This window comes from Pseudomonas sp. RGB, assembly GCF_007713445.1.
Classification (GTDB): Bacteria; Pseudomonadota; Gammaproteobacteria; order Pseudomonadales; family Pseudomonadaceae; genus Aquipseudomonas.
The window spans coordinates 1-55,809 of sequence record NZ_VMSH01000012.1; the positions used below are offsets into that span (position 1 = coordinate 1).

General features: G+C 60.6%; 54 protein-coding genes (1 of these 54 only partly in view). 13 read left to right on the forward strand and 41 right to left on the reverse strand.

Annotated features, from left to right (window positions below; translation table 11 throughout):
• Positions 1-195 precede the first annotated feature (195 nt).
• The 22 genes from nuoN to FPT15_RS22280 form a co-directional block, all read right to left on the reverse strand.
• A complete protein-coding gene (gene nuoN / locus FPT15_RS22175; protein WP_145164678.1) occupies positions 196-1,659 on the reverse strand; it encodes an NADH-quinone oxidoreductase subunit NuoN in 1,464 nt (487 codons plus the stop codon).
• Between the two features lie 7 nt (positions 1,660-1,666).
• Entirely contained in the window at positions 1,667-3,199 is a 1,533-nt protein-coding gene (gene nuoM, locus FPT15_RS22180; protein WP_106579875.1) for an NADH-quinone oxidoreductase subunit M, read from the reverse strand.
• A gap of 49 nt (positions 3,200-3,248) precedes the next feature.
• The gene (gene nuoL / locus FPT15_RS22185) at positions 3,249-5,102 is read right to left on the reverse strand and encodes an NADH-quinone oxidoreductase subunit L (protein WP_145164680.1); all 1,854 of its coding nucleotides are present in this window, start codon (positions 5,100-5,102) and stop codon (positions 3,249-3,251) included.
• Positions 5,099-5,407 (reverse strand): NADH-quinone oxidoreductase subunit NuoK, encoded by a 309-nt coding sequence (gene nuoK / locus FPT15_RS22190; RefSeq protein ID WP_003219560.1) that lies wholly within the window; start codon positions 5,405-5,407, stop codon positions 5,099-5,101. Before nuoK ends, nuoL begins: the two co-directional genes overlap by 4 nt.
• Before the next feature lie 2 nt (positions 5,408-5,409).
• Positions 5,410-5,913, reverse strand: coding sequence for an NADH-quinone oxidoreductase subunit J (nuoJ, locus tag FPT15_RS22195; RefSeq protein ID WP_017137519.1), 504 nt, complete (start codon positions 5,911-5,913; stop codon positions 5,410-5,412).
• Between the two features lie 9 nt (positions 5,914-5,922).
• Complete coding sequence (gene nuoI, locus FPT15_RS22200) at positions 5,923-6,471, reverse strand: NADH-quinone oxidoreductase subunit NuoI (protein WP_003174725.1); 549 nt, start codon at positions 6,469-6,471, stop codon at positions 5,923-5,925.
• Between the two features lie 11 nt (positions 6,472-6,482).
• Complete coding sequence (gene nuoH, locus FPT15_RS22205) at positions 6,483-7,490, reverse strand: NADH-quinone oxidoreductase subunit NuoH (RefSeq protein ID WP_053256843.1); 1,008 nt, start codon at positions 7,488-7,490, stop codon at positions 6,483-6,485.
• Complete coding sequence (gene nuoG / locus FPT15_RS22210; protein WP_145164682.1) at positions 7,487-10,201, reverse strand: NADH-quinone oxidoreductase subunit NuoG; 2,715 nt, start codon at positions 10,199-10,201, stop codon at positions 7,487-7,489. The genes nuoH and nuoG overlap by 4 nt, the downstream gene beginning before the upstream one ends.
• 135 nt (positions 10,202-10,336) lie before the next feature.
• The gene (gene nuoF / locus FPT15_RS22215) at positions 10,337-11,695 is read right to left on the reverse strand and encodes an NADH-quinone oxidoreductase subunit NuoF (RefSeq protein WP_106579872.1); all 1,359 of its coding nucleotides are present in this window, start codon (positions 11,693-11,695) and stop codon (positions 10,337-10,339) included.
• Positions 11,692-12,189 (reverse strand): NADH-quinone oxidoreductase subunit NuoE, encoded by a 498-nt coding sequence (gene nuoE / locus FPT15_RS22220; protein ID WP_056861694.1) that lies wholly within the window; start codon positions 12,187-12,189, stop codon positions 11,692-11,694. Before nuoE ends, nuoF begins: the two co-directional genes overlap by 4 nt.
• Before the next feature lie 2 nt (positions 12,190-12,191).
• Positions 12,192-13,976 carry an NADH-quinone oxidoreductase subunit C/D gene (nuoC, locus tag FPT15_RS22225; protein ID WP_106579871.1) on the reverse strand — a complete coding sequence of 595 codons (1,785 nt, stop codon included), beginning with the start codon at positions 13,974-13,976 and terminating at the stop codon, positions 12,192-12,194.
• Positions 13,977-14,048: 72 nt separating this feature from the next.
• A complete protein-coding gene (locus FPT15_RS22230) occupies positions 14,049-14,723 on the reverse strand; it encodes an NADH-quinone oxidoreductase subunit B family protein (RefSeq protein ID WP_003174719.1) in 675 nt (224 codons plus the stop codon).
• A gap of 10 nt (positions 14,724-14,733) precedes the next feature.
• On the reverse strand, positions 14,734-15,147 hold the full coding sequence (locus tag FPT15_RS22235; RefSeq protein ID WP_003219575.1) for an NADH-quinone oxidoreductase subunit A: 414 nt from the start codon (positions 15,145-15,147) through the stop codon (positions 14,734-14,736).
• Between the two features lie 569 nt (positions 15,148-15,716).
• Entirely contained in the window at positions 15,717-17,042 is a 1,326-nt protein-coding gene (aceA, locus tag FPT15_RS22240) for an isocitrate lyase (protein WP_003219577.1), read from the reverse strand.
• Positions 17,043-17,534: 492 nt separating this feature from the next.
• A complete protein-coding gene (locus FPT15_RS22245; protein WP_145164684.1) occupies positions 17,535-18,272 on the reverse strand; it encodes a secretin N-terminal domain-containing protein in 738 nt (245 codons plus the stop codon).
• Between the two features lie 260 nt (positions 18,273-18,532).
• Complete coding sequence (locus FPT15_RS22250) at positions 18,533-18,955, reverse strand: GNAT family N-acetyltransferase (RefSeq protein WP_145164686.1); 423 nt, start codon at positions 18,953-18,955, stop codon at positions 18,533-18,535.
• A complete protein-coding gene (locus FPT15_RS22255; RefSeq protein ID WP_145164688.1) occupies positions 18,948-20,114 on the reverse strand; it encodes a cupin domain-containing protein in 1,167 nt (388 codons plus the stop codon). The genes FPT15_RS22250 and FPT15_RS22255 overlap by 8 nt, the downstream gene beginning before the upstream one ends.
• An 84-nt stretch (positions 20,115-20,198) precedes the next feature.
• Complete coding sequence (purB, locus tag FPT15_RS22260; RefSeq protein WP_124417850.1) at positions 20,199-21,569, reverse strand: adenylosuccinate lyase; 1,371 nt, start codon at positions 21,567-21,569, stop codon at positions 20,199-20,201.
• 124 nt (positions 21,570-21,693) lie between these two features.
• The gene (gene hflD, locus FPT15_RS22265; protein ID WP_046068637.1) at positions 21,694-22,317 is read right to left on the reverse strand and encodes a high frequency lysogenization protein HflD; all 624 of its coding nucleotides are present in this window, start codon (positions 22,315-22,317) and stop codon (positions 21,694-21,696) included.
• Entirely contained in the window at positions 22,314-23,438 is a 1,125-nt protein-coding gene (gene mnmA / locus FPT15_RS22270; protein ID WP_145164690.1) for a tRNA 2-thiouridine(34) synthase MnmA, read from the reverse strand. Before mnmA ends, hflD begins: the two co-directional genes overlap by 4 nt.
• 59 nt (positions 23,439-23,497) lie before the next feature.
• Complete coding sequence (locus FPT15_RS22275) at positions 23,498-23,944, reverse strand: NUDIX hydrolase (protein ID WP_124417848.1); 447 nt, start codon at positions 23,942-23,944, stop codon at positions 23,498-23,500.
• Between the two features lie 220 nt (positions 23,945-24,164).
• Positions 24,165-26,390, reverse strand: a complete 2,226-nt coding sequence (locus FPT15_RS22280; protein WP_106579864.1) for an NADP-dependent isocitrate dehydrogenase — start codon at positions 26,388-26,390, stop codon at positions 24,165-24,167.
• 493 nt (positions 26,391-26,883) lie between these two features.
• Between FPT15_RS22280 and icd the strand changes: the two genes are divergently transcribed.
• Positions 26,884-28,140 (forward strand): NADP-dependent isocitrate dehydrogenase, encoded by a 1,257-nt coding sequence (icd, locus tag FPT15_RS22285; RefSeq protein WP_122729012.1) that lies wholly within the window; start codon positions 26,884-26,886, stop codon positions 28,138-28,140.
• A gap of 80 nt (positions 28,141-28,220) precedes the next feature.
• Here icd and cspD read toward each other — a convergent pair whose 3' ends face one another.
• Positions 28,221-28,532 (reverse strand): cold shock domain-containing protein CspD, encoded by a 312-nt coding sequence (cspD, locus tag FPT15_RS22290; RefSeq protein WP_145164692.1) that lies wholly within the window; start codon positions 28,530-28,532, stop codon positions 28,221-28,223.
• 223 nt (positions 28,533-28,755) lie between these two features.
• Between cspD and clpS the strand changes: the two genes are divergently transcribed.
• A complete protein-coding gene (clpS, locus tag FPT15_RS22295; protein ID WP_005789091.1) occupies positions 28,756-29,124 on the forward strand; it encodes an ATP-dependent Clp protease adapter ClpS in 369 nt (122 codons plus the stop codon).
• Positions 29,125-29,153: 29 nt separating this feature from the next.
• The gene (gene clpA, locus FPT15_RS22300; protein ID WP_106579861.1) at positions 29,154-31,424 is read left to right on the forward strand and encodes an ATP-dependent Clp protease ATP-binding subunit ClpA; all 2,271 of its coding nucleotides are present in this window, start codon (positions 29,154-29,156) and stop codon (positions 31,422-31,424) included.
• 219 nt (positions 31,425-31,643) lie between these two features.
• Here the strand turns inward: clpA and infA are convergent, their stop codons facing one another.
• The 3 genes from infA to aat all read right to left on the reverse strand — a co-directional run bounded on the left by infA (position 31,644) and on the right by aat (position 33,407).
• On the reverse strand, positions 31,644-31,862 hold the full coding sequence (infA, locus tag FPT15_RS22305) for a translation initiation factor IF-1 (RefSeq protein WP_002553999.1): 219 nt from the start codon (positions 31,860-31,862) through the stop codon (positions 31,644-31,646).
• A gap of 100 nt (positions 31,863-31,962) precedes the next feature.
• The gene (locus FPT15_RS22310) at positions 31,963-32,670 is read right to left on the reverse strand and encodes an arginyltransferase (protein ID WP_145164694.1); all 708 of its coding nucleotides are present in this window, start codon (positions 32,668-32,670) and stop codon (positions 31,963-31,965) included.
• Between the two features lie 56 nt (positions 32,671-32,726).
• Positions 32,727-33,407 (reverse strand): leucyl/phenylalanyl-tRNA--protein transferase, encoded by a 681-nt coding sequence (gene aat, locus FPT15_RS22315; protein ID WP_145164711.1) that lies wholly within the window; start codon positions 33,405-33,407, stop codon positions 32,727-32,729.
• 498 nt (positions 33,408-33,905) lie between these two features.
• Here aat and FPT15_RS22320 point away from each other — a divergent pair, with 498 nt between their 5' ends.
• Genes FPT15_RS22320 through cysG form a run of 6 tightly spaced genes read left to right on the forward strand, consistent with a single transcriptional unit; the run spans position 33,906 to position 41,407 of the window.
• Positions 33,906-36,314 carry a DNA translocase FtsK gene (locus FPT15_RS22320; RefSeq protein ID WP_145164713.1) on the forward strand — a complete coding sequence of 803 codons (2,409 nt, stop codon included), beginning with the start codon at positions 33,906-33,908 and terminating at the stop codon, positions 36,312-36,314.
• A gap of 54 nt (positions 36,315-36,368) precedes the next feature.
• On the forward strand, positions 36,369-36,992 hold the full coding sequence (lolA, locus tag FPT15_RS22325) for an outer membrane lipoprotein chaperone LolA (protein WP_106579857.1): 624 nt from the start codon (positions 36,369-36,371) through the stop codon (positions 36,990-36,992).
• Positions 36,993-37,019: 27 nt separating this feature from the next.
• Entirely contained in the window at positions 37,020-38,342 is a 1,323-nt protein-coding gene (locus FPT15_RS22330; RefSeq protein ID WP_106579856.1) for a replication-associated recombination protein A, read from the forward strand.
• Entirely contained in the window at positions 38,342-38,716 is a 375-nt protein-coding gene (crcB, locus tag FPT15_RS22335; RefSeq protein WP_034098661.1) for a fluoride efflux transporter CrcB, read from the forward strand. The genes FPT15_RS22330 and crcB overlap by 1 nt, the downstream gene beginning before the upstream one ends.
• A 15-nt stretch (positions 38,717-38,731) precedes the next feature.
• Entirely contained in the window at positions 38,732-40,012 is a 1,281-nt protein-coding gene (gene serS, locus FPT15_RS22340) for a serine--tRNA ligase (RefSeq protein WP_145164715.1), read from the forward strand.
• Positions 40,013-41,407 (forward strand): siroheme synthase CysG, encoded by a 1,395-nt coding sequence (gene cysG / locus FPT15_RS22345; RefSeq protein WP_119736257.1) that lies wholly within the window; start codon positions 40,013-40,015, stop codon positions 41,405-41,407.
• 191 nt (positions 41,408-41,598) lie between these two features.
• On the opposite strand, the gene FPT15_RS22350 is transcribed toward cysG, so the two are convergent.
• The 6 genes from FPT15_RS22350 to tusD all read right to left on the reverse strand — a co-directional run bounded on the left by FPT15_RS22350 (position 41,599) and on the right by tusD (position 45,035).
• Entirely contained in the window at positions 41,599-42,594 is a 996-nt protein-coding gene (locus tag FPT15_RS22350) for a glutathione S-transferase family protein (protein ID WP_145164717.1), read from the reverse strand.
• 88 nt (positions 42,595-42,682) lie between these two features.
• On the reverse strand, positions 42,683-43,684 hold the full coding sequence (locus FPT15_RS22355) for a glycosyl transferase family protein (protein WP_145164719.1): 1,002 nt from the start codon (positions 43,682-43,684) through the stop codon (positions 42,683-42,685).
• Positions 43,681-44,016, reverse strand: coding sequence for a TusE/DsrC/DsvC family sulfur relay protein (locus FPT15_RS22360; protein WP_145164721.1), 336 nt, complete (start codon positions 44,014-44,016; stop codon positions 43,681-43,683). The genes FPT15_RS22355 and FPT15_RS22360 overlap by 4 nt, the downstream gene beginning before the upstream one ends.
• Positions 44,013-44,291, reverse strand: a complete 279-nt coding sequence (gene tusB / locus FPT15_RS22365; RefSeq protein ID WP_145164723.1) for a sulfurtransferase complex subunit TusB — start codon at positions 44,289-44,291, stop codon at positions 44,013-44,015. The genes FPT15_RS22360 and tusB overlap by 4 nt, the downstream gene beginning before the upstream one ends.
• Positions 44,291-44,641, reverse strand: coding sequence for a sulfurtransferase complex subunit TusC (gene tusC, locus FPT15_RS22370; RefSeq protein WP_145164725.1), 351 nt, complete (start codon positions 44,639-44,641; stop codon positions 44,291-44,293). The genes tusB and tusC overlap by 1 nt, the downstream gene beginning before the upstream one ends.
• 1 nt (position 44,642) lies before the next feature.
• Positions 44,643-45,035, reverse strand: a complete 393-nt coding sequence (gene tusD / locus FPT15_RS22375) for a sulfurtransferase complex subunit TusD (protein ID WP_145164727.1) — start codon at positions 45,033-45,035, stop codon at positions 44,643-44,645.
• A 157-nt stretch (positions 45,036-45,192) separates the two neighbouring features.
• Between tusD and FPT15_RS22380 the strand changes: the two genes are divergently transcribed.
• Positions 45,193-46,374, forward strand: a complete 1,182-nt coding sequence (locus FPT15_RS22380) for a CaiB/BaiF CoA-transferase family protein (RefSeq protein WP_145164729.1) — start codon at positions 45,193-45,195, stop codon at positions 46,372-46,374.
• A 91-nt stretch (positions 46,375-46,465) separates the two neighbouring features.
• On the opposite strand, the gene FPT15_RS22385 is transcribed toward FPT15_RS22380, so the two are convergent.
• Positions 46,466-46,960: a SprT family zinc-dependent metalloprotease gene (locus tag FPT15_RS22385; protein WP_064454959.1), complete on the reverse strand. Its 495-nt coding sequence runs from the start codon at positions 46,958-46,960 to the stop codon at positions 46,466-46,468.
• 128 nt (positions 46,961-47,088) lie between these two features.
• Positions 47,089-47,691, reverse strand: a complete 603-nt coding sequence (locus FPT15_RS22390; RefSeq protein WP_145164731.1) for a Yip1 family protein — start codon at positions 47,689-47,691, stop codon at positions 47,089-47,091.
• Positions 47,692-48,053: 362 nt separating this feature from the next.
• On the opposite strand from FPT15_RS22390, the gene ttcA reads away from it, so the two are divergent.
• Both ttcA and FPT15_RS22400 read left to right on the forward strand, forming a co-directional pair.
• Entirely contained in the window at positions 48,054-48,878 is an 825-nt protein-coding gene (ttcA, locus tag FPT15_RS22395) for a tRNA 2-thiocytidine(32) synthetase TtcA (protein WP_106579845.1), read from the forward strand.
• Between the two features lie 67 nt (positions 48,879-48,945).
• The gene (locus tag FPT15_RS22400; protein WP_119736245.1) at positions 48,946-49,617 is read left to right on the forward strand and encodes a DNA-3-methyladenine glycosylase I; all 672 of its coding nucleotides are present in this window, start codon (positions 48,946-48,948) and stop codon (positions 49,615-49,617) included.
• 94 nt (positions 49,618-49,711) lie between these two features.
• Here the strand turns inward: FPT15_RS22400 and FPT15_RS22405 are convergent, their stop codons facing one another.
• From FPT15_RS22405 to arsC, 3 genes are read right to left on the reverse strand one after another with little or no spacing between them, the layout of a single operon-like run.
• On the reverse strand, positions 49,712-50,131 hold the full coding sequence (locus tag FPT15_RS22405; RefSeq protein ID WP_145164732.1) for a DUF2069 domain-containing protein: 420 nt from the start codon (positions 50,129-50,131) through the stop codon (positions 49,712-49,714).
• Positions 50,115-50,729: an NAD(P)H:quinone oxidoreductase gene (gene wrbA / locus FPT15_RS22410; protein WP_106579842.1), complete on the reverse strand. Its 615-nt coding sequence runs from the start codon at positions 50,727-50,729 to the stop codon at positions 50,115-50,117. Before wrbA ends, FPT15_RS22405 begins: the two co-directional genes overlap by 17 nt.
• Entirely contained in the window at positions 50,726-51,079 is a 354-nt protein-coding gene (arsC, locus tag FPT15_RS22415; protein WP_145164734.1) for an arsenate reductase (glutaredoxin), read from the reverse strand. Before arsC ends, wrbA begins: the two co-directional genes overlap by 4 nt.
• A gap of 116 nt (positions 51,080-51,195) precedes the next feature.
• Between arsC and FPT15_RS22420 the strand changes: the two genes are divergently transcribed.
• Positions 51,196-51,657: a TlpA disulfide reductase family protein gene (locus FPT15_RS22420; RefSeq protein ID WP_145164736.1), complete on the forward strand. Its 462-nt coding sequence runs from the start codon at positions 51,196-51,198 to the stop codon at positions 51,655-51,657.
• Between the two features lie 116 nt (positions 51,658-51,773).
• On the opposite strand, the gene FPT15_RS22425 is transcribed toward FPT15_RS22420, so the two are convergent.
• The 4 genes from FPT15_RS22425 to FPT15_RS22440 all read right to left on the reverse strand — a co-directional run.
• A complete protein-coding gene (locus FPT15_RS22425; protein WP_145164738.1) occupies positions 51,774-52,178 on the reverse strand; it encodes an META domain-containing protein in 405 nt (134 codons plus the stop codon).
• Positions 52,175-52,615, reverse strand: a complete 441-nt coding sequence (locus FPT15_RS22430; RefSeq protein ID WP_106579838.1) for a hypothetical protein — start codon at positions 52,613-52,615, stop codon at positions 52,175-52,177. The genes FPT15_RS22425 and FPT15_RS22430 overlap by 4 nt, the downstream gene beginning before the upstream one ends.
• A 71-nt stretch (positions 52,616-52,686) precedes the next feature.
• A complete protein-coding gene (locus FPT15_RS22435) occupies positions 52,687-53,676 on the reverse strand; it encodes a 2-hydroxyacid dehydrogenase (RefSeq protein WP_145164739.1) in 990 nt (329 codons plus the stop codon).
• Positions 53,677-53,770: 94 nt separating this feature from the next.
• Positions 53,771-55,809, reverse strand: the 3' portion of a protein-coding gene (locus FPT15_RS22440) for a response regulator (protein WP_145164741.1). The gene runs 715 nt beyond the window's last position; the window shows 2,039 of its 2,754 coding nt (coding positions 716-2,754); the start codon falls outside the window, past its right edge; its stop codon occupies positions 53,771-53,773.

Here is a 55,809-nt window from a genome sequence, read left to right on the forward strand (position 1 = left end):
CCGTTAAACCACGCTGGCCGAACGCAGGTAGTACGGAGCGGGTAAACCGGCAGGACGCCGGTTTAGCCGCGACCGGCCCTAACCCAAATAACGGATAGGTACCAAGAACTCCAGACACCTTGCCCAATACATTCCCCCAGAACGCAAAAACGGCGCCCGAAGGCGCCGTTCTGTTTACTGCGTAGTCCTAAGCGATCAAACGCCCAGTACCGCGTGCTGCACCAGGGTGAGCAACGGTTGTGGGTACACACCCAGGAAGAACGCGAGCAGGGCGATGGCCAGCAGCATCACGCCACCGGCTTTCTGTTCCCAGTGCAGCTCGGCGTCCACACGGCGCAGGTTTGGCTCGATCAGGTACAGGGTGACCATCACGCGCAGGTAGTAGAACACGCCGATGGCGCTACCCAGCACGAGGGACGCCACCAACCACCATTCGTGGGCTTGGACACCGGTCGCGACGATGTAGAACTTACCGATAAAGCCTGCGGTCAGCGGGATACCGGCCAGCGACAGCATCATCACGGTGAGCACGGCAGTCAGGTACGGACGGCGCCAGAACAGGCCGCGGTATTCGTACAGGGCATCGGCATCACGGCCTTTGTACGGCGAGGACATCAGTGTGATCACACCGAACGCGCCGAGGCTGGTGATGACGTAGGTGACCAGGTACACGCCGATGGCTTCCACGGCCAGGCCTTTGCTCGCCACCAGGGCGATCAGCAGGTAGCCGAAGTGAGCGATGGACGAATAACCGAGCAGACGCTTGAGGTTGTTCTGGGTCAGGGCCAGCAGGTTACCAAACAGGATCGACGCAATGGCGATCACGGTCAGCACGTTGCTCAGCACGCCGGTGTTGGCGGCAGGCGAGATCTGGAACAGACGCACCATCACCGCAAACACCGCAACCTTGGAGGCCGTGGCCAGGAACGCAGCCACCGGCGCCGGGGCGCCTTCGTACACGTCCGGGGTCCACAGGTGGAAAGGCACCAAGGACAGCTTGAACGCCAGGCCGATCAGCATCATCGCCAGGCCCAGTTGGGCGATCGGCGCCGGGCTGTTGCTGGCGGCCAGGGCGTGACCGATACCGGTGAAGCTCAGGCTGCCGGCTTCTGCGTAGAGCAGGGCCATACCGAACAACAGGAACGCGGAACCGGCGGCCGACAGCACCATGTACTTGATGCCGGCTTCCAGGGAGCGCTTGTTGAAGAAGGCGTAGGCCACCAGACCGTAAGTCGGGATCGACAGCAGCTCCAGGCCGATGAACAAACCGGCCAGGTGCTGCGCGCTGACCAGCACGATACCGCCGGCCGCAGCCAGCAGGATCAGCAGGTACAGCTCTTCCTTGTTGCCCGGGTAGCCCGTGCCGCCTTCGCCGAGGTAGGCGTGGGCGAGGGTCACGCACGCCAGTGTGGCGACGAGGATCAACGCGATATACAGCAGCGCGAAGTCATCGATCATCATCAGCGGGGTGACCGCCAGTGGCGCAACCTTGAGTGCCGGGATAATCGACAGCAGGGCCAGGTTCAAACCGGCACAGGACAGCAGGAACGTTTGCGAGTGATTGCGGCGCCAGGCGATCGCCAGCATCACCACCACAATGGTGAGGCTGGTGATCAGCAGCGGCGCAAGCGCGATAAAGTGTTGGATCGTGAATTCCATAGCGCTCTTACCGTGCCGAAGCGAGTTGAGTGAAGGCGGTGCCGAACCACTGCTGCACGCCATGCATCGTCGCGGCAGAAGTGTCCAGGAACGGTTGCGGGTACACGCCGATGTAGATCAGCAGCACCGCAAGGCCGAGCACCATGATCAGTTCGCGAGCATCCATCCCGTGCAGGACGGTGTCGGACTTGGCCGGACCGAAGTACGCACGGTGGATCATGATCAGCGAGTAGACCGAACCGAATACCAGGCCGGAGGTAGCGATGGCGCTGATCCACGGCGTGTGCACGAACGAACCCATCAGGATCAGGAACTCGCCGATGAAGTTACCGGTGCCCGGCAGGCCCAGGGACGCGGCGGCAAAGAACAGGCTGATCGCCGGCAGGTACGCGATGCGCGACCACACGCCACCCATTTCACGCATGTCACGGGTGTGCAGGCGCTCGTACAGCTGACCACTCAGGATAAAGAGGGCAGCGGCCGAAACACCGTGGGCCAACATCTGGATCACTGCGCCTTGCAGCGCCAGTTGGCTGCCGGAGTAGATGCCGATCAGTACGAAGCCCATATGGGAAACGGACGAGAAGGCAATCAGACGCTTGATGTCGGTTTGTGCGAAGGCCAGGAACGCGCCGTAGAAGATCCCGATCAGACCCAGGGTCATGGCGATCGGCGCAAACTCGGCCGAGGCATTCGGGAACAGCGGCAGGGCGAAACGCAGCAGGCCGTACGCAGCGGTTTTCAGCAGGATACCGGCCAGGTCCACAGAACCTGCGGTCGGCGCCTGGGCGTGAGCGTCAGGCAGCCAGGAGTGGAACGGCACCACCGGCAGCTTCACCGCGAACGCGATGAAGAAGCCCAGCATCAGGATGTACTCGGTGGTCAGCGACATCTTGGTTTTCAACAGGTCGGCGTAGTTGAACGTGATCACGCCGGTGTTGTTGAAGTTGACCAGTACCAAACCCAGGATCGCCACCAACATGATCAGGCCGGAAGCCTGAGTGAAGATGAAGAACTTAGTCGCCGCGTAGATCCGGGTTTTCTTGCCGTCCGAAGAACTGTGACCCCAGAGCGCGATGAGGAAGTACATCGGCACCAGCATCATTTCCCAGAAGAAGAAGAACATGAACAGGTCCAGCGCCAGGAACACGCCGACAACGCCGCCCAGAATCCACATCAGGTTCAGGTGGAAGAAACCCACGTGACGCTGAATCTCTTTCCAGGAGCAGAGTACCGAGAGGATACCCAGCAGGCCGGTCAGCAGGATCATCAACAGCGACAGGCCGTCGAGGGCCAGGTGCACGTTGATGCCGAAGCGCTGAATCCACACGTGCTTGAATTCAAGCGCGAAGGTGGGATCGACACCCGGTGCCGGAGCAAATGAATAGTCGCCATGCGCCCACAGCCAGAGGCCGAGTGCGAGTTCCAGGGACATGGTCAGCAACGCAATCCAGCGGGGGAGGGTGGCGCCGAAGCGTTCACCCATCCAGCAGAGCAGGCCGCCGATAAAGGGGATCAGGATTAGCCAGGGCAGAATCATGACGGGCTCGTTTCCTTTCGCAAGTTCGCAAAGTACGCAATGTTCATAGTCAGACCGCTACCACAACGATGGCGCCGATCACCAGCACGGCACCGACGGCCATGGAAGCTGCATACCAACGCAGTTGGCCAGTCTCGCTGCGGCTCAGGGCGGTGTGACCGGCCTTGGCGGCACGCGGGATCAAACCGATGGTCTGGTCGAGCGGGTCTTTGCGCAGAATGTGGCTGATAGCAAGGTATGGCTTGACGAACAGCTTGTCGTAGATCCAATCGAAGCCCCAGGCGGCGAACCACCAGGCCGACAGGAAACGGCCAATGCCGCTGTTGGCAACCGCCGTCACGAAACGACGCTTGCCCAGGAACAGCAGCGCCGCCAGCAGGATACCGGCGATGGCGATGGCGCCCGAGGCGATTTCCAGGCTGTGCTTGGCTGCGCCGCCGGCGTGGCCAGCGCTTTGCGGCAGTACGCCGGCCAGTGGCGGGGTGATCATGGCGCCGATGAAGGTCGACAGGATGATCAGCACCGACAGTGGCAACCAGTGGGAGATGCCGTGGCCTGCGTGTGCTTCGGTCTTGGCTTCACCGTGGAAGGTGATGAAGATCAGGCGGAAGGTGTACAGCGAGGTCATGAAGGCACCGACCAGGCCTGCGTACAGCAGGTTCTGGTTACCGCTGGCAAAAGCTTCCCAGAGGATTTCGTCTTTGGAGTAGAAACCTGCGGTCACCAACGGCAGCGCAGCCAGAGCGGCACCGCCGACGATGAAGCTGGCATAGGCCAACGGCAGTTTCTTCCACAGGCCGCCCATCTTGAAGATGTTCTGCTCGTGGTGGCAGGCAACGATCACCGCACCGGAGGCAAGGAACAGCAGGGCCTTGAAGAAGGCGTGGGTCATCAGGTGGAAGATCGCCGCGTCCCAGGCACCGACGCCCAGGGCCAGGAACATGTAGCCGATCTGGCTCATGGTCGAGTAGGCGAGGATACGCTTGATGTCGGTCTGCACCAGCGCGGCGAAGCCGGCCAGTACCAGCGTCACGCCGCCGACCAGGCCCACCAGGTGCAGGATTTCCGGCGCCAGGGTGAACAGGCCGTGGGTACGGGCAATCAGGTAGACGCCGGCGGTTACCATGGTTGCCGCGTGGATCAGTGCGGACACCGGAGTAGGGCCGGCCATCGCATCCGCCAGCCAGGTTTGCAGTGGCAGCTGCGCAGATTTACCGACCGCGCCACCCAGCAGCATCAGGGTCGCCAGGGTGATCCAGAAATCACCGACCTGGAATTTCTGCGGCGCCAGCACCAGCAGTTCCTGGATGTTCAGCGTGCCCACTTGTTGGAACAGGATGAACAGGCCGATGGCCATGAACACGTCGCCAATGCGGGTAACGATGAACGCCTTGAGTGCCGCGTTACCGTTGTTGCGGTTGCTGTAGTAGAAACCGATCAACAGGTACGAGCACAGGCCCACGCCTTCCCAACCGAAGTACAGGAACAACAGGTTATCGCCCAGCACCAGGAACAGCATGCTGGCGATAAACAGGTTGGTGTACGAGAAGAAGCGCGAGTAGCCCGCTTCGCCGCGCATGTACCAGGACGCGAACAGGTGGATCAGGAAGCCCACACCCACCACCACGCCTAGCATGGTGATCGACAGGCCGTCGATGTAGATCGCGAAGTTGGGCTTGAAGCCCTCAACCGACATCCACTGCCACAGTACCAGGGTGTAGTGGCCGCCTTCGGGCGGTGCCACGTTGAATTGCCAGATGACGTAGGCGGCGACAATTGCCGACAGGCCAATGGAACCCACACCGATCAGGGCAGACAGGTTTTCCGACCAGCGTCCACGGGAGAACGACAGCAGCAGGAAACCGATCAGGGGAAATACGAAAGTCAGAAAGATCATGTTCATCCGCGCATCTCACTGGCAGCGTCGATATCAAGCGTGTGGAAGCGACGATACAGTTGCAGCAGGATCGCCAGGCCAATACTGGCCTCGGCGGCTGCCAGGCTGATCACCAGAATGAACATGACTTGTCCATCCGGCTGGCCCCAACGGCTACCTGCCACGATGAAGGCCAGTGCCGCAGCGTTCATCATGATTTCCAGGCTCATCAACACGAACAAAATGTTACGGCGAACCATCAGGCCGACCAGGCCAAGGCAGAACAGGATGCCGGCGACCGCCAGACCATGCTCCAAAGGGATAGCAGGCATCGTCATTGCTCCTTGGCTTCGTTGCGGCCCAAGTGGAAGGCGGTGATGGCTGCAGCGAGCAGCAGCATCGAAGCCAGTTCGACCACCAGCAGGTACGGGCCGAACAGGCTGACGCCCACGGCTTTGGCGTCTACGGTGGTGTGGCCGATGGCCTGGCCGCTCTGGTGAGCGAACAAGACATACAGCAGTTCACCCAGCAGCAGCGCTGCGAGGATGACCGGGCCAAGCCAGATGCCGGGCTTGAGCCAGACGCGTTCCTGGGCGACCGAAGCCGGCCCCAGGTTGAGCATCATCACCACAAACACGAACAGCACCATGATGGCGCCGGCGTAGGCGATCACTTCCAGGACACCGGCGAACGGCGCGCCGAGGCTGAAGAAGGTCATGGCCACGGCGATCAGCGAAATGATCAGGTAGAGCAGGGCGTGCACGGGGTTGGTGTTGGTGATCACGCGAAGCGTGGACACCACTGCAATACCCGACGCGAAATAGAAAGCGAATTCCATCTTTCTTCCTTAAGGCAGCAAGCTCTTCACGTTGATCGGCTCGGCTTCGTTTTGTGCGGCGCCCTTCGGCTTACCGGCAACGGCCATACCTGCAACACGATAGAAGTTGTAATCAGGGTTTTTACCGGGACCAGAGATCAGCAGATCTTCTTTCTCGTACACCAGGTCCTGACGTTTGAACTCGGCCATCTCGAAATCCGGTGTCAGCTGGATCGCGGTGGTCGGGCAAGCTTCCTCGCAGAGGCCGCAGAAAATGCAGCGCGAGAAGTTGATGCGGAAGAAGTCCGGGTACCAGCGACCGTCTTCGGTTTCAGCTTTCTGCAGGGAGATGCAACCCACCGGGCACGCCACGGCGCACAGGTTGCAGGCTACGCAACGCTCTTCGCCATCGGGGTCGCGGGTCAGCACGATACGGCCGCGATAGCGCGGCGGCAGGTACACCGCTTCTTCCGGGTATTGCAGGGTGTCGCGTTTGCGAAAGCCATGGCCGAAAACCATCACCAGGCTTCGCAACTGGGTACCGGTACCCTTAACGATGTCGCCAATATATTTGAACATGGGTCAAATCCTCACTGAACCGCGCCGGCTGGCGTGTTCAACAACACAACAGCAGCCGTCACCAGCAAATTGATCAGGGTCAGCGGCAGGCAGAATCTCCAGCTGAAATCCATCACCTGGTCATAGCGTGGGCGCGGAATAGAAGCGCGCAGCAGGATGAACAGCATGATGAAGAACGCCGTCTTCAAGAAGAACCAGAAGAACGCCAGTTGCGGCAGGATGTTGAACGGGCCGTGCCAGCCGCCGAAGAACAGCGTGACCAGCAATGCCGAGATCAAGATGATGCCGATGTATTCACCGACGAAGAACATGCCCCATTTCATGCCGGCGTATTCAATGTGGTAACCGTCGGCCAGTTCCTGTTCCGCTTCCGGCTGGTCGAACGGGTGACGGTGAGTCACGGCGACGCCAGCGATGAAGAAGGTACAGAAGCCAAAGAACTGCGGAATGATGAACCACAGGTTCTGCGCCTGGTACTCGACGATGTCGCGCATGTTGAACGAGCCGACCTGCACCACGATGCCCATCAGCGCCAGGCCCATGAACACTTCGTAAGACACGGTCTGGGCCGAAGCCCGCAAGCTGCCCAGCAGGGCGAACTTGTTGTTACTCGACCAACCGGCGAACAGCACCGCGTAGACCGACAGACCGGCCATGGCGAAGAAGAACAGCAAGCCGATGTTCAGGTCCGCGACGCCCCAGGTCGGGGTGATCGGGATAACGGCGAAGGCAATCAGCAAGGCGCTCATGGCCACGACCGGTGCCAGGGTGAAGATCACCTTGTCGGCAAACGGCGGGGTCCAGTCTTCCTTGAAGAACATTTTGAGCATGTCGGCAGCGATCTGGAACATGCCGAATGGGCCAACGCGGTTAGGACCGTAACGGTCCTGCCACCAGCCCAGCAGGCGACGTTCGACGAAGCTGAGCAGGGCGCCCGCAACGACCACGGCCAACAGGATCACGATGGCCTTGACGACCGAGATGATCACGTCGATCACTTCAGGGGTGAACCAGGTCATTGCGCTGCCTCCTGCAGACCGTCAACGGTTTGGCCAAAGATCGCAGGCGGAATGCCGGCGAGGCCTTTAGGCAGTGCAACCAGGCCCGCGCCCAACTCGTCATTGATGCGCAGCGGCAGACGCAGGGTCTTGCCACCGACGTTCAGGCTGAGCAGGGCACCGTCGTTGACGCCCAGGCGGTCGGCTTCGGACTTGGCCACGGACACGTAAGCGGCCGGGATGCGCTCTTGAACCGGCGCGGCTTTCGAAGAGGTCTCTTCGCTGCCGAACAGGTGGAAGAACGGCACAACCTGCCAGGTGCCCTGGGCCGGGTTGAACGGACGCGGTACGGCAGTGAACCAGTTCAGCGAGTCACCGGTGCTTTCGATCAGGCGCGTGCCCGGGTCGCCAGCACGGATGTGACCACCCACTTCGTCCTGGAACTTGTTCCAGGCCTGTGGCGAGTTCCAGCCCGGAGACCAGGCAAACGGCACCTGCTGACGTGGCTCGACCGAACCCGAGTAACCTTCCATCGAGAAGGCGAACGCGGTGTCAGGGTCTTGCGGTGTACGCGGTTCGTGCACGCTGATGTCGGCGCGCATGGCAGTACGACCGGAGTAACGCAACGGTTCACGGGCCAGTTTCAAGCCCTTGATGCGGAACGAGGCAGACGGTGCAGCATCAACGATACGTGCAAGCTGCGGGGCGCTTGCGGCGGCCGCTGCGGTGACGTGGTCAAGCTGGGTCCAGTCGATCGGCTGGTTCAGCAGGGTAGCGCGCAGGGCATGCAGCCAGCGCCAGCCTTCGTGAACCAGGATGCTGGCGTCCATGTACTTCGGATCGAACACCTGGAAGAAGCGCTGGGCGCGGCCTTCCTGGCTGACCAGCGTACCGTCGCCTTCGGCGAAGGTGGCGGCGGGCAGCACCAGGTCGGCGCGATCGCTGGTGGCGGTCTTCTGGTGGTCGGCAACGATCAGTACTTTGGCGGCATCCAGCGCGGCGTCGACCTTGGCCGAATCCGTGCGGGTGTACAAATCGTTTTCCAGCACCACGATGGCGTCGGCTTGACCGTCAGTCACGGCTTGCAGCGCGGCGTCCAGGGATTCGCCGCCGAGCATGGCCAGGCCGAGGCTGTTGGCTTCCGGCACGACCAGGCTGATGGAACCGTTCTTGTCACGCAGCTTCAAGGCTTTGGCGATGTTGGCAGCCGCTTCGATCAGTGCTTTGGAACCCAGCGAGGTACCGGCAATGATCAATGGACGCTTGGCGGCCAGCAGGGCGTCGGCGATGCGCTGGGCCAGTTCACCGGCTTCGGTGTCGAGGCCTTCGACGGCAGGCGCGCTGGCGTCCAGGGCGTGAGCCACGGCGAAACCGATGCGGGCCAGGTCGTCAGGTGCGGCGTGGACGCATTCTTCGGCGATGTCGTCGAGCTTGGTTTCAGCCAGGCTTGCAATAAACAGCGGGTTCAGCGCGTGCTGGCCGATGTTTTTCACCGCAGCGTCGAGCCAAGGCTGAACGCGCATGGCATCGGCCATGTCTTCGGCTTTGCCTTTGACCGACTGACGCAGCGACAGCGCGATACGCGCGGCGGTCTGGGTCAGGTCTTCACCGAGCACGAAGATCGCGTCGTGGTCTTCGATGTCACGCATGTTCGGCACCGGCAACGGGCTGTCGTTCAGCACTTGCAGGACCAGGCGAATGCGCTCCAGCTCAGCGGCTTCGATACCGCAGTAGAAGTGCTCGGCGCCGACCAGCTCGCGCAACGCGTAGTTGCTTTCGAGGCTGGCGCGTGGCGAACCGATACCGACGATGTTGCGGCCGCGCAGCAGCTCGGCGGCTTTATCCAGCGCGTCGTCCAGGCTCAGCTTGGCGCCATCGGCCAGCAGTGGCTGGCGCGGGCGGTCTTCGCGGTTGACGTAGCCATAGCCGAAACGGCCACGGTCGCACAGGAAGTACTGGTTGACCGAACCGTTGAAGCGGTTTTCGATGCGACGCAGTTCGCCGTAACGCTCGCCCGGGGAAATGTTGCAACCGCTGGAGCAGCCATGGCAGATGCTCGGCGAGAATTGCATGTCCCACTTACGGTTGTAGCGCTCGGAGTGAGTCTTGTCGGTGAACACACCGGTCGGGCAGACCTCGGTGAGGTTGCCGGAGAACTCGCTTTCGAGCACGCCGTCTTCAACGCGACCGAAGTACACGTTGTCGTGGGCGCCGAATACGCCCAGGTCGGTGCCGCCGGCGTAGTCTTTATAGAAGCGTACGCACCGGTAGCAGGCGATGCAGCGGTTCATTTCGTGGGAAATGAACGGGCCGAGGTCCTGGTTCTGGTGGGTACGCTTGGTGAAGCGATAACGGCGCTCGTTGTGGCCGGTCATCACCGTCATGTCTTGCAGGTGGCAGTGACCGCCTTCCTCACAGACCGGGCAGTCGTGGGGGTGGTTGGTCATCAGCCATTCGACAACGCTGGCGCGGAACGCCTTGGATTCTTCATCTTCGATGGAGATCCAGGTGTTGTCGGTGGCTGGCGTCATGCAGGACATGACGATACGACCACGGGTGTCGTTCTCGTCGGTGTACTGCTTGACCGCACACTGGCGACAGGCACCAACGCTACCAAGGGCTGGGTGCCAGCAGAAATAAGGGATGTCGAGGCCTAGTGAGAGACATGCCTGTAACAGGTTGTCTGCCCCATCGACTTCGAGCGCTTTGCCGTCTACGTGGATAGTGGCCATGGTTCAAAGTTCTTCGTTGGCCCGTTGTCAGCGGGCGTGGCTAATGGAATCTTGTTATTCATGTGCATCTACACAGCCATAAAGGCGTCAGCACATGAGAAGGCGAAGAGCACGGGCCCTTCGCCTTTTTAAGCGTTACGCACCAACCATGGTCGGTGTGACCACCTGATTCAGATCGCCGGCGCGCGCAGGTGCGATGCCAGCCTCGAATTCAGAGCGGAAGTATTTGATTGCGCTGCCCAATGGTTCCACGGCGCCCGGTGCGTGAGCACAGAAGGTCTTGCCTGGGCCGAGGAAACCGACCAGACCCAGCAAGGTCTCGATGTCGCCTGGCTGGCCTTCGCCTTTCTCGATTGCCATCAAGAGCTTCACGCTCCAGGGCAAACCGTCACGGCATGGGGTGCAGAAACCGCAGGATTCGCGGGAGAAGAACTGCTCCATGTTGCGCAGCAGCGAGACCATGTTCACGGTGTTGTCCACCGCCATCGCCAGGCCGGTCCCCATACGGGTGCCGACCTTGCCGATGCCGCCGGCATACATTTGTGCGTCCAGGTGCTCAGGCAGCAGGAAACCGGTGCCGGCGCCGCCTGGCTGCCAGGCTTTCAAGGTGTAGCCGTCGCGCATGCCGCCGGCGTAGTCCTCGAACAGCTCGCGTGCGGTCACGCCGAACGGCAGCTCCCACAGGCCAGGGTTCTTGACCTTGCCGGAGAAGCCCATGAGCTTGGTGCCCATGTCTTCACTGCCTTCGCGGGCCAACGATTTGTACCAGTCCACGCCGTCGGCGATGATCGCCGGCACGTTGCACAGGGTTTCCACGTTGTTTACGCAGGTCGGCTTGCCCCACACGCCTACGGCGGCAGGGAAGGGCGGCTTGGAGCGCGGGTTTGCGCGGCGGCCTTCGAGGGAGTTGATCAGTGCGGTTTCTTCACCGCAGATGTAACGCCCGGCGCCGGTGTGCACGAACAGTTCAAAGTCAAAGCCCGAACCCAGGATGTTCTTGCCCAACAGGCCTGCAGCCTTGGCTTCTTCTACGGCACGGGTGAGGTGCTTGGCGGCGGTGGTGTATTCGCCACGCAGGAAGATGTAGCCCCGGTAGGTTTTCAGCGCACGGGCGCTGATCAGCATGCCTTCGATCAGCAGATGGGGCAGTTGCTCCATCAGCATGCGGTCTTTCCAGGTGTTGGGCTCCATTTCATCCGCGTTGCACAGCAGGTAGCGGATGTTGATGGATTCGTCTTTGGGCATCAGGCCCCACTTAACGCCCGTGGGGAAGCCTGCACCGCCGCGGCCTTTGAGGCCGGCGTCTTTCACGGTCTGGACGATGTCGTCCTGAGCCATGTCGGCGAAGGCTTTGCGCGCGGCGGCGTAACCGTTCTTGGCCTGGTACTCGTCGAGCCATACAGGCTCGCCGTCGTCACGCAGGCGCCAGGTCAGCGGGTGAGTCTCGGCCGAACGCTTGATCAGGTTGGCCGGGCCGAAAGATGTAAGGGTCATGGGTAGCCCTCGAGCAATTGGGTCACGCCAGCAGGCTGCACGTCACCGAATGTGTCGTCGTCGATCATCAACGCCGGCGCCTTGTCGCAGTTGCCCAGGCAGCACACCGGCAGCAGCGTGAAGCGCCCGTCCGCGGTGGTCTGGCCGAGGCCGATGCCCAGTTTGTTCTGGATCTCGCTGACCACTGACTCGTGGCCACCGATGTAGCAGACCATGCTGTCGCACACGCGAATGATGTGGCGGCCCACCGGCTGACGGAAGATCTGGCTGTAGAACGTGGCCACGCCTTCAACGTCGCTGGCCGGGATGCCGAGGATCTCGCCGATGGCGTAGAGGGCGCCGTCCGGCACCCAGCCACGTTCCTTCTGGACGATTTTCAAGGCCTCGATCGACGCCGCGCGCGGGTCTTCGTAGTGATGCAGCTCGTGCTCGATGGCCGAGCGCTCGGTTTCACTCAGGGTGAAACGATCTGTTTGGATAAGCGTGCTGTTCATGCTTAGCGGTCCACGTCGGCCATAACGAAATCGATACTACCCAGGTACGCAATCAAGTCCGCGACCATCTCGCCTTTGATCACCGAAGGGATCTGCTGCAAGTGCGCAAAGCTTGGGGTACGAATCCGGGTGCGGTAGCTCATGGTGCCGCCATCGCTCGTCAGGTAATAACTGTTGATACCCTTGGTCGCTTCAATCATCTGGAAGGATTCGTTGGCCGGCATGACCGGGCCCCACGAAACTTGCAGGAAGTGCGTGATCAGGGTTTCGATGTGCTGCAGCGTGCGTTCTTTCGGCGGCGGCGTGGTCAGCGGGTGATCCGCCTTGTACGGACCTGCCGGCATGTTGCGCATGCACTGCTCGATGATCTTCAGGCTCTGGCGCATTTCTTCGACGCGCACGATGCAACGGTCGTAGGCATCGCCGTTGGCCGCCAGCGGTACTTCGAATTCGAAGTTCTCGTAGCCGGAGTACGGGCGTGCTTTACGCAGGTCGAAGTCGCAGCCGGTGGAACGCAGGCCGGCACCGGTGACGCCCCATTCCAGGGCCTCTTTGGTGTTGTACTGCGCGACGCCGATGGTACGACCCTTGAGGATGCTGTTGTCCAGCGCGGCTTTCTGGTACTCGTCCAGACGCTTGGGCATCCAGTCGATGAATTCCTTGACCAGGCGCTCCCAGCCGTTTGGCAGGTCGTGCGCCACGCCGCCGATGCGGTACCAGGCCGGGTGCAGACGGAAACCGGTGATGGCTTCGATAACCTTGTAGGCGCGCTGACGGTCGGTGAAGGTGAAGAACACCGGGGTCATGGCGCCAACGTCCTGGATGTAGGTGCCCAGGAACAGCAGGTGGCTGGTGATCCGGAAGAACTCGGCCATCATGATGCGGATGGTGTCGACGCGGTCCGGCACCTTGATGCCGGCCAGCTTCTCGACCGAGAGCACGTACGGCAGGTTGTTCATCACGCCGCCGAGGTAGTCGATACGGTCGGTGTACGGAATGAAGCTGTGCCAGGACTGACGTTCGGCCATCTTCTCGGCACCACGGTGGTGGTAGCCGATGTCCGGCACGCAGTCGACGATTTCTTCGCCGTCCAGTTGCAGGATGATCCGGAAGGCACCGTGGGCCGAAGGGTGGTTCGGGCCCAGGTTGAGGAACATGTAGTCCTCGTTGGTGCCGGAGCGTTTCATGCCCCAGTCTTCCGGACGGAAGCGTGCAGCCTCTTCTTCCAGCTGCTGCTTGGCGAGCGTCAAGCTGAACGGATCGAATTCGGTGGCGCGCGCAGGGTAGTCCTTGCGCAGCGGGTGACCTTCCCAGGTGGGCGGCATCATGATGCGCGTCAGGTGCGGGTGGCCCGGGAAGTCGATGCCGAACATGTCCCAGACTTCGCGCTCATACCAGCTGGCGTTCGGCCAGATGCCGGTGATGGTCGGAATGCTCAGGTCGCTTTCGGACAGGGCAACCTTGATCATCACGTCGCTGTTACGCTCCAGCGACATCAGGTGATAGAACACGGTGAAATCGGCGCCGCTCGGCAGCCCCTGGCGCTTGGTGCGCAGACGCTCGTCCACGCCATGCAGGTCATAGAGCATGACGTACGGCTTGGGCAGGTTGCGCAGGAAAGTCAGGACTTCGACGAGCTTGGCACGCGCCACCCACAGCACCGGCATACCGGTGCGAGTGGCCTGGGCGGTGAAGGCGTCAGGGCCAAAACGGTTATTGAGTTCGACAACCACATCCTGGTCGTCTGCCTTATAAGGCGGGATGCGTCGAGCACTGCCTGTAGTCATGGTTTTTTATCGCTTTCGGTCAACGTAAAGAATGAAGCCAGGTTTTCGTTCTATAAAAGAACCGGTGCTGGATCAGACTTCGTCGGGGCTGCGCAGGTTGGTGACTGCGATTCGCTGTTCGCGGCGCTGTTCCTTTTGTGACGGCATCTCGGCGCGATACACGCCTTGATCGCCGACAACCCAGGAAAGTGGGCGACGCTCCTTGCCAATCGATTCCTGCAACAGCATCAAGCCTTGCAGAAATGCTTCGGGGCGGGGAGGGCAGCCAGGCACATAGACGTCCACGGGCAGGAACTTGTCCACCCCTTGAACGACGGAGTAGATGTCGTACATGCCACCGGAGTTGGCGCACGAACCCATGGAGATAACCCACTTTGGCTCGAGCATTTGCTCGTAGAGACGCTGAATGATCGGCGCCATCTTGATAAAGCAGGTGCCGGCGATAACCATGAAATCCGCCTGGCGCGGTGATGCCCGGATAACTTCGGCGCCAAAGCGCGCGATGTCGTGGGGCGCCGTGAAGGCGGTGGTCATTTCCACGTAGCAGCACGAAAGACCGAAGTTGTACGGCCACAGGGAGTTCTTACGCCCCCAGTTGACCGCGCCACTCAGCACGTCTTCGAGCTTGCCCATGTAGATGTTTTTGTGGACTTGGTCTTCTAACGGGTCGGAAACGGTTTCGCGTTCGCCGATTGGGTACTGCTCGTTAGGAGCATCCGGGTCGATCCTGGTGAGATTGTATTGCATCGCCAAAGCCTCATTGTTTCAGCTTCGCTTGCCGCTTGCGACGAGCTTCCGGAGCCCAGTCAAGGGCGCCCACTCGAAATAGGTAGACAAGGCCTGCCAACAGAATTGCTATGAAAACGAGGGCTTCGACGAATCCGGTCCAGCCGCTTTCGCGGACGGACACAGACCAGGCAAAGAGAAAGAGGGCTTCGATATCGAAGATCACGAACAGCATCGCGACCAGATAGAATTTGGCTGAGAGCCGCAGGCGGGCGCCACCTGTAGGCAGCATGCCGGACTCGAACGGTTCATTTTTGCTGCGGCCCCAGGCTTTTGACCCGAGGAGGCTGGAGACACCAAGCATGAAGGCGCAAAGGCCGACAACACCGAGGAGGAAAATGGCAAAGCCCCAGTTGTGGGCCATGAGTCCTGTCGCTTCGGTCATGCTGGAAATCCTTAACAGAGAGCAAAGGTCTCTGAGCTCGAAAAAGTAACGATGCAGTGACGATATGTCGCACTGCAATCAATCGCGGTGATTTTATGGCTAAACACCGGGCAAGTAAAATTCCGATAGCGAAATTATTCGATGGAATAAGCACATAGTGCACCTTCTTGGGGCTGTAGCCCTTGTGGGGCGGGGATTAGCGGGCATTTAATCAATTCTGTTTTGTTTAACGGGTAACGAAGTTTTCATGCGCTAAATGATAATGAATATTGTTTGCGCAGGGTTTAAGCGAATGTTTCTCGTGTGGCGGGGGAAGTTGCCGTTACTTGCTTGATTGGTGCTTAGTTGCTGGTGGGGATCTTTTAACTGATTTGATTCGGGCAAACACCGCTCTGGATCAATGTTTTGCGCAAAACCTTCAGGTTGCATGCATTCCCACATTTTTAATCTCCTGTGTCTCAGGGCGTTTTTTCCGGGCAAAAAAACGCCCCGAACCAGTCGGGGCGTGATTGTTGTGCGGCAATGCGGTTAGGTCTTCCATGGGGCCGCAATGGCCGTGTACTCGCTACTTAGTGGAACTGCTCTTCTTCGGTCGAACCGGTCAACGCGGTCACAGACGAGGTGCCGCCCTGGATCACGGTGGTCATGTCGTCGAAGTAGCCCGTGCCGACTTCCTGCTGGTGCGCCACAAAGGTGTAACCCTTGGCGGCGTCAGCGAATTCCTGCTCCTGCAGCTTCACGTAGGCGGTCATGTCGTTGCGGGCGTAGTCATGCGCCAGGTTGAACATGCTGTGCCACATGTTGTGAATGCCGGCCAGGGTGATGAACTGGTGCTTGTAACCCATGGCGGACAGTTCGCGCTGGAACTTGGCGATGGTCGCGTCGTCCAGGTTCTTCTTCCAGTTGAAAGAAGGCGAGCAGTTGTAGGACAGCAGCTGGTCCGGGTATTCCTTCTTGATCGCTTCGGCAAAGCGACGCGCTTCGTCCAGGTCCGGCTTGGCGGTTTCGCACCAGATCAGGTCGGCGTACGGCGCGTAGGCCAGGCCGCGAGCGATGGCCTGGTCGAGGCCGGCGCGCACTTTATAGAAGCCTTCCTGGGTACGTTCGCCGGTTACGAATGGCTGGTCGTACGGGTCGCAGTCCGACGTCAGCAAGTCAGCGGCGTTGGCATCGGTACGGGCCAGGATGATGGTCGGGGTGCCAGCAACGTCAGCAGCCAGGCGAGCAGCAGTCAGCTTTTGTACGGCTTCCTGAGTCGGCACCAGTACCTTGCCGCCCATGTGGCCGCATTTCTTCACCGACGCCAGTTGGTCTTCGAAGTGCACGCCGGCAGCGCCAGCCTCGATCATGCTCTTCATCAGCTCGTAGGCGTTGAGTACGCCGCCGAAACCGGCTTCAGCGTCCGCCACGATTGGTGCGAAATAGTCGATGTAGCCTTCGTCGCCCGGGCCTTTACCGGCTTTCCACTGGATCTGGTCGGCGCGGCGGAACGAGTTATTGATGCGCTTGACAACGGTTGGCACGGAGTCCACCGGGTACAGCGATTGGTCGGGGTACATGGATTCAGCGGAGTTGTTGTCCGCTGCCACTTGCCAGCCGGACAGGTAGATCGCCTGGATACCGGCTTTTACCTGCTGGACTGCCTGGCCGCCAGTGAGGGCGCCCATGCAGTTGACGAAATCTTTTTCGGGACGGAAGGACGGCTTGGCACCCTGGGTGACCAGCTTCCACAGCTTCTCGGCGCCGAGTTTTGCAAAGGTGTGCTCAGGTTGAACCGAGCCACGCAGGCGGACGACGTCAGCAGCGGAATAAGCGCGGGTTACGCCTTTCCAGCGTGGGTTTTCAGCCCAATCTTTTTCAAGGGCTGCAATTTGCTGTTCGCGTGTCAGTGCCATGGGAAAAACCTCGTCGCATAGGTCTAGGTGGAAAATTCCATTTGCCAGCCACGTACTCAGTGCGTGGTGATGGCTGCTCGCTGACCAGAAGCTTGGCGGTCAAGCCGGGTTTGGCGGGGAGGGCGACGGGATGAACGACAGGCTCAAGGGGGAGTTGAGCAGGTAAGGGCGAACTGCGAATGGTCTTCGGGCATCGTGGGCCTTTGTACAATCCATCAGTGTGTAGCCGGGTTACCTGGTTAGCTTCCGTCCCTCGGGACAACTTCGTTCCAGTCGCAACCTTGTCAAACACACCTTGTGGGCGGTACAGACACGAATCGGCTCAGGTGGGTAGCTTAGAGCGGCGATCCGAAGGCCCTTGCCAGGGCCCCTGATTAGCGGGAGCGAGGCCATCATGCACAGGCTTTTTTGGATCGTCAAATGTTTTGTAGTGCTTTTTTTGAAGCACTACATCTTTAGTCTAAGACGACTCGTCAGTCAGTTTTTGGTGCTTCAGTTCAAGGTGTCGACCTTGACCCGCAAAGTCAGGTCATCACGGCCTTGAGTAGAGTAATTGCGGGTTGTAGAGGATTTGTCGGCCTGGGTCTCACGGTTGATGCCGGCCAGGGGGATCCACTCGCCCAGCCTGCCGCTGACAGTTGTGTCGGTACTCTGAACGTTCACTACATCGGGACGTTCCTGGCTCATGCGGTCACGGTTGGTGCTGATGGCCAGGTGCACGGTCTCGCCGGTGACGCTGGCGGTGACGTAAAAGCCCTGGGTGACGTTGCGATACTGGGTCTGGTTTTGCGGGCGGCCGTAGGCGTCGGGCTGAGTAGTGGTCAGCGGTACGCTCTGGCCAACCTGGATCAGCGCGGGCACGCCTTCGCTGGCCTGGATCTGCTGGATGCCGCCGTCGCGGCTGGCGGTACCGTAGCTGATGATGCGCGTCTGGTTGTCGCCGCTGTTCTGCTGGTTGTTTTCGTTGGTGTCGACGGTAATCAGCAGGCGCTTGGCGGGTGTGTCCAACTGCGCGAGCAGCGCGCGCAGGTCCTCAATCTTGCCCGGGTCGGCTTTCACAATCAGCTGGTTGCCGTAGGCGCTGACGCTGCCGTCCTTGCCGATGAAGTTCTGCGCCACGGGCAGCAGGTCGGCGCTGGTGCGGTTGCTCAGGTTGACGACCGCGGTGTCGGCGATTGCCGAGGCGCTGACAGTCAGGAGGAGGGCGGTGAGCAGGGTGCGTAGGGACATGTCCGTTATCTCTGCGAGTCATTTAGCGTGATAGTGCCAGTTTGTCGGCCTGGCAGGTCGCAAGTTTAGTCGTGAGCCGGCTTGGTGCAGTGAGCGGCCTCGTTGTGGCGAACGAGCTTGTTGTGGCGAGCGGGCTTGCCCCGCGTTGGGCTGCGCAGCAGCCCCAAAAAAAAACGCCGCATTCTTTCAGAAAGAACGCGGCGTCTGGTTTTAGGGCCGCTGCGCAGCCCAGCGCGGTGCAAGCCCGCTCGGCACAGGGATCAGCCTTCGCGCACCATGTCCACATGCGGAATCCCGACTTCAAGAAACTCATCGCTGACAATCTTGAAACCCAGCCGCTCATAGAACGGCGCCGCATACACCTGCGCACTCAGAAACTGCTTGGTCTGGCCGCGTTGCTCGGCAAGCCCAATCACCGCTTCCATCAGCTTGTCGCCAACCTTCAGGCCGCGCCAGTCCTTGAGCACCGACACGCGCCCGATCTCGCCACTGGGCAGCAGGCGCGCAGTACCAATCGGAAAATCGCCTTCGAACGCCAGAAAATGCACGGCGTCGGCGTCGTCCGCGTCCCACTCAAGCTCAGGTGGAACCGATTGCTCAGCGATAAACACCGCTTCACGAATGCGCCGAATCTCGTCGATATCCTTTCGCCAGTCCGCGACACTTACGTGAATCTTATTCATCGGCAAATCCCAGGCTTCCTTGCTTGACCAATTCGCACAGCAGGTCGCGACCGTCTTCGTCTGCGAGCCACTCGCCGAGGTTTTCGCTGTGCAGGGCGTCGGCCGAGCACACCAGCTTCAACAGCTCGCGCAGTTTGCCTGGCAGGTAACGGCTCTGACCGCTGGCGAACAGCAGTACATCGTCATCGACTTCCGACCACGCCATGCGCGCGCTTGGGTTGCGCACCAGGATCGCGCCGCCTTCCAGGCTGTTGACGAATTCCTCTTCGCCCAATTCTTCGCCCGCCACCAGTTCAGGGTAGCGCGGCTCGGTCATGAACTGGCCAAACCAGGTCAGCAGCATGCGCTCGTCGCTCATGTGCTCGGCCAGCAGGCTCTTCAGGCGGTCCAGCGCGTCACCCTGGATCTGGTGCGGGTCGCTTGCCGGCTGGGCGTCAGCGTCGGTGTAACGCTCTTCGTCCGTCAGGTACTGGCTGAGGAAGTCGGTGAAATGGGTCAGCACTTCAGCGGCGCTTGGCGCGCGAAAGCCTACCGAATAGGTCATGCAGTCATCTTCGGCGATACCGAAGTGTGCCAGGCGCGGCGGCAGGTAGAGCATGTCGCCCGGTTCCAGCACCCATTCTTCGCTTTGTTCGAATTCGGCGAGGATGCGCAGGTCGGCATGCTGCAGCAGCGGGCTTTCGGAGTTGCACATCTGGCCGATTTTCCAGTTGCGCTTGCCTTGGGCTTGCAGCAGGAACACGTCGTAGTTATCGAAGTGCGGGCCAACGCTGCCGCCGGGTGCGGCAAAGCTGATCATCACATCGTCGATGCGCCAGCTTGGCAGGAAGCGAAAGTGCTCCAGCAACTCGGCGACTTCCGGCACGAACTGATCGACGGCCTGCACCAGCAGGGTCCACTCACGCTCGGGCAGGGTGCTGAAGGCGTCTTCGGCGAATGGGCCGCGACGCAGCTCCCACGGACGCTCGCCGTGTTCGATCACCAGGCGCGATTCAACTTCTTCTTCCAGGGCCAAGCCGGCCAGTTCGTCGGCGTCGATCGGGCTTTCGAAATCAGGGATGGCCTGACGGATCAGCAACGGTTTTTTCTGCCAGTAGTCGCGCAGGAATTCGCGTGCCGTGATGCCGCCCAGAAGTTGAAGAGGAATATCAGGATTCATGTGTAACCTATTGAAAGAAAGCACTTTTAAGACAGGAATAAAAACGCCCGGCGCGGCCGGGCGTCTCAAGAGGGCTTGCGCGAATCAGATGCGCTTGGCTTGGGCCGCCGCGTTGCCGATGTAGTTGGCCGGGGTGAGCAGTTTCAGCTCGGCCTTGGCAGCGGCTGGCATATCCAGGCCGTCGATGAAAGTTTGCAGCGCCTCGGGGCTGATGCCCTTGCCGCGCGTCAATTCTTTAAGCTTCTCGTACGGGTTTTCGATGTTGTAGCGGCGCATCACGGTCTGAATCGGCTCGGCCAACACTTCCCAGCACGCGTCCAGGTCAGCGGCGATTTTCTGCTCGTTGAGCTCAAGCTTGCTGATGCCTTTGAGGCTGGCTTCGTACGCGATCACGCTGTGAGCGAAGCCCACGCCGAGGTTGCGCAGCACGGTGGAGTCGGTCAGGTCGCGCTGCCAGCGGGAGATCGGCAACTTGCTGGCCAGGTGCTGGAACAGGGCGTTGGCGATGCCGAGGTTGCCTTCGGAGTTTTCGAAGTCGATCGGGTTGACCTTGTGCGGCATGGTCGAGGAACCGATTTCACCGGCAATGGTGCGCTGCTTGAAGTAGCCCAGGGAGATGTAACCCCAGATATCGCGATCAAAGTCGATCAGGATGGTGTTGAAGCGCGCAATCGCGTCGAACAGCTCGGCGATGTAGTCGTGCGGTTCGATCTGCGTGGTGTACGGGTTGAAGCCCAGGCCCAGCTCGTCTTCGATGAAGGCGCGGGCATTTTCTTCCCAGTCGATTTCCGGGTAAGCGGAGAGGTGGGCGTTGTAGTTGCCCACGGCGCCGTTGATTTTGCCCAGCAGCGGTACGGCGGCGACTTGAGCGATCTGACGCTCCAGGCGGTACACCACGTTGGCCAGTTCTTTGCCCAGCGTGGTCGGCGAAGCCGGTTGGCCGTGGGTGCGCGACAGCATCGGCACGTCGGCGAAACGGATCGCCAGTTCGCGGATGGCGTTGGCGGTCTGGCGCATCAGCGGCAGCATCACGTCATCGCGGCCTTCGCGCAGCATCAGGGCGTGGGACAGGTTGTTGATGTCCTCGCTGGTGCAGGCAAAGTGGATGAACTCGCTGACCTTGGCCAATTCCGGCAGCTTGGCCGCTTGCTCTTTGAGCAGGTATTCGATGGCTTTTACGTCGTGGTTGGTGGTGCGCTCGATCTCTTTGACACGCTCGGCGTGCTCCAGAGCGAAGTTTTCCGCCAGGGCGTTCAGCACCGCGTTGGCTTCGGCGGAGAACGCCGGCACTTCGCTGATGCCAGGGTGAGCGGCCAGGCGCTGGAGCCAGCGCACTTCAACCAGAACACGAGCACGGATCAGGCCGTATTCGCTGAAAATAGGGCGCAGGGCCTGGGTTTTGCCGGCGTAGCGGCCGTCAACAGGGGAAACCGCAGTGAGCGAAGAAAGCTGCATGGGGTGTTCTCGGACAGTCGGGCAACGAAATGGGGCGCGTATCATACATGAAAAAATCCGCCGGTCCGTTGCCAACTGACCGGCGTATTACGCGTGAGGCGATAAAAATCCTGGTTGCTGCGACTTATTCGTTGCGCATCAACGGGTAAAGCTCTTTGAGCAATTTGCGTCGGCTGATCACCAGCTGCCAACGATGACCGCCCAACTGGCGCCACAACCGTGCCGAACGGATACCGGCCAGGAGCAGGGCGCGGATTTTCGAGGCATTGTTGGGTTGCTGCAGGTTGCGCATGTCGCCGTGCACCTGGATGCGTTGGCGCAAGGTGCTCAAGGTGTCCTGGTACAGCGCGCCGCAGGCGGCGATCACGTTTTCGTGGGCCGGGCCGAAGTGCTCGACCTGGGATTGGATCTGCGGCAGGCGCTTGCCGATGGTCTCGAGCATGTCGTCACGCTTGGCCAATTGGCGCTCAAGGCCGAGCATCGACAGGGCGTAGCGCAGGGGTTCGCGCTGCAAGGTGCTCGGATCGCGCTCCAGTGCGCCGATCAGCGCGCGATAGCCTTCGCGCAGCGCCAGGTCGTCGCCGCCATAGACTTCCAGGGTGTCCTTGGGGTCGCGGATCAGCAGGCTGCCGAGCATGCAGGTCAGGCCTGCCTCCGTCACCTGGCCGGTCTTGGCGATCTTGTCGACCAGTACCGCAGCGAGGAAAACCCCACCGAGTGCGGTCAGTTGCTCCTGGGTCGGGCTCATGCCGGGTTGCTCCAGGGTTCGGCGACTTCAATCACACCGCCCCCCAGGCAAATTTCGCCGTCATAAAACACCACGGACTGGCCAGGCGTGACCGCGCGTTGCGGGTCATCGAACGTGGCGCGATAGCCACTGGCGGTTTTCTCCAGGGTGCAAGGCTGGTCGCTCTGGCGATAGCGCACCTTGGCGGTCAGGCGGCGCGGCGTGCTCAGGTCGATCGGGTTGACCCAATAGATCTCCGAGGCCAGCAGTGCGCCCGAGAACAGCAGCGGGTGTTCATTACCCTGGCCAACGATCAGCACATTGTTTTTCAGGTCCTTGACCAGCACGTACCACGGCTCTTCACCTGCGTCTTTCAAACCGCCGATGCCCAGGCCCTGACGCTGGCCGATGGTGTGGTACATCAGGCCGTGGTGGCGACCGATGACATCACCTTCGGTGGTTTTGATTTCACCCGGTTGTGCCGGCAGGTACTGCTTGAGGAAGTCGCTGAAGCGGCGCTCGCCGATAAAGCAGATCCCGGTGGAGTCCTTTTTCTTGGCGGTGGCCAGGCCGTGTTTCTCGGCAATCCTGCGCACTTCGGGTTTTTCCAGCTCGCCCACCGGGAACAGGGTCTTGGCGATCTGTTCGCCGCCGACGGCGTGCAGGAAGTAGCTCTGGTCCTTGTTCGGGTCCAGGCCTTTGAGCAGCTCGGTGCGGCCATCCACGTCGCGACGGCGCACGTAGTGGCCGGTAGCAATCAGGTCCGCGCCAAGGATCATGGCGTAGTCGAGAAACGCCTTGAACTTGATTTCGCGGTTGCACAGGATGTCCGGGTTCGGCGTGCGGCCGGCCTTGTATTCGGCCAGGAAGTGCTCGAACACGTTGTCCCAGTACTCGGCGGCGAAATTGGCGGTGTGCAACTTGATGCCGATCTTGTCGCACACGGCCTGGGCGTCCGCGAGGTCGTCCATGGCGGTGCAATATTCCGTTCCATCGTCTTCTTCCCAGTTCTTCATGAACAGGCCTTCCACCTCATAACCCTGCTCCATGAGCAGAACGGCGGAAACGGAAGAATCCACGCCGCCGGACATACCGACGATGACGCGCTTCTTTTGTGTGTCAGAAGGGGCTGGATCACGCATAGGATTTCAACGGGTGTCTTTAAAAAGGACGCGATTCTAGCAGGCTCGCGTCCGCAAGGCTAAAGAGAAGGGCGGATCAGTTCCAGACTGTGGCGCTGGCCGCTCAAATAATCATCGATGCAACGGATGATCAACTCGCTGCGCCAGTCATCGCGCAGGGCCATCAGCTCGTCGCGGGTCAGCCAGCGGGCGCGGACGATGCCGTCGTCCAGTTGATAGTCCGGGTGGTGTTTCAGCGCCTTGGCGGTGAAGCAGACCCGCTGGTAGGTCACGCCATTGCTGGGCGCGGTGTACAGGTAGATCCCGACAATGCCGGTGGCCTCGACGTCCCAGCCGGTTTCTTCAAGGGTTTCGCGCACGGCGGCTTCGGTCAGGGTTTCGTTCGGGTCCAGGTGGCCGGCGGGCTGGTTGAGCACGGCGCGGCCGCCCTTGAGTTCCTCGACCATCAGGAAGCGGCCGTTGTCTTCGACGAGGGTGGCGACGGTGATGTGGGGTTGCCAGGTCATGGGAGGCCTCGATTCAAGATATGACGCGGTGTTTGGGCACAATTGCGGTCAGTGTGGGAGGGTGCTTGCCCCCGATGACGGTGTGTCAATTACCAATAGCTCGACTGATCCATCGCTATCGGGGGCAAGCCCCTTCCCACATTTGATCCGGTTTCTTGCGTTGAACGGCACAAACAGAAACCCCGGCACGGGGCCGGGGCTTCTTTGCATCCTTACAACCTTACTTCAACTTGGCAATCGCCGCGTTGAGGGTGTTGCTTGGGCGCATGGCTTTGCTGGTCAGCTCCGGGTTCGGCGCGTAGTAGCCGCCGATGTCCACTGGCTTGCCCTGCACGGCGTTCAGCTCGGCAACGATGGTCGCCTCGTTGTCGCTCAGGGTTTTGGCCAGTTCGCCGAACTGCGCTTGCAGTGCAGTGTCTTCGGTCTGGGCGGCCAGGGCTTGAGCCCAGTACAGCGCCAGGTAGAAGTGGCTTCCGCGGTTGTCGATGTTGCCGACTTTGCGCGATGGCGACTTGTTGTTGTCCAGGAACTGGCCAGTGGCCTGGTCCAGGGTCTTGGACAGCACCAGGGCTTTCGGGTTGTTGTAAGTGACACCCAAATGCTCAAGGGATGCTGCCAGGGCCAGGAACTCGCCCAGGGAATCCCAGCGCAGGAAGTTCTCTTCGACCAGCTGCTGCACGTGTTTCGGAGCCGAACCGCCGGCGCCGGTTTCGAACAGGCCACCGCCGTTCATCAGCGGCACGATCGACAGCATCTTGGCGCTGGTGCCCAGTTCCATGATCGGGAACAGGTCGGTCAGGTAGTCGCGCAGTACGTTGCCGGTCACCGAGATGGTGTCCAGGCCTTTGCGGGTGCGCTCCAGGGTGAACTTCATCGCGTCGACCGGCGACATGATGCGGATGTCCAGGCCGTCGGTGTTGTGGTCTTTCAGGTAGGCCTGAACTTTCTCGACCACGACGCCGTCGTGCGCGCGCTGTGGGTCCAGCCAGAAAATGGCCGGAGTGTTGCTGGCGCGGGCACGGTTGACGGCCAGTTTGACCCAGTCCTGAATCGGCGCGTCTTTGGTCTGGCACATGCGGAAGATGTCGCCGGCTTCAACAGCCTGTTCCATCAGCAGGTTGCCCTTGCTGTCGGTGACGCGGACAACGCCGTCAGCCTTGATCTGGAAGGTCTTGTCGTGAGAGCCGTACTCTTCGGCTTTCTTCGCCATCAGGCCAACGTTTGGCACGCTGCCCATGGTGGTTGGGTCGAAAGCGCCATTGGCCTTGCAGTCTTCGATGACGGCTTGGTAGATGGTGGCGTAGCAGCGATCCGGGATCACCGCCTTGGTGTCGTGCAGCTGGCCGTCGGTGCCCCACATCTTGCCGGAGTCACGGATCATGGCCGGCATCGAGGCGTCGACGATCACGTCGCTCGGCACGTGCAGGTTGGTGATGCCTTTGTCGGAGTTGACCATCGCAAGCGATGGGCGAGCGGCGTAGACCGCCTGAATGTCGGCTTCGATCTGCGCTTGCTGCTCGGCCGGCAAGGCCTTGATGCGAGCGTACAGGTCGCCGATGCCGTTGTTCAGGTTGAAGCCGATCTGCTCCAGCACGGCAGCGTGCTTGGTCAGGGCGTCTTTATAGAACTCGGCAACGATCTGGCCGAACATGATCGGGTCGGAGACCTTCATCATGGTGGCTTTAAGGTGAACCGACAGCAGCACGCCTTGTTTCTTGGCGTCTTCGATTTCGGCGGCGATGAACGCGCGCAGGGCTTTTTTGCTCAGCACGGCGGTGTCGATGATTTCGCCAGCTTGTACCGAAGTCTTTTCTTTCAGCACGGTAGCGGTGCCGTCTTTGGCAACCAGCTCGATCTTCACTGCGTCAGCGGCTTCGATCTGTACGGCTTTTTCGCTGCCGTAGAAGTCGCCGTTGCTCATGTGAGCGACGTGCGACTTGGAGTCGGCAGCCCAGGCGCCCATTTTGTGCGGGTGCTTGCGTGCGTAGTTCTTGACCGACAGCGGTGCGCGGCGGTCAGAGTTGCCTTCGCGCAGTACCGGGTTCACGGCGCTGCCCTTGACCTTGTCGTAACGTGCACGGGTTTCTTTTTCCGCGTCGGTGGTTACGGTTTCCGGGTAGTCCGGCAGGGCGTAGCCCTGGGCCTGCAGCTCCTTGATCGCCGCTTGCAGCTGCGGGGTCGAGGCGCTGATGTTAGGCAGCTTGATGATGTTGGCTTCAGGCGTAACGGCCAGGTCGCCCAGTTCGGCGAGGTGGTCCGGGATAGCCTTGGTGCCCAGTTGCTCGGGGAAGCTTGCGAGGATGCGCGCGGCGAGGGAAATGTCGCGGGTTTCCACAGCAATATCAGCGGAAGCGGTGAAGGCCTCTACGATAGGCAGCAATGAATAGGTGGCGAGGGCTGGGGCTTCGTCGGTGAAGGTGTAGATGATCTTCGAGCGGGTGGGCATATTCGGATTAACTCTCTTCTTTGCTGAAAGCGTGCGCAGAAACTCGAGATGCGCCGGGTGGAGCGCGTTCGTTCAAAGTCATCCATGAGCGAAATGTCGAGGTTTCTTCGCGGTGATGTTGGGTTGCATCAGTCGAGCGTCAAGCGGGTGGACTATTGTAATAGTCCTGCTTTCTGGCTGAAGGCTACTGTCTAGAGCGGTCAGCTGTCGTGACTCTTGGGTCAGCGGCGGCATTATACATACGTCGCTATGCTTACGCCGAGCCTTCATACAAAAGGTGCGTCGTCCATTGGTCTAAAGGTCGCAGGTTGCCAGGTACGACTAACGTCGCACGATGTGCTCAAGATTGGCGATTTTGCCTTTGCTTTCAGGCTTGTAGGCGACCAAATATGCTGTTTTCGATGCAAATGAGCGTGGCGTGAGGTTTCAGTCGCCATATATCTGGAGTAGGCTCGAACGCAGCCAGATGTTCAATCCATAGATGGAGTTCAGCATGGGATACAAGAAGATTCAGGTTCCGGCAGTCGGCGACAAAATCACCGTCAATGCAGACCATTCTCTCAATGTTCCTGACCAACCGATCATCCCTTATATAGAAGGCGACGGTATTGGCGTCGACATCAGCCCGGTGATGATCAAGGTGGTCGACGCCGCTGTTGAAAAGGCTTACGGCGGCAAGCGCAAGATCTCCTGGATGGAGGTTTACGCGGGCGAGAAAGCGACTCAAGTCTACGATCAGGACACCTGGCTGCCCCAGGAAACCCTGGATGCGGTTAAGGATTACGTGGTCTCCATCAAGGGGCCCCTGACCACGCCGGTCGGCGGTGGCATTCGTTCGTTGAACGTGGCCCTGCGTCAACAACTCGACCTTTATGTGTGCCTGCGCCCGGTGCGCTGGTTTGAAGGTGTGCCCAGCCCGGTCAAAAAGCCTGGCGATGTCGACATGACGATCTTTCGTGAGAACTCCGAGGATATTTACGCCGGCATCGAGTGGAAGGCCGGCTCGCCGGAAGCGATCAAGGTGATCAAGTTTCTCAAGGAAGAAATGGGCGTCACCAAGATCCGCTTCGACCAGGACTGCGGGATTGGCGTCAAGCCGGTCTCCAAAGAGGGCACCAAACGTCTGGCGCGTAAGGCCCTGCAATATGTGGTGGATAACGACCGTGATTCGCTGACCATTGTGCACAAAGGCAACATCATGAAGTTCACCGAGGGCGCCTTCAAGGAGTGGGCCTACGAAGTGGCGGCTGAGGAATTTGGTGCGACGCTGCTCGACGGTGGGCCGTGGATGCAGTTCAAAAATCCTAAAACCGGCAAGAACGTGGTGGTCAAGGACGCCATTGCCGATGCCATGCTTCAGCAAATTCTGCTGCGTCCGGCCGAATATGACGTGATCGCGACCCTCAACCTGAACGGTGACTACCTTTCCGACGCCCTGGCGGCGGAGGTGGGAGGGATTGGTATTGCGCCGGGGGCCAACCTGTCCGATACCGTGGCGATGTTCGAAGCCACCCATGGCACGGCGCCCAAGTATGCGGGCAAGGATCAGGTCAACCCGGGCTCATTGATCCTGTCGGCGGAAATGATGCTGCGCCATATGGGCTGGACCGAAGCCGCCGACTTGATCATCAAGGGCACCAATGGCGCGATTTCGGCCAAGACCGTGACCTATGACTTCGAGCGCTTGATGGACGGCGCCAAGCTGGTGTCGTCATCGGGCTTTGGTGATGCGTTGATTTCGCATATGTAAATCGCGGGCCATAAAAAACCGGCCATTCTGAAGTCTCGGAATGGCCGGTTTTTTTGTGGGGCACTTACTGAAAAAACTGATCAGGCCGTTTGCTTCTTCTTTGATTGAGTGGGCTGATCTGTCTTGAGCTTCTTTTCGTGCATTTCTTCAGGTGGCTGCGCCTCTGTTTGCGCCTCGGCCGCCGAGATTGCAACCGCGTGCAGTCCCTTGGGCCCCTGAATGGTTTCAAATGTCACTGCTTGGCCCGCTTTCAGCGTCTTGTACCCGTCCATGGTAATCGCTGAATAATGCGCAAAGAGATCTTCTTCGGGTTTTCCTTCTGCATTTATGAAACCGTAGCCTTTGGCATTGTTAAACCATTTGACCTTGCCATTGATCTTGACGCCAGACATACCATATCCCTCTGCACCAGACTCCATCACTGGAGTATCATCCAGTTTATCCGTCCTAACCCGAATAAATAAGGTTGACTGCGCGGACCTTTTTTACCCACTGTGGGCTCTATTGGTTGTAACACTGATTCGCCGATAGTCAAGGCGACCATTGGGTCAGAGTTGAAATTCTGACAGGTCGCCCCCATCACTGTACTTGAACCACTGACGAACCTTTCTTTCCATGCATGCAAACAGCCAGATTCGACTAACATTCAATCAGGATCGCCCGGATCAGGAACATGACGACGACGGTTCTGCGGGCATTGCTGTTCAGGAAGCGAAGCCTGCCTTACAGGCGCCGCCGATGTACAAGGTGGTTTTGTTCAATGATGACTACACACCGATGGATTTCGTGGTCGAAGTGCTCGAGGTGTTTTTTAACCTGAACCGCGAGTTGGCGACCAAGGTAATGCTGGCCGTTCACACAGAAGGACGGGCAGTATGTGGAGTGTTTACCCGCGACATCGCCGAGACAAAGGCCATGCAGGTCAACCAGTACGCCAGGGAAAGCCAGCATCCGCTACTCTGTGAAATCGAGAAGGACGGTTAACGCCGACCACTTGGGTATGAGGTGAAGCTATGTTAAACCGCGAGCTCGAAGTCACCCTCAATCTTGCCTTCAAGGAGGCCCGTTCGAAGCGTCATGAATTCATGACCGTCGAGCACCTGCTGCTGGCACTTTTGGATAACGAAGCTGCCGCCACCGTGCTACGTGCGTGCGGCGCCAACCTCGACAAACTCAAGCATGACCTGCAGGAGTTTATCGACTCCACTACGCCACTGATCCCCGTGCATGACGAGGACCGCGAAACCCAGCCAACCCTGGGCTTCCAGCGGGTCTTGCAGCGTGCGGTATTCCACGTCCAGAGCTCCGGCAAGCGTGAAGTCACAGGCGCCAATGTGCTTGTGGCTATCTTCAGCGAACAGGAAAGCCAGGCAGTGTTTCTGCTCAAGCAGCAGAGCGTTGCGCGTATTGATGTCGTCAACTACATCGCCCACGGTATCTCCAAGGTGCCAGGGCACGGCGATCATTCCGAGGGTGAGCAGGATATGCAGGACGACGAGGGCGGTGAGTCTTCTTCTTCAAGCAACCCGCTGGATGCCTATGCCAGCAACCTCAACGAGTTGGCGCGCCAGGGGCGGATCGACCCGCTGGTGGGCCGCGAGCTTGAAGTTGAGCGTGTAGCGCAGATCCTCGCGCGTCGTCGCAAAAACAACCCATTGCTGGTGGGCGAGGCGGGCGTGGGTAAAACCGCGATTGCTGAAGGCCTGGCCAAACGTATTGTCGATAATCAGGTGCCTGACCTGCTGGCCAACAGTGTCGTCTACTCCCTTGACCTGGGCGCATTGCTCGCCGGGACCAAGTACCGTGGCGACTTCGAGAAGCGCTTCAAGGCGCTGCTCGGTGAGCTGAAAAAGCGCCCGCAGGCGATCCTGTTTATCGATGAGATCCACACCATCATTGGTGCCGGTGCGGCTTCCGGTGGGGTGATGGACGCCTCCAACCTGCTCAAGCCGTTGCTGTCGTCGGGTGATATCCGCTGCATCGGTTCGACCACCTTCCAGGAATTTCGCGGGATCTTCGAGAAAGACCGCGCCTTGGCGCGTCGCTTCCAGAAAGTCGACGTGTCCGAGCCTTCGGTTGAAGACACCATCGGCATCCTGCGTGGGCTCAAGGGGCGTTTCGAAGCGCACCATGGCATCGAGTACACCGATGAGGCGTTGCGCGCAGCGGCCGAGCTGGCGTCACGCTACATCAATGACCGGCATATGCCGGACAAGGCTATCGACGTCATCGATGAGGCGGGTGCCTACCAGCGCCTGCAACCCGTCGAGAAGCGCGTGAAGCGCATCGACGTGCCTCAGGTCGAGGACATCGTGGCGAAGATCGCGCGGATTCCGCCAAAACACGTCACCAGTTCCGACAAGGAACTGCTGCGTAACCTGGAGCGTGACCTCAAGCTCACCGTGTTCGGCCAGGATGCGGCCATCGACTCGCTGTCCACCGCGATCAAGCTGTCGCGCGCGGGCCTCAAGTCGCCGGACAAGCCGGTCGGTTCGTTCCTGTTCGCAGGCCCTACCGGCGTCGGCAAGACCGAGGCAGCGCGGCAGTTGGCCAAGGCCATGGGCATTGAGCTGGTGCGCTTTGACATGTCCGAATATATGGAGCGCCACACGGTGTCGCGCCTGATCGGTGCGCCTCCGGGCTACGTCGGTTTCGACCAGGGCGGTCTGTTGACCGAGGCGATCACCAAGCAGCCGCATTGCGTGTTGCTGCTCGATGAAATCGAGAAGGCCCACCCGGAAGTCTTCAACCTGCTGCTGCAGGTCATGGACCACGGGACCCTGACCGATAACAACGGGCGCAAGGCGGACTTCCGCAACGTGATCGTGATCATGACCACCAACGCCGGTGCTGAAACCGCCGCGCGGGCTTCGATTGGCTTCACGCATCAGGATCACTCCTCTGATGCAATGGAAGTGATCAAGAAAAGCTTCACGCCGGAGTTCCGCAACCGCCTGGACACCATTATCCAGTTTGGTCGCCTCAGCCATGAGGTCATCAAAAGCGTGGTGGACAAGTTCCTTACCGAGCTTCAAGCGCAGTTGGAAGACAAGCGCGTGCAGCTGGACGTAACGGACGCGGCGCGCAATTGGTTGGCGGAGGGTGGTTACGACGCGGCAATGGGCGCTCGCCCAATGGCACGTCTGATCCAGGACAAGATCAAGCGGCCACTGGCCGAAGAGATCCTGTTCGGCGAGCTCTCCGACCATGGTGGCGTGGTGCATATCGATCTGAAGGACGGCGAGCTGACCTTCGATTTCGAAACCACGGCTGAAATGGCCTGACATCGCTGACCGCAACAAAGCAAAAAGGCGCCCAAGGGCGCCTTTTTGCTGTCTGTCTCAAACACTGAAGATCAACTGTGGGGCTGGCTTGCCTGCGATTGGATGGATCAGTCAGCGACGCGCTTACTGTCATACCGCTATCGCCAGGCAAGCAACTCCCTTATTAATCGCGCGCACACAAAAACGCCCGGCAGAACCGGGCGTTTTGTATTGACTTGATTAACGAGCGCGGTAAGTGATGCGCCCTTTGCTCAAGTCATAGGGCGTCAGCTCGACGCGCACCTTGTCACCGGTAAGAATACGAATGTAGTTCTTGCGCATCTTGCCGGAGATATGCGCGGTTACGACGTGCCCATTTTCCAACTCCACACGAAACATGGTGTTGGGCAGGGTGTCGACGACAGTGCCTTCCATTTCGAAGCTGTCTTCTTTCGACATGCAGTAAAGCCCTCGGTATCCAGTGAATGGCCCGGTGCAACTGCGCCAGGCAAAAGCGGCGTGCATTGTGCCCGAAAAAGGGTGTTTAAGCCAAGGGGTTCTAGTTAAGCGTGACCCATCTTTGATTAATAAGTAGCTCAATCGGCCGATATTGGGTCTTGTAGTTCATCTTTTTGCAGTTTTTTATCCAGTAACCGAGGTACACCGCCTCCAGTTCCAGGCGCAAGGCTTCGCCGATTTGCCACAGAATTGCAAAGCGTCCCAGGCTGCGACGTTCTTCGCTTGGCTCGTAGAACGTGTACACCGCCGACAGGCCGTTGGGCAGCAGATCGGTCACGGCCACCGCCAGCAGGCGTCCGTCCAGGCGAAACTCATAGAAACGAGAAAACGGCAGGTCGCGCACCAGGAACGTCGAAAACTGATCGCGACTGGGTGGGAACATATCGCCGTCGGCATGGCGTTGTTCGATGTAGCGCTGGTAGAGATCGAAATATTCTTCGCTGTACTGAGGCTTGGTGGCGGTCACCGTCAGGTCGGCATTGCGCTTGAGGATGCGTTTCTGGTTACGGTCCGGCAAAAACTGCGCAGCCGGGATGCGTGCCGGCACGCAAGCATTGCAGTTCTGGCAATGGGGGCGGTACAGGTGATCGCCGCTGCGCCGAAAACCCATCTCTGACAGGTCGGCGTATACGTGCACGTCCATTGGCTGGCTGGGGTCGAGGAACAGCGTGGTGGCCTGCTCGTCGGGCAGATAGCTGCAAGAGTGGGCTTGAGTGGCATAAAACTTCAAGCGCGCCAGCTCGGTCATGATCAACCCTCGGGATAAGCTTTGAAATAAGTGTAAGCCAGGTGCGAGAAAGTCGCCTAGGAAACCCACGGTCCAGAGCTGGGTTGGTCCAAATGGTTGCGCAGAAAGGCCGCGAAATCACTGCGCGGTATGGCGCGCGCGCCAAGGCTGTGCAGGTGATCATTGGGCATCTGGCAGTCGATCAGCACAAAACCCCAGGCCTGCAACTGCCGGGTCAAGGTAGCGAAACCGAATTTCGACGCGTTGTCGGCACGGCTGAACATGGATTCGCCAAAGAACAGTTGGCCCATCGCCAGCCCATACAGGCCGCCAACCAGTTCGCCGTTATCCCACACTTCCACCGAGTGCGCGTAGCCGCGCTGGTGCAGCGCCAGGTAGGCGCTCTGGATGCCCTCGGTGATCCAGGTGCCATCGGCGTAGCTGCGCGGTGCGGCGCACGCCTGGATGACGGCAGCGAAGTCCTGGTCGAACGTCACGCTATAACGCTGCTGGCGCAGCAGTTTGCCGAGGCTGCGCGAGACATGCAGTTCGTCGGGGAATATCACGGTGCGCGGGTCGGGTGACCACCAAAGAATCGGCTGGCCTTGCGAGAACCATGGAAAGCAGCCATGGCGGTAAGCCTCGATCAGGCGTTCGGCCGACAGGTCGCCGCCGGCGGCAAGCAGGCCATTGGGTTCGCGCATGGCCTTGGCCAGCGGCGGAAAAGTCAGGGAGTCGCGTTGCAACCAGGTCAGCATGGCATCCAGGCTTACGGAAGGGGAGGGGAGTGGCAGACGGGTCGCCTGCCGCGGCAGGGGTGATTATTGTCGACACAGCGCTGTGGGGCCAGCCCGAATCGGGGATCGACGAGGATTAGCGTGAGCGCGTGTTTCTGCAACTCTGTGCCCGAGGCGCGGTCGTAATCGGGTCCAGGCAATGCAGGCCATTTGCCAAGCTTGCCTGGATTGCTAAAAACAGCTCATAAGCCTTTGTCAGCAAAGACAATGCATGCTCAAATTGAACATGCTGTGACACTTCATTTGTCTATGCTGCTCAGTGATCGGCAAGGGCGTGGCATCGCGGGCGCAAACCCGTACAATGCGGCCATTGTGGCGTTATCGCCATTTCACCCTTTCATCACCCAGTGTTAAAAGTAGATTCAGCGACGTTCGTTCATTTTTCAGCCGCTCGGATTGAGCGGTAGTGTGCAGTCATTCAACAGATGGACGCGCTAAAGGCGCAGGAAAAGACCCGTTTTGAAGAAATCCGCCGCAACACCTAAAGCAGCAGTCGTGCCGGCCTGGCGCCAGCATCTGCACTACCGACTCAAGGAAGGGGCGCTGATCGCCATCGGCGCCCTGTGCCTGTTCCTGATGATGGCCTTGCTGACCTATGGCAAGGACGATCCGGGCTGGAGCCACAACAGCAAGATCGAAGACGTGCAGAACTTCGGTGGACCTGCCGGTTCCTACAGCGCCGACATTCTGTTCATGGTGCTGGGTTACTTCGCGTACATCTTCCCGCTGTTGCTGGCGATCAAGACCTGGCAGATCTTCCGCCAGCGCCACGAGCCGTGGCAGTGGAGCGGCTGGCTATTCTCCTGGCGCTTGATCGGCCTGGTGTTTCTGGTGCTGTCCGGTGCGGCCCTGGCGCACATCCACTTTCATGCGCCTACCGGTTTGCCGGCGGGCGCGGGTGGTGCGCTGGGCGAGAGCCTTGGCGACCTGGCGCGCAAGAGCCTGAATATCCAGGGCAGCACCTTGATGTTTATCGCGCTGTTCCTGTTCGGCCTGACGGTGTTCACCGACTTGTCGTGGTTCAAGGTGATGGACGTCACCGGCAAGATCACCCTCGACCTGCTCGAATTGTTCCAGGGGGCGGCCAACCGCTGGTGGTCGGCGCGTGTTGATCGCAAGCGCATGGTGGCGCAGCTGCGTGAGGTGGATACCCGCGTCAATGAGGTCGTGGCCCCGACCACGCCGGACCGACGCGAGCAGGCCAAGGTCAAGGAGCGCCTGATCGAGCGCGAGCAGGCCCTGAGCAAGCACATGTCGGACCGCGAGAAGCAGGTGCCGCCGGTGATTGCCCCGGCGCCGCCGAAAGCTCCCGAGCCGAGCCATCGCGTACAGAAAGAGAAGCAGGCCCCGTTGTTTATCGACAGCGCCGTGGAAGGCACCTTGCCGCCGATCTCGATTCTCGACCCGGCCGAAAAGAAACAACTCAATTATTCCCCGGAGTCCCTGGCGGCCGTCGGCCATCTGCTGGAAATCAAACTCAAGGAATTCGGCGTCGAAGTTTCCGTCGACTCGATCCACCCGGGCCCGGTTATTACCCGTTACGAAATCCAGCCCGCCGCCGGCGTCAAGGTCAGCCGCATTTCCAACCTGGCCAAAGACCTGGCCCGCTCCCTGGCTGTGACCAGCGTGCGGGTGGTGGAAGTGATCCCCGGCAAGACCACCGTGGGCATCGAGATTCCCAATGAAGACCGGCAGATCGTGCGCTTCTCCGAAGTGCTGTCGACGCCGGAATACGACAACTTCAAATCGCCGGTCACCCTGGCCCTGGGCCATGACATCGGCGGCAAGCCGGTAATTACCGACCTGGCAAAAATGCCGCACTTGCTGGTTGCCGGTACCACCGGTTCCGGTAAGTCGGTAGGCGTGAACGCGATGATCCTGTCGATCCTGTTCAAGTCCGGCCCGGATGACGCCAAGCTGATCATGATCGACCCGAAGATGTTGGAACTGTCGATCTACGAAGGCATTCCGCACCTGCTCTGCCCGGTGGTCACCGACATGAAGGACGCCGCCAACGCCTTGCGTTGGAGCGTGGCCGAGATGGAACGCCGCTACAAGCTGATGGCGAAGATGGGCGTACGAAACCTGTCCGGCTTCAACGCCAAGGTCAAGGAAGCCCAGGACGCCGGCACGCCACTGACCGACCCGTTGTACAAGCGCGAAAATATCCACGACGAAGCGCCGCTGCTGACCAAGCTGCCGACCATCGTGGTTGTGGTCGACGAATTTGCCGACATGATGATGATCGTCGGCAAGAAGGTTGAAGAGCTGATCGCACGTATCGCCCAGAAAGCCCGGGCTGCCGGCATTCACCTGATCCTGGCGACCCAGCGGCCATCGGTGGACGTGATCACGGGTCTGATCAAGGCCAACATCCCGACGCGCATGGCGTTCCAGGTTTCCAGCAAGATCGACTCGCGCACCATCATCGACCAGGGCGGCGCCGAGCAACTGTTAGGTCACGGTGACATGCTCTACATGCCGCCCGGCACCAGCCTGCCGATCCGGGTTCACGGCGCGTTCGTTTCCGATGACGAGGTACACCGCGTGGTGGAAGCCTGGAAACTGCGCGGCGCGCCGGAATACAACGACGACATCCTCGCCGGTGTCGAAGAGGCCGGCAGCGGCTTCGACGGTGGCAGCAGCGGTGGTGACGACGACGCCGAAACCGACGCGCTGTACGACGAGGCCGTGGCGTTCGTGCTTGAAAGCCGCCGTGCCTCGATCTCTGCGGTACAGCGCAAACTGAAAATCGGCTACAACCGCGCCGCCCGCATGATCGAAGCCATGGAAAACGCTGGCGTGGTGACCGCAATGAACACCAACGGCTCGCGCGAAGTCATCGCCCCCGGGCAGATGCGCGACTGATCTCGTGCCGCGTGGCAGCACGCGGCTCGCCTTAACGACTCAATGAGGACTCCCATGCGTCTTATCCGCATGCTGTTGTTGCCGGCCCTGGCCCTGACTGCTGTTTCGGCCCACGCTGATCCGGCCTCCGTGGCCAGCCTGACCAACCTGTTGGACAAATCCAAGACCCTGACGGCGCGCTTTTCCCAGTTGACCCTGGATGGCGGCGGCACCCAGTTGCAGGAAACCGCCGGTGAAATGGCCGTGCAGCGCCCGGGCCTGTTTTACTGGAAAACCGACGCGCCGAACGAGCAGACCATCGTCTCCGACGGCCAGAAAGTTACCTTGTGGGACCCGGACCTGGAGCAGGCGACCATCAAAAAGCTCGACCCGCGCCTGAACCAGACGCCGGCGCTGCTGCTGTCGGGCGATGTGTCGAAAATCAGCGACAGTTTCGATATCACCTCCAAGCAAACCAGCAACGTGATTGAGTTCACCCTCAAGCCTAAGTCCAAGGACACGTTGTTCGACAGCCTGCAGCTGTCGTTTGGCAATGGCGTGATCAACAACATGCGCCTGATCGACAGCGTTGGTCAGCGTACCGATATCCTGTTCTCCGCGGTCAAGGCCAACGGCGTTGTCGATGCCTCCAAGTTCAAGTTCGTCATCCCCAAGGGTGCCGACGTGATCCAGGAATAAACTGTTTAGAGGTTTCAAGCGCTGCCCATGGATTTGTTTCGAAGTGACCCGATTGCTCAACCCTTGGCCGCGCGTTTGCGTTCGACCAACCTGGACGAGTACGTCGGGCAAGAACACCTGCTCGCTCGCGGCAAGCCATTGCGCGAAGCCCTGGAGCAGGGTGCGCTGCACTCGATGATTTTCTGGGGGCCGCCAGGCGTGGGTAAAACCACCCTGGCGCGCTTGCTGGCGAAGGTCTCGGATGCGCACTTCGAAACGGTTTCGGCGGTGTTGGCGGGGGTCAAGGAGATCCGCCAGGCGGTTGAGGTGGCCAAGCAGCAGGCCGGGCAGTATGGCAAGCGCACCATCCTGTTCGTTGATGAGGTGCACCGCTTCAACAAGTCGCAGCAGGATGCGTTTTTGCCGTATGTCGAAGATGGCACGCTGATTTTTATCGGCGCCACCACCGAAAACCCGTCGTTTGAACTCAACAACGCGCTGCTGTCGCGGGCGCGGGTCTATGTGCTCAAGAGCCTGGACGAAGCGGCGATGCGCAAGCTGCTGCAGCGTGCATTGAGCGAAGACAAGGGCCTGGGCAAGCGCCAGCTCAGCCTCAGCGACGAAGGCTTCAAGATTTTGATGAGCGCCGCCGATGGCGACGGTCGCCGCTTTCTCAACTTGCTGGAAAACGCGTCGGATCTGGCCGAAGACCACAGCGAGATCGGCGTCGACCTCCTGCAAAGCCTGCTGGGCGATACCCGCCGGCGCTTCGACAAGGGCGGCGAAGCTTTCTACGACCAGATCTCGGCGCTGCACAAATCCGTACGCGGCTCCAACCCTGACGGCGCGCTGTACTGGTTTGCACGGATGATCGACGGCGGCTGCGACCCGTTGTACCTGGCGCGCCGTGTGGTGCGCATGGCCAGCGAAGACATCGGCAATGCCGACCCGCGCGCGCTGAGCCTGTGCCTCGCCGCCTGGGAAGTACAGGAACGCCTCGGCAGCCCGGAAGGCGAGTTGGCGGTGGCGCAGGCCATCACTTACTTGGCGTGCGCACCCAAAAGCAACGCCGTGTACATGGGCTTCAAGTCGGCCCTGCGCGCCGCGGCCGAACACGGCTCGCTGGAAGTGCCGTTGCACCTGCGCAACGCCCCGACCAAGCTGATGAAACAATTGGGCTACGGCGACGAATACCGCTATGCCCATGACGAGCCGGACGCCTATGCCGCCGGTGAAGATTATTTTCCCGATGAGCTTGAGCCGCAGCCGTTCTACCAGCCGGTGCCCCGTGGGCTGGAGCTGAAGATTGGTGAAAAGCTCAATCACCTCGCCCAACTCGATCGCCTCAGCCCCAAACAGCGGAGAAAGTAGTGCTCAAGACCATTCTTGCCGTGTCCGTAGCCGGCATCGCTGGTACATTATTGCGTTTCGCCACCGGTACGTGGGTGAGCGCCAATTGGCCCAAGCATTTCTATGCGGCGACCCTGGCGGTCAACCTGGTGGGTTGCTTGATCATCGGGCTGTTGTACGGTTGGTTCCTGTTGCGCCCGGAAGTGCCGATTGAGATTCGCGCCGGCTTGATTGTCGGCTTTGTAGGCGGTCTGACGACCTTTTCATCCTTTTCACTGGATACGCTGCGCCTGCTGGAAAGCGGGCAAGCCCTGGTCGCCTTCGGCTACTTGGGCATCAGCGTGTTCGGCGGGCTGCTCGCCACCTGGGCTGGCCTGTCCTTGACCAAACTTTGATAACGAGAGACCGACATGCTCGATTCCAAACTGTTACGTAGCAACCTTCAGGACGTAGCGGACCGCCTGGCATCCCGTGGCTTTGCCTTGGATGTTGCGCGCATCGAAGCGCTGGAAGAACAGCGCAAGACCGTCCAGACCCGCACCGAAGCACTGCAGGCTGAGCGCAATGCACGTTCCAAATCCATCGGTCAGGCCAAGCAGCGCGGTGAAGACATTGCGCCGCTGATGGCCGACGTCGAGCGTATGGGCACTGAGCTGTCCGACGGCAAAGTCGAGCTGGAAGGCATTCAGAGCGAGCTGGACTCGATCCTGCTGGGCATCCCCAACCTGCCGCACGAATCGGTGCCGATTGGCGAAGACGAAGACGGCAACGTCGAGGTGCGCCGCTGGGGCACGCCCAAGGCCTTTGATTTCGAGATCAAGGACCACGTTGCACTCGGCGAGCTGACCGGTGGCCTGGATTTTGAAACCGCCGCCAAAATGTCCGGTGCACGCTTTGCCTTGCTGCGCGGCCCGATCGCGCGCATGCACCGCGCCCTGGCGCAGTTCATGATCAACCTGCACACCGCCGAGCACGGCTACGAAGAAGCCTACACCCCGTACCTGGTGCAGGCACCGGCGCTGATGGGCACCAGCCAGCTGCCGAAATTCGAAGAAGACCTGTTCAAGATCAGCCGCGACGGCGAAGCCGACCTGTACCTGATCCCGACGGCCGAAGTGTCGCTGACCAACATCGTCGCCGGCGAGATCCTCGACGCCAAGCAGCTGCCGATCAAGTTCGTGGCTCACAGCCCGTGCTTTCGCAGTGAAGCCGGTGCTTCGGGGCGCGATACCCGCGGCATGATCCGCCAGCACCAGTTCGACAAAGTCGAGATGGTGCAAGTGGTCGAGCCGTCGACCTCGATGGAAGCCCTGGAAGGCCTGACCGCCAACGCCGAGCGCGTGCTGCAACTGCTGGAGCTGCCGTACCGCGTCCTGGCGCTGTGCACTGGCGACATGGGTTTCAGTGCCGTGAAGACCTACGACCTCGAAGTGTGGGTGCCGAGCCAGGACAAATACCGTGAGATTTCGTCGTGCTCCAACTGCGGTGACTTCCAGGCCCGTCGCATGCAGGCGCGTTTCCGCAACCCGGAAACCGGCAAGCCGGAGCTGGTGCACACCCTCAACGGTTCGGGTCTGGCCGTCGGCCGTACGCTCGTAGCCGTGTTGGAAAACTACCAGCAGGCTGACGGTTCGATTCGTGTACCTGAAGTGCTCAAGCCTTACATGGCGGGCGTTGAGGTCATCGGCTAAATGGAATTTCTGCCGCTGTTTCATAACCTGCGCGGCAGTCGTGTGTTGGTCGTCGGTGGCGGGGAGATTGCCTTGCGCAAATCCCGGCTGCTGGCCGACGCCGGTGCGTTGTTGCGGGTGGTTGCTCCCCAGATCGAAGACCAGTTGCGTGAACTGGTACTGGGCAGTGGCGGGGAACTGATTTTGCGCGGTTATCAGGAGCCCGACCTCGACGGTTGCACCCTGATCATCGCCGCGACCGACGACGAGCCGCTGAACGCGCAAGTGTCCAGTGATGCCAAGCGTCGCTGCGTGCCGGTCAACGTGGTGGACGCGCCAGCCTTGTGCAGCGTGATCTTCCCGGCGATTGTCGACCGTTCGCCCTTGGTGATTGCAGTGTCCAGTGGCGGCGATGCGCCGGTGCTGGCACGCCTGATCCGCGCCAAGCTGGAAACCTGGATTCCGTCCACCTATGGCCAATTGGCCGGGTTGGCGGCGCGTTTTCGTGCCCAGGTCAAAGGTTTGTATCCGGATGTGCAGCAGCGTCGCGCGTTCTGGGAAGAAGTTTTCCAGGGACCGATTGCCGACCGCCAGTTGGCCGGGCAGGGCGATGAAGCCGAGCGCCTGCTGATCGAAAAGGTCAACGGGAAACCGCCGCATGCGCCGGGCGAAGTTTACCTGGTGGGCGCAGGCCCGGGTGATCCGGACCTGCTGACCTTCCGCGCCTTGCGCCTGATGCAGCAAGCCGACGTGGTGCTGTACGACCGCTTGGTGGCGCCGGCCATTCTCGAGCTGTGCCGTCGCGATGCCGAACGGGTTTACGTCGGCAAGCGTCGCGCCGACCACGCCGTGCCGCAGGACCAGATCAACCAGCAATTGGTGGACTTGGCCAAGCAAGGCAAGCGTGTGCTGCGTCTCAAGGGTGGCGATCCGTTCATCTTTGGCCGTGGTGGCGAAGAGATCGAGGAGTTGGCGGCCCACGGCATTCCGTTTCAGGTGGTGCCGGGTATCACGGCAGCCAGTGGTTGCGCGGCGTATGCGGGGATTCCGCTGACCCATCGCGACTATGCGCAGTCGGTGCGGTTTATCACCGGGCATTTGAAAAACGGCACCTCGGACCTGCCTTGGCATGATCTCGTTGGCCCCTCGCAGACCTTGGTGTTTTACATGGGCTTGATCGGCTTGCCGATCATCTGCGAACAGCTGATCAAGCATGGTCGCTCGGCGGATACGCCGGCGGCGTTGATTCAGCAGGGCACCACCTCCAACCAGCGTGTCTTCACCGGCACCCTGGCGGATTTGCCGCGCATGGTGGCGGAGCATGAAGTGCATGCGCCAACACTGGTGATCGTCGGTGAAGTGGTGGTGTTGCGCGAAAAGCTGAAGTGGTTCGAAGGCGCACAATCCCAGGTCTGACACCGCCCTTGAGTGCGTGATTTCGTTGTGGCGAGCGGGCTTGCCCCGCGTTGGGCTGCGCAGCAGCCCTAAAGCCAGACACCGCGGTTTGCTTGGCAGAACGCGGTGTTTTTACGGGGGCTGCTGCGCAGCCCAACGCGGGGCAAGCCCGCTCGCCACGAAAGCCCAATCGCTACCGGAAGAGGGCGGTGTCAGTTCCAGACGGCCTTACCGCTCAGCCGCTCGCGATCATGCCCGGCATCAAAACTCTGCAACGGCCCTTTCGGCACAATCCCCGTCGGATTGATGGTGCGATGGCTCGCGTAGTAATGCCCCTTGATATGCGCAAAATCCACCGTCTCGGCCACGCCTGGCCACTGATACATCTCCCTTAGCCAGTTCGACAAATTCGGATAATCGGCAATCCGCAGCAGGTTGCATTTGAAGTGGCTGTAATACACCGCATCAAAGCGAATCAGCGTGGTGAACAGCCGCACATCGGCTTCGGTCAGGTATTCGCCGGCCAAGTAGCGGTGCTTACCCAAGTGCTGCTCCAGGTGGTCCAGTTCGGCAAACACATCGTCAAACGCGCTTTCATAAGCCTTTTGCGAGGTGGCGAAGCCTGCGCGGTACACGCCGTTGTTCACCGCGGGATAGATGCGCTCGTTCAGCGCGTCAATCGTCTGGCGAAGCCCCTCGGGATAGAAGTCCAGCGTGTTGCCGGTCAGGTGGTTGAACGCGCTGTTGAACATGCGGATGATCTCCGCCGACTCATTACTGACGATGCGCTTGAGCTTCTTGTCCCACAGCACCGGCACGGTCACGCGGCCAGTGTAGTCGGCGGTGTCGGCGGTGTAGCGCTGATGCATGTAGGCAAAATCGTCGAGCTTGTCGCCGGTAGAGCCGTGGGACTTGTCGAAGGTCCAGCCGTTTTCCAGCATCAACCAACTGACCACGGACACCTCGATCAGGCTTTCCAGGCCCTTGAGCTTGCGCAGGATCAGCGTGCGATGCGCCCAGGGGCAGGCGAGGGAAACATACAGGTGGTAGCGACCGGCTTCGGCCTTGAAGCCACCTTCGCCATTCGGGCCGGGCTCACCGTCGGCGGTCACCCAATTGCGGCGCTGTGCCTGCTCGCGCTGGAAAGCGCCGTCTGCGCTACTTTCGTACCACTGGTCTTTCCAGTGTCCTTCGATCAGCAAACCCATGACTGGCTCCTCGGCTAATAAGCGTTGGAGGCCAGTGTAAAGGGATGAGTTCGAACTAAAAGCGCAAAGACTGCGGGGGAATGATCGATTAAATCGATTTGTCCCGCGCGTCCCAGTATTGCTGGGCCAATGCAAACGCCTGCTCTCGCGGATGGCCGATGCCGCGTAATGCCAGGGCCATGGTCGCGATCAGTGCCAGTTGCGGGTAGCTGTCTTGAGCGTCACCCCGCCACACGGCTTTCAGGTGTTCAGGTTCCAGGCTGGCGGGTTTGACGTGGCGTTGAGCGGAGAGGGCGGGCCATTCTTCATCCCAGCTTTGGCCGCCGGTGGTGCCATACAAGTGACTGATGGTGTCCGGGTTGATCTCGACTTCGCCGCCATCGCCCTTGACCACGATTACATTGTCGCCAAGCAGGCCGCTGGCATCGCGGTGCACACCCTGGTAACCGGGATGGAAAATGCTTTGCAGGCCGCAGCGCGCATTCAGCGGGTTGAGCAGGCGCGCCAGCGAGTGGATCGGCGAGCGCAGGCCCAAGGTGTTGCGCAGGTCGATCATGCGTTGCAGTTGTGGTGCCCAGTCGCCCAGGGGGATAAACGCGAGGTTGCCGTGTTCGAGCGCCGTTTCGACCTGCTGCCAGTTACGGCACAACGGGATCTGTAAACCTTCCAGCAATTGCTCGGTGTACAACCGGCCGGCGGTGTGCGCACCGCCGCCGTGCATGAGGATGCGCACTCCGTTTTGCGCCAGGCACTTGGCTGCCAGCAAATACCACGGCAGGTGGCGTTTTTTACCGGCGTAGGTTGGCCAGTCGACATCCACCTTCAGCGCCGGCGCGCTCAGGCGTTCGCGCACGGCTTGGGTGAAACCTGCGAGCTCTTCCGGGCTTTCTTCCTTGTGGCGCAGCAACATCAGGAAGGCGCCGAGCTGGGTGTCCTCGACCTTCTCGTCGAGCAGCATGCCCATGGCTTCGCGGGCTTCCTCACGGGTGAGGTTGCGCGCGCCGCGCTTACCTTTGCCCAGGATGCGCACGAACTGCGCAAACGGGTGCTCGGCAGGGGTTTCAAAGGTCAGCGGGGCAAAGTCGGTCATAAGCAATTCGTCGGCCTGGGCAGGCCCGCCAACTTGGCGGCGAGTTTGGCGGGAGTGCCGTTGAACAGTGTGTTGAGGTGCAGGCTGTTGCCCTTTTCCGGTCCCAGCTTCAAGGCGGTGTACTTGATCAGTGGGCGCGTGGCCGGGGACAGCTGGAACTCTTCATAGAACCCGCGCAGCAGTTCGAGGATTTCCCAATGGGCGGCGGTCAATTCCAGGGGCTCGGCGGCGGCCAGCGCGTTGGCGACCTCTGCAGACCAGTCATTGAGGTCGACGAGGTAGCCGTCCTTGTCCAATTCGAGGGTGCGTTCGCCTACGGTCAGGGTGTTCATAGCCAGCTGTTGACCTTGTCGTAGTCGATGGACAGCTGCACAAAACCCGGGTAGTCCACGCTGTCGGCCCAGTCCGGTAGCGGCAGGTTGCGCGCCTGCATGTCTTCGGCCAGTACAAAAACCTTCACGCCTCTGGTTTGCAGCGCCGCGTTGTGCAGGCCGTAGGCGCCGTCGCCGCACAGCAGAATCGCGTCCGCACTGCCGCACACGCGCAGGCAACTGGCGAGGCGGCTATCGGTAAACGGTGAATGAGACACCACATGTAAAGTCGACATCAGAGGGTAATCACCTGGTCGTAACGGTCAATCAATTTGCAAATAGCGTCGTTGCTCAGTGCCTGGGCGCTGGCAGGGGCTGTGAGCCCGCGTTCGGCCAGGCTGTGGCCGCAGGCGAACACGTCATCAATGCCAAACAGGCCCAACGCCTGCAGGTTGGCACTCAAATCCTTTTGCTGCACGGCGTTGGCGTTTTGCTGCGGCGCCAGTTGAAACACGCCGTCGTCCATAAACAGCAGGCCGATCGGCAAGTCGAACGCCCCGCCGGCCAGCACAATATCCAGGGCTTCGCGCGCGCTTGGCCCGGACCATGGCGCCTGGCGGCTGATTACCAATAAGGATCTGGACATGTCACGGCCCTCCAAAACAGATCAGGCGGTCGGCGGCCTGGGCGGCATCGTGCAATTGCCCAAGGCCCGACAAGGCCCACGGCGCATCCAGGTTCACCGCGCTGCGTTGATAGCGCGTGGCTTCTTCGCTATTGAGCACGCCACGGCGCAAGGCGGCGGCAATGCACACCACGCCGTCCAGCTGGTGCGCGCTGACAAATTCGCGCCATTGCCGGGCAATATCTTGCTCATCCTGGGGCGCGACAATGTTGCTGGAGGCGCTGTACACGCCGTCCTGATAAAAAAACAGCCGCACTATTTCATGCCCACCGGCAATCGCCGCTTGGGCAAACAGCAAGGCGCGGCGCGAGGAGGGCGCGTGGGCGGCGGAAAACAGCGCAATTGCGAACTTCATGGAACACTCTGCAAGCAAACGTGGGCCAATGATAAAGCCGCCGCGGCGAAAAAGCCCGCCGTGATCAAAACGGTCACCCTTGCTGATCGTTCTGACGATTGCCGGTAGGATCAAGCCTGCCTACGCTGTGGGCATTCGAAACCGAAATGGAGTCTCCATGTCAGGTCCCTTGGCGTCCCTCAAAGTGCTGGATTTTTCCACCTTGCTACCTGGCCCGTTCGCATCCTTGATGCTCGCGGACATGGGCGCCGAGGTGCTGCGGATCGAATCACCTACGCGCGTGGATCTGTTGCGCGTTCTGCCGCCGCATGATCACGGCACGTCGGCCAGCCACGCCTACCTCAATCGCAATAAGCGCAGCCTGGCGCTGGACCTCAAGCAGGCCGAGGCGTTGGAGATCGTGCGTGAGCTGGTCAAGGACTACGACATCGTCCTTGAGCAGTTTCGCCCCGGGGTAATGGAGCGTTTGGGACTGGGTTATGCGGCGCTCAAGGCGATCAACCCCAGGCTGATCTACGTATCGATCACCGGCTATGGCCAGACTGGCCCCTATAAGGACCGCGCCGGGCACGATATCAATTACCTGGCGCTGGCCGGCATTGCCAGCCACACCGGGCGCCAGGACAGCGGGCCACTGCCGCTGGGCGTGCAATTGGCGGATGTGGCCGGTGGTTCGCTGCACGCGGTGGTCGGGTTGCTGGCGGCGGTGATAGCGCGCCAGCACAGCGGCGTTGGGCAACACCTGGATGTGAGCATGACGGACTGTTCGTTCAGCCTGAACGCCATGGCCGGCGCGGGTTACCTGGCCTGTGGGGTCGAGCCGGAGTGGGAGACTCAGGTACTCAACGGCGGCAGCTTTTATGATTACTACCGCACGCGCGACGGGCGCTGGATGTCCGTCGGCAGCCTGGAGCCTGCGTTTATGCAGCAACTGTGCGCGGCGCTGGGGCGGCCGGAGTTGGCGGCGCATGGGCTCTCGCCCAGGCCGGAACAGCAAAAAGCCCTGAAGCTGGCGCTGCAGGTCGAGTTTGAAAAGCGCAGCTTTGAGCAGTTGTGCGAGCTGTTTGCCGGGGTGGATGCGTGTGTTGAGCCTGTATTGAGTTTAAGTGAAGCGGTGGAGCACCCGCAGTTGAAGGCGCGGACGCTGATCAGCCAAGTGCCACGCGGCGATGGTTCGACGCAGGCGCAAATCGCCTGCCCGTTGAAATTTTCAGAGGGGTTGCCGGAGCCTCGGCATATTGGGGCGGCGGTGGGGGCGCATACGGATGAAGTGTTGGAAGAGCTGGGGCTCAGCGCGCAACGAATTGCAGAATTGCGGCGGGCCAAGGTGATTGGTTAACTGTTCGGCCGCTATCGCAGGCAAGCCAGCTCCCACATTTGATCGGCGGCGCGGTGAAGATGTGGGAGCTGGCTTGCCTGCGATGGGGCCCTCACTCCACCCGGGTTTCCCCGGTGTACACCAAGGTATGCCGGCAACGCCTGCACAAGTACCGTCGCCCCTGGTTCACCAACCCATGACGTTGGGCTGAAAACGGGAAATCACTGTCGGCACACGGGCAGCGATAGATGTAACGCGTGACTTGCCGACGCTTGATTGCATAGGTGTGGCAGCGATCCGGCGGCAGTTCGTATACCCCGCGCATGATCAATTGCCATTCCTCGCCATGGGGCTGGATGCGTTCGCCAAACAATTGATGGGCGATCAGGTGCGCAACCTCATGGGCCACGGTCTGCTTCAGGAAATGTTGGCTGTTTTCACGGTACAGCTGTGGGTTGAAGCGCAGCAGGTTCTCGTGCAAATGCGCGACACCGGCCTTCTGGCCCCGCAGCTTGAGGCTGACCTGGGGGCGTTTGAAGCTTCGTTTAAAAAAGGATTCGGCTTGCAGGAAACAATCTTCGACGCGGGTATTGAGTTGCTCGGGCATGCTGACCATCTCTCCAGAGGCGCCCAGTATGCCGCAAAAGCAGGTGTTTCCGAATCTGTCAGGCGCCGAATGGTCATGCATGACGCACAAAGCCACCTTGCGGTGGCTTTGCCTGCGGTGTCAGCCGCTCAGTTGGTGTAGATCGGGCCTACGCCCAAACCCCAGACGATCACGGTAAACGCCATGATCGCCACCAGTACCACCAGCCCGACCGCCAGCACCGAGCTGGAAAACAGGAACCCCTCGTCCGGGTCGATGCTCATGAACGTGGGCAGCCCCACATACAGCAGGTACACCGTGTAACAGATGGCGGCCGTGCCGACGACCATGCCCAGCCACATATGCGGATACAACGCCGCCAGCCCACCGATAAACAGCGGGGTCGCGGTGTAGGTGGCAAATGCCACGCACCGCGCTATGCTGGGGCTGGCGTCGTAGGTGCGGGCCATCCAATGAATGAACGCGCCCATTACCGCCACGCCGCCGAGCATGGCCGCGTACGACATCAGGGTCATCCATAGAGCGCTTTCCTGGGTCAGCATCACAGGCGCGCGGCTGCCGATAACCCAGCCCACCCGGGTAGTGCCGATAAACGCCGAAACGGCGGGGATCGCCGCGAGAATCAGGGTGTGAGTCAGGTACATGTGGCCGATACTTTCTTCCTTATCGCCACGAATTTCCCGCCATTCCTGGTCGGGATGGGTAAACAGCCCCACGACGTGATGGATCATGCCAGTCACTCCTGTCGTTATTACCATCGCCCCCCATCGGAGCGCCCACGGGCCAAAGGCCTCAAAGGTCCCGGATAGTTGTGCGACCTTACGTCGCAGTATAGGAAGTGATGACCGGAAAAACTGTAGGGCTTTAGAGCAAATTGCGCTGTAAAGAGTGGCGCTAATCGCGGTGAGGTCTGTCAGTAATGACGCGGTCCACTGTGAAGGTCGGCTTGCCTGCAATAGCGGTGGGCCAGCGAATTTCAGTGGTTGTGTGACACCGCCATCGCAGGCAAGCCAGCTCCCACAATGGAACTCGGTCGGTCATGAAGGTAAAATGCCCGGCTTTTCGTCACACACCTCTAGCGGATCCAAGCGCCATGGGCACTCTTACGGTCAACCAGAACAAACTGCAAAAACGCCTGCGTCGCCTGGCCGGTGAAGCGGTCGCCGATTTCAACATGATCGAGGACGGCGACAAGGTCATGGTCTGCCTCTCCGGCGGCAAAGACAGTTACACCATGCTCGACGTGCTGCTGCACCTGCAAAAGGTCGCGCCAATCAAGTTCGAGATCGTCGCTGTCAACATGGACCAGAAACAGCCGGGCTTCCCCGAGCACGTATTGCCTGCCTACCTGAAAGCGCTGGGCATCGAGTACCACATCGTCGAAAAAGACACCTATTCGGTGGTCAAGGAGTTGATCCCCGAAGGCAAGACCACTTGCTCGCTGTGCTCGCGTCTGCGCCGTGGCACGCTCTACACCTTTGCCGATGAGATCGGCGCAACCAAGATGGCCCTCGGTCATCACCGTGATGACATCGTCGAGACGTTCTTCCTCAACATGTTTTTCAACGGCTCCCTCAAGGCCATGCCGCCCAAGCTGCGCGCCGATGACGGCCGCAACGTGGTGATCCGGCCGCTCGCGTATTGCAACGAGAAAGACATCCAGGCCTACTCCGACTTCAAGCAATTCCCGATCATCCCGTGCAACCTGTGCGGCTCCCAGGAAAACCTGCAGCGCCAGGTGGTCAAGGAAATGCTCGTGGACTGGGAGCGCAAGACCCCGGGCCGCACTGAAAGCATCTTCCGCAGCCTGCAGAATGTGATCCCCTCGCAGCTGGCCGACCGCAACCTGTTCGACTTCACCAGCCTGAAAATCGATGAGAGCGCCGCGTCGCGCTTCGTCAATGTTGTGAACCTCTAACAGGTTTCAACGCTCTGAAAGACGGCGCTTACGGGCGCCGTCTTCAATTCAATTGCCAGGAGAGGGCATGCGCGATTACAAGTGGCTGCACGAATATTGTCTGAACCGTTTTGGTTCAGCGGCCGAGTTGGAAGCCCACCTGCCTGTGCCCAAGACCCCGGCACAGTTGCGCAAAATCAGTGACGATCGCTACCTGTCCACCCTGGCGCTGCGGGTATTTCGCGCCGGGCTCAAGCACAGCGTGGTGGATGGCAAGTGGCCCGCGTTCGAGCAGGTGTTTTTCGGTTTTGACCCGGAAAAGGTCGTGCTGATGGGCGCCGAACACCTGGAGCGCCTGATGCAGGACACGCGCATCATTCGTCACCTGGGCAAGCTCAAAAGCGTGCCGCGCAATGCGCAGATGATTTTGGACATTGAGCAGGAAAAGGGCAGCTTCGGCGCCTTTGTCGCGGACTGGCCGGTGACCGATATCGTCGGCCTGTGGAAGTACCTGAGCAAGCACGGCCACCAACTGGGCGGGCTGTCGGCGCCGCGTTTTTTGCGCATGGTGGGCAAGGACACGTTTGTACCGAGCTATGACGTGGTGGCGGCGTTGAATGCGCAGAAGATCGTCGACAAAGTGCCGACCAGCCTGCGGGATTTGGCGACGGTGCAGGGCGCGTTCAACCAATGGCACGCCGAGAGCGGGCGGCCGATGTGTCAGTTGTCGATGATGCTGGCTTACACGGTGAATCATTGAGGCCGAGGTGAGGCTATCGCAGGCAAGCCAGCTCCCATATTTGATCGGCGGCGCGTTCAAAATGTGGGCGCTGGCTTGCCTGCGATAGCGGTCTTCAGGCCGGCTGCAAATCTGCCGCCAGCCGCCGATTCAACTGATGCCGCCAGCGCACATACAGCAATGCCGTGCAAAACAACGCCAGGCTCGCGAGCATTTCCAGCACCCCGAACCACTGGCGGTTCGGGTCATAGGCCGCCAGCGCGCCCTTGATGAAATACAAGTTCACCACAAAGCACATCCACGAATGCCCGCGTGCGCTGCCGAGCAACATGCCCGGCGCCAGCACCAGCAGCGGCACCAATTCGATCAGCAGAATCACCCACGGGCGCGCGCCGTGCAGGTCGGCGACGAACAGGTAATACCCGCACAGCAACCCCACCAACCCAAGAAACGCCAGCAGGCTGAGCACGCGTGCGACGTTGACCCGTGGTTCCAGCCACGCCTGGGGCGGCAGGGCCTTAGGCTTTCTGGCCACGGCCGTTCTCCAACAGCATGGCGGTGGTGGCCAGGCGCAGGCCAAGGGCGCGGCACAGGGTGATTTCGTGCTGATCGAGCATGCGCTTGCCGTCGGGCCCCGAGTGATGGCTGGCGCCGTACGGCGTGCCGCCGCCCTGGGTGTCGAGCAGTGCTTGTTCGCTGTAGGGCAGGCCGGTGATCAACATGCCATGGTGCAGCAACGGCAGCAGCATCGACATCAGTGTGGTTTCCTGGCCGCCGTGCAGGCTGGCCGTGGAGGTGAACACGCCGGCTGGCTTGCCGACGAGGGCACCGGTCAGCCACAGGTTGCTGGTGCCGTCGAGGAAATACTTGAGCGGCGCGGCCATGTTGCCAAAGCGGGTCGGGCTGCCGAGGGCCAGGCCCGAGCAGTTTTTCAGGTCATCGAGGCTGGCATACAGCGCGCCTTCGTCGGGAATGCTCGGCGCCACCGCTTCACACTCGGTGGAAATCGCCGGTACGGTGCGCAATCTGGCTTCCATCCCGCCTTGCTCGATACCGCGAGCAATCTGCCGGGCCATTTCGCTCACCGAGCCATTGCGGCTGTAATACAACACCAGCACATACGGCGCGGTCACGGCAGCAGCTCCAACAGGTTTTCCGGCGGGCGGCCAATGACGGCTTTATCGGCGGTTTCCAGGATCGGGCGTTCCATCAGCTTCGGGTGTTCGGCAATCGCGGCGATCAGTTGCGCTTCGCTGAGGCTGGCGTCGGCCAGGTTGAGGGCTTTGTATTCGTCTTCGCCGGTGCGCAGCAATTGGCGTGCGCTGATGCCCAGCTTGCCCAGCAGGGTCTTCAATTGCGCGGCGTTCAGCGGGGTTTCGAGGTAGCGCACGACGGTGGGTGTGAGGCCGCGGGCTTCCAGCAGTTCGAGCGCACCGCGGGATTTCGAGCAGCGCGGGTTGTGATAAAGCGTCAGATCGGTCATGTGCGGGTCGCATCTTGCGTAAGGTGGCGGGTATTCTACCTGCGCAGCGTCCTGTCCTTAAACCGTAAGAGGCGATAGGTCGCAGCCAACGTTCATTTTTTGCGAAGGATTACCCCATGACAAGGCGACTGATCGGTGCATTGGCGATCATCACAACCCTGCTGCTCAGCGGCTGCGGTAACGACTACGGCGTTGACCAATACGGTAAGAAGGTCGCGTCAGAACGCTTGGACAAACAGTGGGTGGTGCTCAATTACTGGGCGGAATGGTGTGGCCCGTGCCGCACGGAGATCCCGGAACTCAATGCCTTGGCCGAGCAGCTCAAAGGGCAGAACGTCGGGGTTTTCGGGGTCAACTTTGACAATGTGCAGGGCGAAGAGCTCAAGGCCGCCAGCGAGAAGCTGGGGATCAAGTTCACCGTACTGGCGCAGAACCCGGAAGAGATTTTCGATATCCCGCGCAGCGAGGCGTTGCCGGTGACCTACATCATTGATGACAAGGGCAAGGTGCGCGAGCAGTTGATGGGTGAGCAGACGGCGCAAGGCGTGCTCGCCAAGCTCAAAGCCCTACGCGGTTAACTGTGTGGGAGCGGGCTTGCCTGCGATGCAGGCGACCCGGTATGCCTGTGATACCGAGTCGATGCTGTCCCAGGCAAGCCAGCTCCCACAGCAAAACCGGTGTGCAATGAAGTCGATCAGCCTTCTTCAAGCCACAGCCGAATAGGCTTGCCTTCAGCCGGCCAGAAACGCGTCTGCTCGATCGGCGAGATGTCCCAACGCTCGACGCCTTGCAGGGCCTGGAAGAAGCGGTGCTCCTGTTCCATCAAGGCCTCGGCGCAGAGTTTGCGAGTGCTGCCGATCTTGCCGAAGTTCAGCTTGTCACCCTCAACGGTGTACGGCGCAAACCAGTGGTTGCAACCGCCATTGCCGTAGGCGCGGCCATCGGCGCCAAGGGTGACGGTCAGGTGCGCGTAATCCATCAGCGGCCGTTCACCAATCCATTCCACCACGTAGCTGTGATCCTGCTTGAGCTTCACCGCATCGCCGGCGCAGCCGGTCAGGCCCATGCCGACGGCCGCGAGCAGCAGCAGGCCTTTCATTGCGCGGCCTGCTGGCATTTAGGGCAGCGGTGCTTGTCGCCTTCGCTGGCCCAGCCCAATGCCTTGATGCGCGCGTTGGCGGCAGGTTGCAGCGGCTCTTTGGTCAGCTTGGTTTCTACCGCGAATTCAAATTCCAGCACGGTGTCACAGCTGTCGCAGTTGACCTTCCAGGTATGAATCTCCAGCTCGCCGAATTTCGGCCCCTGGGCCATGGCGACCCATTGGCCTGCCGGGCGGATGGAGTAGCGCGCATCACCTTCGACGGTCAGGCGCATCGACAGGGTTTTACTGCCACGCAGGGTGACGATCAGCACGTCGCCGTGTTTGATCGAACCACCGTTGCCGGTGACTTGATAACGGCCCGGCACCAGGGCGCGGCATTCGATCAGGGTGTGTTGCGGGCTCAGCAAGCTGAAGCGGAAATCGTGTTCGGCCATGGATCCTCCAAATAGGCGCGGCATCCTATCACGGGTGCCGGCCTATCATGAGCCTGGTATGTGACCGCCGATCATCCTTCGACCAGGTTCTGCGGCTGGCCTTTGGCCCACGCGGCAATATTGCCCAATGTGGTGCTGGCGATGGCCGCCAGGGCCTCGCGGGTGAGAAATGCCTGGTGCGCGGTGATGATCACGGTGGGGAACGTCAGCAGGCGTGCGAGCACGTCGTCTTGCAGCGGCAGGTCGGAGCGGTCTTCGAAAAACAGCTGGGCCTCTTCTTCATACACATCCAGCCCCAGGTAGCCGAGTTGGCCGTCCTTGAGGGCTTCGATCAGCGCCGGCGTGTCCACCAGCCCGCCACGGCCGGTGTTGATCAGCATTGCGCCGCGCTGCATCTGCGCCAGGGAGCGGGCGTTGATCAGGTGTTTGCTGTCGGCGGTCAGCGGGCAGTGCAGGCTGATGATCTGCGCGTGCGCCAGCAGCTCGGGCAGGCTCACATAATGTGCGCCAAGGGCCTGCACTTGCGGGTTGGGGAAAGGGTCGTAGGCCAGCAATTGGCAGCCGAAGCCGGCCATTATCTTGGCGAACGTGGCGCCGATCTGCCCGGTGCCGACCACGCCGACGGTCTTGCCCACCAAGTCGAAACCGGTCAGCCCGTGCAAGCTGAAATCGCCATCGCGGGTGCGGTTGTAGGCCCGATGCAGGCGGCGGTTAAGGGCGAGAATCAGCGCCACGGCATGCTCGGCCACCGCGTGGGGCGAGTAGGCCGGCACCCGCACGATGGTCAGGCCCAGGCGCTGGGCGGCGGGCAGGTCGACATGGTTGTAGCCGGCCGAGCGCAGGGCAATCAGGCGCGTGCCGCCTGCGGCCAGTTGCTCCAGCACCGGGGCGCTGAGGTCGTCATTGATAAACGCGCAGACCACTTCGTGGTGTTCGGCCAGGGCCACGGTGTCGAGATTGAGTCGCGCAGGCTGAAATTGCAGCTCAAGGCCGGCCGGCAGTGGCTCGCCAAGAAAACTGTCGCGGTCGTAGGTCTGGCTGCTGAAAAGAATGACGCGCATCAAAAAAGCTCCCTGCAAGTTGCGAGTTGCAAACGCAGACCCTTGAAGACAGGAGCAAACCCGTGCCGCAAGCGCCCGCGCTTATAAAATAAACTCAGGCGCTGACGCGCGCCTCACTGGCCAGGCGGGCAATCGCCATGTCCAGTTCATCCAGGGCTGCCATGGCCTTGGCGTCGTCCTGCTTGAGCAAGGTCTCCGCGCGTTGGCAGGCGGCGCGCAATTGCGGCACGCCGCAGTAGCGGGTGGCGCCGTGCAGCCGGTGGACGCGCTCGATCAGGGCATTGTTGTCTTTGGCTTCGCGGGCGACGGTGATCGCCAGGCGGTCGGCTTCCAGAGAGGCCAGCAGCATGGCGAGCATGTCGGCGGCCAGATCGGCCTTGTTGGCCGCCAGACGCAGGCCTTCCTCATGGTCCAGTACCAACAGTTTCACGCCTGTGCCCGAACTGTCGCTGGTGCGTTCCGGGCCTTGGTTGCGCAGGGCCAGGCCGGTCCACTTCAGCACCACTTGGGCCAGTTGGCGTTCGCTAATGGGTTTGGTCAGGTAGTCGTCCATGCCGCTTTGCAGCAGCGCGCGTTTTTCGTTGGCCATGGCGTGGGCGGTGAGGGCCACCACCGGCAATGGCGTGCCGTGGCGCTCGCTTTCCCATTGGCGAATAGCCTCGGTGCTTTGGCGGCCGTCCATGCCGGGCATTTGTACGTCCATCAGCACCAGGTCGAACGTTTCCTGTTTCACCGCGTCAATGGCGGCATAACCGCTTTCTACCGCCTGCACCTTGGCGCCCATGTCTTCAAGCAGGGTTTGTACCAGCAGCAGGTTTGCCGGGTTGTCATCCACACAGAGCACGCGCGGCGCGCGGCTGGACAGCGGCTCGCCGGGTTCGCTGCGCAAGGGGCGCGGGCTGATCAGGTCGGCGAGTGCACGGCGCAATTTGCGCGTGCAGGCCGGTTTGGCCTGCAACTGGCTGTTGGGGTTGGGCACCGATTGATTGAACAACATCTGTTCGGTGGTCGGGCACAGCACCAGCACTTTACAGCCCAGGTGTTCCAGGTCCCACAAATGCTGGTTGAGGCGTTCGGGCGGAATATCATTGGCCGTGACGCCGAGCACGGCAAGGTCGATGGCCTGCTCGGTCTGATGCGCGCTGGTGATGCCGTTGGTCAGGCTTTCCAGGGTGTTGAACGGTGTCACTTCCAGGCCGCAATCTTCCAATTGGTGTTGCAGGGCCTGGCGCGCCAGCTCGTGGTTTTCCAGCACCGCCACGCGACGCCCCAGCAGTGGCGCGCTGGGCAGATCGTCGACGTCATCGCGGGTTTTCGGCAGGTTGAGGCTGATCCAGAATTCAGAGCCTTCGCCCGGCGTGCTGTCGACGCCGATCTCACCGCCCATCTGCTCGATCAGTCGTTTCGAGATCACCAGGCCCAAGCCGGTACCGCCCGGTTGCCGCGACAGGGAGTTGTCGGCCTGGCTGAACGCCTGGAACAGTGCGCGCACGTCCTGGTTGGATAGGCCGATGCCGGTGTCTTGCACACTGATACGCAGTTGCACGCTGTCCTCCTGTTCGTCCTCGACCATCGCGCGGGCAACGATAGTGCCTTCGCGGGTGAACTTGATCGCATTGCTGATCAGGTTGGTGAGGATCTGCTTGAGCCGCAACGGGTCGCCGACCAGCGCCAACGGGGTGTCGCGGTACACCAGGCTGACCAGTTCCAGCTGCTTGGCATGGGCGGCGGGCGCGAGGATGGTCAGGGTGTCTTGCAGCAAGTCGCGCAGGTTGAAAGGCACGCTGTCGAGCACCAGCTTGCCGGCCTCGATTTTCGAGAAGTCGAGAATTTCGTTGATGATGCCCAGCAGGTTGTCGGCGGACTTTTCGATGGTGCCCAGGTAATCCAGTTGGCGCGGCGACAGTTCGCTTTTTTGCAACAGGTGGGTGAAACCGAGAATGCCATTGAGCGGGGTGCGGATCTCATGGCTCATATTGGCCAGGAACTCCGACTTGATACGGCTGGCCTCCAGGGCCTCTTTGCGCGCCAGGTCCAGCTCGATGTTCTGGATTTCAATGGTTTCCAGGTTTTGGCGCACGTCTTCGGTGGCCTGATCGATGCTGTGCTGCAACTCTTCCTGGGCATTTTGCA

What these genes read in the sequence shown, in the direction of transcription:
- FPT15_RS22420 (WP_145164736.1), top strand. Translation starts at nt 51,196, where the DNA reads ATGACAAGGCGACTGATCGGTGCATTGGCGATCATCACAACCCTGCTG.
- serS (WP_145164715.1), top strand. Translation starts at nt 38,732, where the DNA reads ATGCTCGATTCCAAACTGTTACGTAGCAACCTTCAGGACGTAGCGGAC.
- icd (WP_122729012.1), top strand. Translation starts at nt 26,884, where the DNA reads ATGGGATACAAGAAGATTCAGGTTCCGGCAGTCGGCGACAAAATCACC.
- FPT15_RS22275 (WP_124417848.1), bottom strand. Translation starts at nt 23,944, where the DNA reads ATGACCTGGCAACCCCACATCACCGTCGCCACCCTCGTCGAAGACAAC.
- nuoK (WP_003219560.1), bottom strand. Translation starts at nt 5,407, where the DNA reads ATGCCTGCTATCCCTTTGGAGCATGGTCTGGCGGTCGCCGGCATCCTG.
- FPT15_RS22400 (WP_119736245.1), top strand. Translation starts at nt 48,946, where the DNA reads ATGCGCGATTACAAGTGGCTGCACGAATATTGTCTGAACCGTTTTGGT.
- nuoJ (WP_017137519.1), bottom strand. Translation starts at nt 5,913, where the DNA reads ATGGAATTCGCTTTCTATTTCGCGTCGGGTATTGCAGTGGTGTCCACG.
- FPT15_RS22235 (WP_003219575.1), bottom strand. Translation starts at nt 15,147, where the DNA reads ATGACCGAAGCGACAGGACTCATGGCCCACAACTGGGGCTTTGCCATT.
- FPT15_RS22230 (WP_003174719.1), bottom strand. Translation starts at nt 14,723, where the DNA reads ATGCAATACAATCTCACCAGGATCGACCCGGATGCTCCTAACGAGCAG.
- nuoM (WP_106579875.1), bottom strand. Translation starts at nt 3,199, where the DNA reads ATGATTCTGCCCTGGCTAATCCTGATCCCCTTTATCGGCGGCCTGCTC.
- FPT15_RS22435 (WP_145164739.1), bottom strand. Translation starts at nt 53,676, where the DNA reads ATGCGCGTCATTCTTTTCAGCAGCCAGACCTACGACCGCGACAGTTTT.
- arsC (WP_145164734.1), bottom strand. Translation starts at nt 51,079, where the DNA reads ATGACCGATCTGACGCTTTATCACAACCCGCGCTGCTCGAAATCCCGC.
- FPT15_RS22355 (WP_145164719.1), bottom strand. Translation starts at nt 43,684, where the DNA reads ATGACCGACTTTGCCCCGCTGACCTTTGAAACCCCTGCCGAGCACCCG.
- FPT15_RS22330 (WP_106579856.1), top strand. Translation starts at nt 37,020, where the DNA reads ATGGATTTGTTTCGAAGTGACCCGATTGCTCAACCCTTGGCCGCGCGT.
- FPT15_RS22425 (WP_145164738.1), bottom strand. Translation starts at nt 52,178, where the DNA reads ATGAAAGGCCTGCTGCTGCTCGCGGCCGTCGGCATGGGCCTGACCGGC.
- FPT15_RS22385 (WP_064454959.1), bottom strand. Translation starts at nt 46,960, where the DNA reads ATGCCCGAGCAACTCAATACCCGCGTCGAAGATTGTTTCCTGCAAGCC.
- FPT15_RS22245 (WP_145164684.1), bottom strand. Translation starts at nt 18,272, where the DNA reads ATGTCCCTACGCACCCTGCTCACCGCCCTCCTCCTGACTGTCAGCGCC.
- tusC (WP_145164725.1), bottom strand. Translation starts at nt 44,641, where the DNA reads ATGTCCAGATCCTTATTGGTAATCAGCCGCCAGGCGCCATGGTCCGGG.
- FPT15_RS22360 (WP_145164721.1), bottom strand. Translation starts at nt 44,016, where the DNA reads ATGAACACCCTGACCGTAGGCGAACGCACCCTCGAATTGGACAAGGAC.
- FPT15_RS22255 (WP_145164688.1), bottom strand. Translation starts at nt 20,114, where the DNA reads ATGAATCCTGATATTCCTCTTCAACTTCTGGGCGGCATCACGGCACGC.
- nuoN (WP_145164678.1), bottom strand. Translation starts at nt 1,659, where the DNA reads ATGGAATTCACGATCCAACACTTTATCGCGCTTGCGCCGCTGCTGATC.
- mnmA (WP_145164690.1), bottom strand. Translation starts at nt 23,438, where the DNA reads ATGCGTGATCCAGCCCCTTCTGACACACAAAAGAAGCGCGTCATCGTC.
- nuoC (WP_106579871.1), bottom strand. Translation starts at nt 13,976, where the DNA reads ATGACTACAGGCAGTGCTCGACGCATCCCGCCTTATAAGGCAGACGAC.
- hflD (WP_046068637.1), bottom strand. Translation starts at nt 22,317, where the DNA reads ATGAGCCCGACCCAGGAGCAACTGACCGCACTCGGTGGGGTTTTCCTC.
- nuoG (WP_145164682.1), bottom strand. Translation starts at nt 10,201, where the DNA reads ATGGCCACTATCCACGTAGACGGCAAAGCGCTCGAAGTCGATGGGGCA.
- nuoH (WP_053256843.1), bottom strand. Translation starts at nt 7,490, where the DNA reads ATGACCTGGTTCACCCCTGAAGTGATCGACGTGATCATCTCGGTCGTC.
- aceA (WP_003219577.1), bottom strand. Translation starts at nt 17,042, where the DNA reads ATGGCACTGACACGCGAACAGCAAATTGCAGCCCTTGAAAAAGATTGG.
- cspD (WP_145164692.1), bottom strand. Translation starts at nt 28,532, where the DNA reads ATGTCTGGCGTCAAGATCAATGGCAAGGTCAAATGGTTTAACAATGCC.
- FPT15_RS22350 (WP_145164717.1), bottom strand. Translation starts at nt 42,594, where the DNA reads ATGGGTTTGCTGATCGAAGGACACTGGAAAGACCAGTGGTACGAAAGT.
- nuoF (WP_106579872.1), bottom strand. Translation starts at nt 11,695, where the DNA reads ATGACCCTTACATCTTTCGGCCCGGCCAACCTGATCAAGCGTTCGGCC.
- infA (WP_002553999.1), bottom strand. Translation starts at nt 31,862, where the DNA reads ATGTCGAAAGAAGACAGCTTCGAAATGGAAGGCACTGTCGTCGACACC.
- cysG (WP_119736257.1), top strand. Translation starts at nt 40,013, where the DNA reads ATGGAATTTCTGCCGCTGTTTCATAACCTGCGCGGCAGTCGTGTGTTG.
- FPT15_RS22280 (WP_106579864.1), bottom strand. Translation starts at nt 26,390, where the DNA reads ATGCCCACCCGCTCGAAGATCATCTACACCTTCACCGACGAAGCCCCA.
- nuoE (WP_056861694.1), bottom strand. Translation starts at nt 12,189, where the DNA reads ATGAACAGCACGCTTATCCAAACAGATCGTTTCACCCTGAGTGAAACC.
- clpS (WP_005789091.1), top strand. Translation starts at nt 28,756, where the DNA reads ATGCATGCAAACAGCCAGATTCGACTAACATTCAATCAGGATCGCCCG.
- FPT15_RS22430 (WP_106579838.1), bottom strand. Translation starts at nt 52,615, where the DNA reads ATGGCCGAACACGATTTCCGCTTCAGCTTGCTGAGCCCGCAACACACC.
- purB (WP_124417850.1), bottom strand. Translation starts at nt 21,569, where the DNA reads ATGCAGCTTTCTTCGCTCACTGCGGTTTCCCCTGTTGACGGCCGCTAC.
- lolA (WP_106579857.1), top strand. Translation starts at nt 36,369, where the DNA reads ATGCGTCTTATCCGCATGCTGTTGTTGCCGGCCCTGGCCCTGACTGCT.
- ttcA (WP_106579845.1), top strand. Translation starts at nt 48,054, where the DNA reads ATGGGCACTCTTACGGTCAACCAGAACAAACTGCAAAAACGCCTGCGT.
- nuoI (WP_003174725.1), bottom strand. Translation starts at nt 6,471, where the DNA reads ATGTTCAAATATATTGGCGACATCGTTAAGGGTACCGGTACCCAGTTG.
- FPT15_RS22390 (WP_145164731.1), bottom strand. Translation starts at nt 47,691, where the DNA reads ATGATCCATCACGTCGTGGGGCTGTTTACCCATCCCGACCAGGAATGG.
- clpA (WP_106579861.1), top strand. Translation starts at nt 29,154, where the DNA reads ATGTTAAACCGCGAGCTCGAAGTCACCCTCAATCTTGCCTTCAAGGAG.
- tusD (WP_145164727.1), bottom strand. Translation starts at nt 45,035, where the DNA reads ATGAAGTTCGCAATTGCGCTGTTTTCCGCCGCCCACGCGCCCTCCTCG.
- tusB (WP_145164723.1), bottom strand. Translation starts at nt 44,291, where the DNA reads ATGTCGACTTTACATGTGGTGTCTCATTCACCGTTTACCGATAGCCGC.
- FPT15_RS22250 (WP_145164686.1), bottom strand. Translation starts at nt 18,955, where the DNA reads ATGAATAAGATTCACGTAAGTGTCGCGGACTGGCGAAAGGATATCGAC.
- FPT15_RS22310 (WP_145164694.1), bottom strand. Translation starts at nt 32,670, where the DNA reads ATGACCGAGCTGGCGCGCTTGAAGTTTTATGCCACTCAAGCCCACTCT.
- FPT15_RS22380 (WP_145164729.1), top strand. Translation starts at nt 45,193, where the DNA reads ATGTCAGGTCCCTTGGCGTCCCTCAAAGTGCTGGATTTTTCCACCTTG.
- aat (WP_145164711.1), bottom strand. Translation starts at nt 33,407, where the DNA reads ATGCTGACCTGGTTGCAACGCGACTCCCTGACTTTTCCGCCGCTGGCC.
- nuoL (WP_145164680.1), bottom strand. Translation starts at nt 5,102, where the DNA reads ATGAACATGATCTTTCTGACTTTCGTATTTCCCCTGATCGGTTTCCTG.